Annotated in this window: 55 protein-coding genes, 2 pseudogenes and 1 riboswitch (1 of these 58 only partly in view); of the genes and pseudogenes, 34 read left to right on the top strand and 23 right to left on the bottom strand. The window is 32.8% G+C overall.

Going from position 1 to position 57,671, the window contains the following annotated elements; genetic code table 11:
- Positions 1–17: 17 nt before the first annotated feature.
- Positions 18–722 (bottom strand): queuosine precursor transporter, encoded by a 705-nt coding sequence (locus HMPREF2864_RS02100; protein ID WP_070544859.1) that lies wholly within the window; start codon positions 720–722, stop codon positions 18–20.
- 236 nt (positions 723–958) lie between these two features.
- On the opposite strand from HMPREF2864_RS02100, the gene HMPREF2864_RS11830 reads away from it, so the two are divergent.
- From HMPREF2864_RS11830 to brnQ, 24 genes and pseudogenes are all read left to right on the top strand, one after another.
- The gene (locus HMPREF2864_RS11830; protein WP_002459168.1) at positions 959–1,153 is read left to right on the top strand and encodes a zinc-finger domain-containing protein; all 195 of its coding nucleotides are present in this window, start codon (positions 959–961) and stop codon (positions 1,151–1,153) included.
- A 10-nt stretch (positions 1,154–1,163) separates the two neighbouring features.
- On the top strand, positions 1,164–1,418 hold the full coding sequence (locus HMPREF2864_RS02095) for a NifU N-terminal domain-containing protein (RefSeq protein WP_002459167.1): 255 nt from the start codon (positions 1,164–1,166) through the stop codon (positions 1,416–1,418).
- A gap of 232 nt (positions 1,419–1,650) precedes the next feature.
- Entirely contained in the window at positions 1,651–2,088 is a 438-nt protein-coding gene (gene brxA / locus HMPREF2864_RS02090) for a bacilliredoxin BrxA (protein ID WP_002459166.1), read from the top strand.
- Between the two features lie 193 nt (positions 2,089–2,281).
- Positions 2,282–3,238: a thymidylate synthase gene (locus tag HMPREF2864_RS02085; protein ID WP_002459165.1), complete on the top strand. Its 957-nt coding sequence runs from the start codon at positions 2,282–2,284 to the stop codon at positions 3,236–3,238.
- A 40-nt stretch (positions 3,239–3,278) separates the two neighbouring features.
- Positions 3,279–3,764: a dihydrofolate reductase gene (locus HMPREF2864_RS02080; RefSeq protein WP_002459164.1), complete on the top strand. Its 486-nt coding sequence runs from the start codon at positions 3,279–3,281 to the stop codon at positions 3,762–3,764.
- 485 nt (positions 3,765–4,249) lie between these two features.
- The gene (locus tag HMPREF2864_RS02075; protein WP_002459163.1) at positions 4,250–5,089 is read left to right on the top strand and encodes a DegV family protein; all 840 of its coding nucleotides are present in this window, start codon (positions 4,250–4,252) and stop codon (positions 5,087–5,089) included.
- A 94-nt stretch (positions 5,090–5,183) separates the two neighbouring features.
- Positions 5,184–5,711 (top strand): peptide-methionine (S)-S-oxide reductase MsrA, encoded by a 528-nt coding sequence (gene msrA / locus HMPREF2864_RS02070; protein WP_002459162.1) that lies wholly within the window; start codon positions 5,184–5,186, stop codon positions 5,709–5,711.
- Entirely contained in the window at positions 5,704–6,132 is a 429-nt protein-coding gene (gene msrB, locus HMPREF2864_RS02065) for a peptide-methionine (R)-S-oxide reductase MsrB (protein ID WP_002459161.1), read from the top strand. Before msrA ends, msrB begins: the two co-directional genes overlap by 8 nt.
- Positions 6,133–6,144: 12 nt before the next feature.
- On the top strand, positions 6,145–6,645 hold the full coding sequence (locus HMPREF2864_RS02060; RefSeq protein WP_070544858.1) for a PTS sugar transporter subunit IIA: 501 nt from the start codon (positions 6,145–6,147) through the stop codon (positions 6,643–6,645).
- Positions 6,645–6,866, top strand: a complete 222-nt coding sequence (locus HMPREF2864_RS02055; protein WP_002492786.1) for a YozE family protein — start codon at positions 6,645–6,647, stop codon at positions 6,864–6,866. Before HMPREF2864_RS02060 ends, HMPREF2864_RS02055 begins: the two co-directional genes overlap by 1 nt.
- A 204-nt stretch (positions 6,867–7,070) precedes the next feature.
- Positions 7,071–8,486, top strand: a complete 1,416-nt coding sequence (locus HMPREF2864_RS02050) for a S41 family peptidase (protein ID WP_237449027.1) — start codon at positions 7,071–7,073, stop codon at positions 8,484–8,486.
- A 15-nt stretch (positions 8,487–8,501) separates the two neighbouring features.
- The gene (locus tag HMPREF2864_RS02045) at positions 8,502–9,005 is read left to right on the top strand and encodes a GNAT family N-acetyltransferase (protein WP_002459157.1); all 504 of its coding nucleotides are present in this window, start codon (positions 8,502–8,504) and stop codon (positions 9,003–9,005) included.
- Between the two features lie 17 nt (positions 9,006–9,022).
- Positions 9,023–10,096 (top strand): undecaprenyldiphospho-muramoylpentapeptide beta-N-acetylglucosaminyltransferase, encoded by a 1,074-nt coding sequence (locus HMPREF2864_RS02040; RefSeq protein WP_002459156.1) that lies wholly within the window; start codon positions 9,023–9,025, stop codon positions 10,094–10,096.
- A gap of 14 nt (positions 10,097–10,110) precedes the next feature.
- A complete protein-coding gene (locus tag HMPREF2864_RS02035) occupies positions 10,111–10,734 on the top strand; it encodes a phosphatase PAP2 family protein (RefSeq protein ID WP_002459155.1) in 624 nt (207 codons plus the stop codon).
- 521 nt (positions 10,735–11,255) lie between these two features.
- A pseudogene (locus HMPREF2864_RS12270) lies at positions 11,256–11,354 on the top strand (hypothetical protein); the annotation flags it as partial.
- 135 nt (positions 11,355–11,489) lie between these two features.
- Positions 11,490–12,149: a response regulator transcription factor gene (locus HMPREF2864_RS02025; protein WP_002459153.1), complete on the top strand. Its 660-nt coding sequence runs from the start codon at positions 11,490–11,492 to the stop codon at positions 12,147–12,149.
- A complete protein-coding gene (locus tag HMPREF2864_RS02020) occupies positions 12,146–13,525 on the top strand; it encodes a HAMP domain-containing sensor histidine kinase (protein ID WP_002459152.1) in 1,380 nt (459 codons plus the stop codon). Before HMPREF2864_RS02025 ends, HMPREF2864_RS02020 begins: the two co-directional genes overlap by 4 nt.
- Before the next feature lie 194 nt (positions 13,526–13,719).
- A complete protein-coding gene (locus HMPREF2864_RS02015; RefSeq protein ID WP_070544855.1) occupies positions 13,720–16,527 on the top strand; it encodes a 2-oxoglutarate dehydrogenase E1 component in 2,808 nt (935 codons plus the stop codon).
- A 13-nt stretch (positions 16,528–16,540) separates the two neighbouring features.
- Positions 16,541–17,851: a 2-oxoglutarate dehydrogenase complex dihydrolipoyllysine-residue succinyltransferase gene (gene odhB, locus HMPREF2864_RS02010; RefSeq protein ID WP_002459150.1), complete on the top strand. Its 1,311-nt coding sequence runs from the start codon at positions 16,541–16,543 to the stop codon at positions 17,849–17,851.
- A gap of 288 nt (positions 17,852–18,139) precedes the next feature.
- Positions 18,140–18,946, top strand: a complete 807-nt coding sequence (locus HMPREF2864_RS02005; protein ID WP_037542940.1) for a VOC family protein — start codon at positions 18,140–18,142, stop codon at positions 18,944–18,946.
- Between the two features lie 36 nt (positions 18,947–18,982).
- Positions 18,983–19,186, top strand: a complete 204-nt coding sequence (locus HMPREF2864_RS02000) for a DUF6501 family protein (RefSeq protein WP_070544853.1) — start codon at positions 18,983–18,985, stop codon at positions 19,184–19,186.
- A gap of 126 nt (positions 19,187–19,312) precedes the next feature.
- Positions 19,313–20,104, top strand: a complete 792-nt coding sequence (locus tag HMPREF2864_RS01995) for an ATP-binding protein (RefSeq protein ID WP_002459147.1) — start codon at positions 19,313–19,315, stop codon at positions 20,102–20,104.
- A 16-nt stretch (positions 20,105–20,120) separates the two neighbouring features.
- Entirely contained in the window at positions 20,121–22,010 is a 1,890-nt protein-coding gene (locus HMPREF2864_RS01990) for a vWA domain-containing protein (RefSeq protein WP_070544852.1), read from the top strand.
- Positions 22,011–22,136: 126 nt separating this feature from the next.
- A complete protein-coding gene (gene brnQ, locus HMPREF2864_RS01985; RefSeq protein WP_070544851.1) occupies positions 22,137–23,480 on the top strand; it encodes a branched-chain amino acid-like transporter carrier protein BrnQ3 in 1,344 nt (447 codons plus the stop codon).
- Between the two features lie 55 nt (positions 23,481–23,535).
- Here the strand turns inward: brnQ and HMPREF2864_RS01980 are convergent, their stop codons facing one another.
- Genes HMPREF2864_RS01980 through HMPREF2864_RS01970 form a run of 3 tightly spaced genes read right to left on the bottom strand, consistent with a single transcriptional unit; the run spans position 23,536 to position 25,608 of the window.
- On the bottom strand, positions 23,536–24,675 hold the full coding sequence (locus HMPREF2864_RS01980) for a toxic anion resistance protein (protein WP_070544850.1): 1,140 nt from the start codon (positions 24,673–24,675) through the stop codon (positions 23,536–23,538).
- Positions 24,676–24,699: 24 nt separating this feature from the next.
- Complete coding sequence (locus tag HMPREF2864_RS01975) at positions 24,700–25,323, bottom strand: 5-bromo-4-chloroindolyl phosphate hydrolysis family protein (RefSeq protein ID WP_002478214.1); 624 nt, start codon at positions 25,321–25,323, stop codon at positions 24,700–24,702.
- 15 nt (positions 25,324–25,338) lie between these two features.
- Positions 25,339–25,608 (bottom strand): acylphosphatase, encoded by a 270-nt coding sequence (locus HMPREF2864_RS01970; RefSeq protein WP_002459142.1) that lies wholly within the window; start codon positions 25,606–25,608, stop codon positions 25,339–25,341.
- Positions 25,609–25,775: 167 nt separating this feature from the next.
- Between HMPREF2864_RS01970 and msaA the strand changes: the two genes are divergently transcribed.
- From msaA to HMPREF2864_RS12265, 3 genes are all read left to right on the top strand, one after another.
- Positions 25,776–26,084: a regulatory protein MsaA gene (gene msaA / locus HMPREF2864_RS01965; RefSeq protein ID WP_002459141.1), complete on the top strand. Its 309-nt coding sequence runs from the start codon at positions 25,776–25,778 to the stop codon at positions 26,082–26,084.
- Positions 26,085–26,288: 204 nt separating this feature from the next.
- Entirely contained in the window at positions 26,289–26,489 is a 201-nt protein-coding gene (gene cspA / locus HMPREF2864_RS01960; protein ID WP_002433901.1) for a cold shock protein CspA, read from the top strand.
- 416 nt (positions 26,490–26,905) lie between these two features.
- Complete coding sequence (locus tag HMPREF2864_RS12265; protein ID WP_256277699.1) at positions 26,906–27,325, top strand: hypothetical protein; 420 nt, start codon at positions 26,906–26,908, stop codon at positions 27,323–27,325.
- A 1,062-nt stretch (positions 27,326–28,387) separates the two neighbouring features.
- Here HMPREF2864_RS12265 and lysA read toward each other — a convergent pair.
- From lysA to HMPREF2864_RS01910, 9 genes are all read right to left on the bottom strand, one after another.
- Positions 28,388–29,653, bottom strand: a complete 1,266-nt coding sequence (lysA, locus tag HMPREF2864_RS01950; protein WP_002478212.1) for a diaminopimelate decarboxylase — start codon at positions 29,651–29,653, stop codon at positions 28,388–28,390.
- On the bottom strand, positions 29,654–30,730 hold the full coding sequence (locus HMPREF2864_RS01945) for an alanine racemase (RefSeq protein ID WP_070544848.1): 1,077 nt from the start codon (positions 30,728–30,730) through the stop codon (positions 29,654–29,656).
- A 4-nt stretch (positions 30,731–30,734) separates the two neighbouring features.
- A complete protein-coding gene (locus tag HMPREF2864_RS01940; RefSeq protein ID WP_002459134.1) occupies positions 30,735–31,886 on the bottom strand; it encodes an amidohydrolase in 1,152 nt (383 codons plus the stop codon).
- Between the two features lie 155 nt (positions 31,887–32,041).
- Positions 32,042–32,761, bottom strand: a complete 720-nt coding sequence (gene dapD / locus HMPREF2864_RS01935; protein ID WP_070544847.1) for a 2,3,4,5-tetrahydropyridine-2,6-dicarboxylate N-acetyltransferase — start codon at positions 32,759–32,761, stop codon at positions 32,042–32,044.
- Positions 32,762–32,781: 20 nt separating this feature from the next.
- Positions 32,782–33,507 carry a 4-hydroxy-tetrahydrodipicolinate reductase gene (gene dapB, locus HMPREF2864_RS01930; RefSeq protein WP_002478208.1) on the bottom strand — a complete coding sequence of 242 codons (726 nt, stop codon included), beginning with the start codon at positions 33,505–33,507 and terminating at the stop codon, positions 32,782–32,784.
- Positions 33,507–34,391 carry a 4-hydroxy-tetrahydrodipicolinate synthase gene (gene dapA / locus HMPREF2864_RS01925; protein WP_002459131.1) on the bottom strand — a complete coding sequence of 295 codons (885 nt, stop codon included), beginning with the start codon at positions 34,389–34,391 and terminating at the stop codon, positions 33,507–33,509. Before dapA ends, dapB begins: the two co-directional genes overlap by 1 nt.
- A gap of 2 nt (positions 34,392–34,393) precedes the next feature.
- Positions 34,394–35,383, bottom strand: a complete 990-nt coding sequence (locus HMPREF2864_RS01920) for an aspartate-semialdehyde dehydrogenase (protein ID WP_070544846.1) — start codon at positions 35,381–35,383, stop codon at positions 34,394–34,396.
- 216 nt (positions 35,384–35,599) lie between these two features.
- Positions 35,600–36,802 (bottom strand): aspartate kinase, encoded by a 1,203-nt coding sequence (locus HMPREF2864_RS01915; protein ID WP_002459129.1) that lies wholly within the window; start codon positions 36,800–36,802, stop codon positions 35,600–35,602.
- 85 nt (positions 36,803–36,887) lie between these two features.
- Positions 36,888–37,063, bottom strand: a riboswitch (Lysine riboswitch).
- 513 nt (positions 37,064–37,576) lie between these two features.
- On the bottom strand, positions 37,577–39,178 hold the full coding sequence (locus tag HMPREF2864_RS01910) for an ABC-F family ATP-binding cassette domain-containing protein (RefSeq protein ID WP_002459128.1): 1,602 nt from the start codon (positions 39,176–39,178) through the stop codon (positions 37,577–37,579).
- Between the two features lie 142 nt (positions 39,179–39,320).
- Here HMPREF2864_RS01910 and cvfB point away from each other — a divergent pair, with 142 nt between their 5' ends.
- The 6 genes from cvfB to phoU all read left to right on the top strand — a co-directional run bounded on the left by cvfB (position 39,321) and on the right by phoU (position 45,122).
- Positions 39,321–40,217, top strand: a complete 897-nt coding sequence (gene cvfB / locus HMPREF2864_RS01905; protein WP_070544845.1) for an RNA-binding virulence regulatory protein CvfB — start codon at positions 39,321–39,323, stop codon at positions 40,215–40,217.
- Positions 40,218–40,480: 263 nt separating this feature from the next.
- On the top strand, positions 40,481–41,461 hold the full coding sequence (locus tag HMPREF2864_RS01900) for a PstS family phosphate ABC transporter substrate-binding protein (protein ID WP_002459126.1): 981 nt from the start codon (positions 40,481–40,483) through the stop codon (positions 41,459–41,461).
- 187 nt (positions 41,462–41,648) lie between these two features.
- Complete coding sequence (gene pstC / locus HMPREF2864_RS01895) at positions 41,649–42,575, top strand: phosphate ABC transporter permease subunit PstC (protein ID WP_002478202.1); 927 nt, start codon at positions 41,649–41,651, stop codon at positions 42,573–42,575.
- Position 42,576: 1 nt separating this feature from the next.
- Positions 42,577–43,497: a phosphate ABC transporter permease PstA gene (gene pstA, locus HMPREF2864_RS01890; RefSeq protein ID WP_002459124.1), complete on the top strand. Its 921-nt coding sequence runs from the start codon at positions 42,577–42,579 to the stop codon at positions 43,495–43,497.
- Between the two features lie 69 nt (positions 43,498–43,566).
- Positions 43,567–44,466, top strand: coding sequence for a phosphate ABC transporter ATP-binding protein PstB (gene pstB / locus HMPREF2864_RS01885; RefSeq protein WP_002459123.1), 900 nt, complete (start codon positions 43,567–43,569; stop codon positions 44,464–44,466).
- A 5-nt stretch (positions 44,467–44,471) separates the two neighbouring features.
- Complete coding sequence (gene phoU, locus HMPREF2864_RS01880; RefSeq protein WP_002459122.1) at positions 44,472–45,122, top strand: phosphate signaling complex protein PhoU; 651 nt, start codon at positions 44,472–44,474, stop codon at positions 45,120–45,122.
- Between the two features lie 78 nt (positions 45,123–45,200).
- Here the strand turns inward: phoU and pepF are convergent, their stop codons facing one another.
- Entirely contained in the window at positions 45,201–47,009 is a 1,809-nt protein-coding gene (pepF, locus tag HMPREF2864_RS01875; RefSeq protein WP_070544844.1) for an oligoendopeptidase F, read from the bottom strand.
- Positions 47,010–47,237: 228 nt separating this feature from the next.
- Between pepF and HMPREF2864_RS01870 the strand changes: the two genes are divergently transcribed.
- A complete protein-coding gene (locus HMPREF2864_RS01870; RefSeq protein WP_002459120.1) occupies positions 47,238–47,612 on the top strand; it encodes a hypothetical protein in 375 nt (124 codons plus the stop codon).
- Positions 47,613–47,875: 263 nt separating this feature from the next.
- On the opposite strand, the gene HMPREF2864_RS01865 is transcribed toward HMPREF2864_RS01870, so the two are convergent.
- From HMPREF2864_RS01865 to trpD, 9 genes and pseudogenes are all read right to left on the bottom strand, one after another.
- Positions 47,876–48,880, bottom strand: coding sequence for a siderophore ABC transporter substrate-binding protein (locus tag HMPREF2864_RS01865; protein WP_070544843.1), 1,005 nt, complete (start codon positions 48,878–48,880; stop codon positions 47,876–47,878).
- A gap of 59 nt (positions 48,881–48,939) precedes the next feature.
- Positions 48,940–49,713 (bottom strand): HAD-IIB family hydrolase, encoded by a 774-nt coding sequence (locus HMPREF2864_RS01860; RefSeq protein ID WP_002459118.1) that lies wholly within the window; start codon positions 49,711–49,713, stop codon positions 48,940–48,942.
- Positions 49,714–50,302: 589 nt separating this feature from the next.
- Positions 50,303–51,562, bottom strand: a complete 1,260-nt coding sequence (locus tag HMPREF2864_RS01855; protein WP_002459117.1) for an aminoacyltransferase — start codon at positions 51,560–51,562, stop codon at positions 50,303–50,305.
- A gap of 17 nt (positions 51,563–51,579) precedes the next feature.
- Positions 51,580–52,839: an aminoacyltransferase gene (locus HMPREF2864_RS01850; RefSeq protein ID WP_002478197.1), complete on the bottom strand. Its 1,260-nt coding sequence runs from the start codon at positions 52,837–52,839 to the stop codon at positions 51,580–51,582.
- A 648-nt stretch (positions 52,840–53,487) separates the two neighbouring features.
- Complete coding sequence (gene trpA / locus HMPREF2864_RS01845) at positions 53,488–54,228, bottom strand: tryptophan synthase subunit alpha (RefSeq protein WP_070544842.1); 741 nt, start codon at positions 54,226–54,228, stop codon at positions 53,488–53,490.
- A pseudogene (gene trpB, locus HMPREF2864_RS01840) lies at positions 54,218–55,434 on the bottom strand (tryptophan synthase subunit beta). Before trpB ends, trpA begins: the two are co-directional and overlap by 11 nt.
- Complete coding sequence (locus HMPREF2864_RS01835) at positions 55,427–56,062, bottom strand: phosphoribosylanthranilate isomerase (protein ID WP_070544840.1); 636 nt, start codon at positions 56,060–56,062, stop codon at positions 55,427–55,429. Before HMPREF2864_RS01835 ends, trpB begins: the two are co-directional and overlap by 8 nt.
- The gene (trpC, locus tag HMPREF2864_RS01830; RefSeq protein ID WP_237449026.1) at positions 56,059–56,841 is read right to left on the bottom strand and encodes an indole-3-glycerol phosphate synthase TrpC; all 783 of its coding nucleotides are present in this window, start codon (positions 56,839–56,841) and stop codon (positions 56,059–56,061) included. The genes HMPREF2864_RS01835 and trpC overlap by 4 nt, the downstream gene beginning before the upstream one ends.
- A 2-nt stretch (positions 56,842–56,843) precedes the next feature.
- Positions 56,844–57,671, bottom strand: partial view of an anthranilate phosphoribosyltransferase gene (trpD, locus tag HMPREF2864_RS01825; protein ID WP_002459110.1) — the 3' portion only. The gene runs 174 nt beyond the window's last position; 828 of the gene's 1,002 nt are visible here — the last part of the coding sequence; its start codon lies beyond the right edge, outside the window; the stop codon is at positions 56,844–56,846.

Genomic DNA, 57,671 nt, shown 5'->3' with positions numbered 1-57,671 from the left:
ATAATATTAAATGTATATTAGTAATCTTTATCTAAGTTAGCTATTTTACCTTTACGATACATGGATTTAGCAATGTAACCAAAAGGTACGTTTAATATTGTAGATAAAAGTTTTAATAGGTACGTAGTAATAAAAATTTCAAACACGGCCATACCAGGTAATGTGCCAATAAATGCGATAGCCACGAATAGTGCTGTATCTATAATTGAGCTTAAAGCTGTACTACCATAGGCACGAATAATAAATGTTTTATCCGAACTGAATATCTTTTTAATCATACTAAAAATAAACACATCAACATGTTGACCAATAATATAAGCTATGATAGAACCTAGTGCGATTCTTGGTATAAGATTGAAAATCGTTTCCATGCCACTTTGCGCAATGTCTTCAGGTGCTGGAATGAAATGCAATGACATTTGCATAACAATAATCATAATTAAAGTTGAAGAAAACCCGAGCCAAACTGCTCTTTTAGCTATCTTTCGACCATAAATATCATTTAGTATGTCAGTTGCTAGATAAATCGAAGCAAACATGACATTACCAAGAGTTGCTGAGATGCCAAAAATATGAATTGTTTTTATGACCTGGATATTGGCAACGATTGTACCTATAGCAATCCAAACAATAAGGCCTTGTTTGCCAAAAGCTCGAAACATAAGTACCATTAAAATAAAAGTAACTAAAAAACTTACTGCCCCAAATATCTCATTAAACATAGAAATCCTCCTAAATTTTGATAATGCGGGTGTTTAGAAACCGCTAAAAACAACTTATACATTTTACTTCAAAAAATTCGAATACGCAATTTAAATATAACCACATTTATAACGAATAATAAGTAAAAGCTCGTGGTAATGAGAAATAGAATAATTCAAAATTATAATAAATTAAGCTATAATGTTAACATGTATTTAAAATTAGGTGATATTAAGCCTAAAATGACTTAAAAGGAGTGTCTGATATACTTACACATTCCGAGCAGAATGCAATTCATAAGATAGATGATTTAATGAACACGTATTGTGAACAATGTTTGTTGAAATCACATATAAGAAAGACAGAAGGTAAGACCCAAGCGCATCATTTTTGCATTAATGAATGTTCAGTGGGTAAGCAAATTAAACAAATTGGAAATGAACTGCAATAGGAGGTAAATTATGCAAATTGAAGCAATTAGCGAAACACCGAATCAAAATACAATAAAAATTACGTTGTCAGAAAAAAGAAGTGATAATAAATCAGATACTTACACGCATGCTGCAGATGGACAACCTGAATTTATTAATCGCTTATTTGATATAGAAGGTGTAACCTCTATCTTTTATGTGATGGATTTTATTTCAGTCGATAAGGAAAATGATAAAGATTGGGATGAATTAATTCCTAAAATCCAAGAAAAGTTTAATGCATAAAAGTACCGGTTAAAAATTGATTTATAATATGTCTGACGACGTACTGTTATATCTAATTAAGTTGCTGTTTAATAAATTAGAAGTATTAAAGTCATAGGCTGATCGTTAGTATATGAAGTTAAATTATAAATTAAGATGACAATTTTATATATTCAAAACGGAGCTGAAGGGTTACCTTTGTTTTGAAATAATTTGTAATGTTGAAAGAAGAAAACTATGAGGAGGAAATATCATGAATCCATATGAACAATATATGCGGGAGCTTGCACAACAAATGAAAGCTGAACTTACAGAAAATGGATTTGAAAGTTTAGAAACAAGTGATGCAGTTTCACAATATATGAATCAAGTTGGGGAAGACGATACTACTTTTGTAGTAATCAATTCTACATGTGGTTGTGCAGCTGGTTTAGCACGTCCAGCGGCGGTAGCAGTAGCAGATCAAAATGATAAAAAGCCAACACACAAGATAACTGTTTTTGCTGGTCAGGATAAAGAAGCTACACAAACTATGAGAGCGTATATTCAACAAGTGCCGTCAAGCCCATCTTACGCCTTGTTTAAAGGAACTGAATTAAAACATTTTATTCCTCGTGAACATATCGAAGGACGAGATATTCAAGATATTTGCATGGATATTAAAGATGCTTTTGATGAGTATTGCAACTAAAATCTACAGTCTAAGTTGAAGTGAAATGAACTTCAATTTAGACTTTTTTAAATAAATATAAAAATGTGCGTAATCATTCTAATATTGTATTATTTCTTACTTAGCACTGGAGATTTTCTTTTTAGTCTTTAAAGTTTTCTAGTATAATAAAACTAATATTTAACACATTTTATTTAAGAAAGGAGATTAAATAATGTTAAATCCATTTGATGCTGCATATCATGACTTGTGTGAAGATATATTAGCTATCGGTAAAAATAAAGATGATCGTACGCAAACAGGAACAGTTTCCAAGTTTGGACATCAGTTGCGTTTTGATTTAACCAAAGGATTCCCATTGCTAACGACTAAAAAAGTGTCTTTTAAATTGGTAGCTACAGAGTTACTGTGGTTTATTAAAGGTGATACGAATATTAGATATTTATTACAACACAATAATAATATCTGGAATGAATGGGCTTTTGAAAAATATATTAAATCCTCTGATTATCATGGGCCAGATATGACTAATTTTGGTCATCGCTCATTGGTTGATGATCATTTCAAAGCACAATATAAAGAAGAAATGGCACGATTTAAAGAAAATATTCTCATCGATGATGCATTTGCTAAAAAATATGGAGATTTAGGAAATGTATACGGAAAACAATGGCGCGATTGGGTGGACCAATACGGCAATCACTTTGATCAGTTAAAGACGGTCATTGAACAGATAAAAACCCATCCTAACTCTAGACGTCATATTATTTCAGCTTGGAATCCTGCAGAAGTTGATACAATGGCTTTACCACCATGTCATACTATGTTTCAATTTTATGTACAAAATGGCAAATTAAGTTGTCAATTATATCAGCGAAGTGCTGATATCTTTTTAGGTGTACCTTTTAACATAGCAAGTTATGCGTTATTGACCCATTTGGTGGCGAAAGAATGTGATTTAGAAGTTGGTGAATTTATCCATACATTTGGCGATGCACATATTTATTCTAATCATATAGATGCAGTTCATACACAACTGAGTCGCAGTAGTTTTGAACCACCAACCATTCGTATTAATACGGATAAATCTATTTTTGATATTAGTTATGAGGATATCGAATTGATAAATTATCAATCACATGCAGCGATTAAAGCGCCTATAGCTGTTTGATAAACAAGCATTTAACAACTGAAAGTAAAGGAGTGCAATTATGACATTATCAATATTAGTAGCACATGATCAACAACGCGTGATTGGCTATAATAACGATTTACCATGGCATTTACCTAATGATTTAAAGCATGTGAAAAAATTGTCAACAGGTAATACGTTAGTCATGGGTAGAGGAACTTTTGAATCCATTGGTAAACCTCTACCTAATCGACGTAATGTTGTATTAACACATAATCAAAATTTTCAACATGATGGTGTTGATGTTATCCATTCTATTGATGAAATATATAATTTGCCAGGTCATGTATTTATTTTTGGTGGGCAAAGTCTTTTCGACAAAATGATTGATAAAGTAGATGATATGTATATTACTGTGTTAGAAGGGAAATTTAAAGGTGATACGTTCTTTCCGCCATATACTTTTGAAGAGTGGGAAGTTGCATCTTCAGAAGAAGGTGTTTTGGATGAAAAGAATACAATTCCTCATACTTTTTTACATTTAGTTAGACGTAAGAAAAATTAGAGCTAATGGCGTGGAGCCCCAATTCACAGCTCGCAAAGCTTGATGAAATGCTTTTTAGTATTTTCTCTATGCTGAAGGCATAAAGTCGATCGCTCGCTAAATATAATTTTAGAATTCAGTTTGACTTAAGCTATAAACGTCATTAATGCGTATTTGTAATATAAATCAGTTGTACTTTATAAATAATGTTAGTATGATGCTAACTAAAGTAACAACGTGAGTGTTATGTTTAAATAATTAATCCTAAGTAATAAAGATGCAAATTTGGGTTAGATTTTGTGTCACAAACATGAATAATTAGTTAAATGTTTAAAATAAATAAAAAGTGCAATAGTGAAAAATGTACTTTTGTCAGCTTATAATAACTAACAAATAGACTTTAAAATACGTAACATGCTATTCTCCATTGAAGTTATTAATGACTGAAACGTAAAGTTATAGTCTAAAATTATACGAAATATATCATTTTTTGGGGGAAGGACTTTATGAAACAACAGGTTATTGTTACCGACTCAACTTCAGATTTAACACATCAATACTTAGCAGAGCATCAAATCCATGTTGTACCGCTCAATTTAACGATTGATGGTAAATCATACGTAGACCAGGTTGATATTTCGTCGGAAGAATATATAAACAGAATTGAAGATGAGGCTGATGTTAAAACGAGCCAACCTTCTATTGGAAAATTTATCAATAAATATGAAGAATTGGGTCAACAAGGTGTTCAAATTATTAGTATACACATGTCATCTGGATTAAGTGGTACGTATCAAACAGCAGTTCAGGCCAGCCATATGGTTGAGGCTGATGTTACAGTTATTGATTCAAAATCTATTTCATTTGGTTTAGGTTATCAAATAAAATATTTATCTGAAATTATTAATAAAGGTTATAGCACTGATGAAATTGTTCAAAAAGTGAAAGATATGCAACAAAATATTAAATTATTTGTTGTTATTGGGCAGTTGAATCAACTAATTAGAGGCGGTAGAATTAGTAAAACGAAGGGCTTAATTGGTAATATTATGAAAATTAAACCAGTTGGTACGTTAGTAGATGGCAGCCTTGAAATTGTGCATAATTCAAGAACGCAAAATGCGAGTATTAAATTTTTAAAAAAAGAAATCGCAGAATTTGTTGAAAATCACAAAATAAAGTCCATTGGTATTGCACATGCTAATGTTATTGAATTTGTTGATAAAGTAAAACATCAATTTACGGAGTCATTTGACTTTGAAAATTATGATGTTAATGTAACAACACCTGTAGTTTCAACACACACAGGCCAAGGTGCTATAGGCTTGGTTGTTTTGCGAGACTAAGTGGAATATTCTGAGTTAAAACATAAATCGTAAATGTAAAATATTAATAGCTAAAAATTAGCGTGAATTATGAGATAATTAAGGAGGCAATGATATGGCATATGCAACGTTGGCTGGTGGTTGTTTTTGGTGTATGGTAAAACCTTTCACCTCATATCCTGGTATTGAAGATGTTGTTTCTGGATACAGTGGAGGGCATATTGAAAACCCTACTTATGAACAAGTTTGTACTAATCAAACAGGCCATAGAGAAGCCGTACAAATCACGTATAATCCTGATATTACATCTTTTGAGAACATATTAGATGTCTATTTTAAAACCTTTGATCCTACTGATAATAAAGGCCAATTTTTTGATCGAGGCGAAAGCTATGAACCAGCAATTTTTTATCATGATATAGCACAGAAAAAAGCTGCTGAATTAAAAATTCAACAATTAAATGAACAAGGCATCTTTAAAAAACCAGTGATTACGCCAATTATTGAATACAAAAACTTTTATCCTGCCGAAACATATCACCAAGATTACTATAAAAAGAATCCACAGCATTACGAACGGTATCAACAAGGTTCGGGACGTAAAGGTTTTATAGAATCACATTGGGGAGGACAAAATGATTAAAAAGAGTAAAGATGACTTAAACGAAATGGAATATCTTGTTACACAAGAAAATGGAACAGAGCCTCCTTTTGAAAATGAATACTGGAATCATTTTGAAAAAGGGATTTATGTTGATAAAATTTCTGGGCAACCACTTTTTACATCAGAAGAAAAATTTGAATCGAGTTGTGGTTGGCCGAGCTTTTCAAAAGCTTTGAATGATGATGAAATTGTGGAATTAGTTGATAAAACATTTGGTATGGTGAGAACTGAAGTACGTTCAGAACAAGCTAATAGTCATTTAGGGCATGTTTTTAATGATGGTCCTAAAGATCAAGGTGGATTAAGATATTGTATCAATTCTGCAGCCATTCAATTTATTCCATATGACAAATTACAAGAGTTAGGCTATGGGGATTTAATCCCTCATTTTGAAAAATAGGAGTGACCTAAAATGTTTAAAAAGCTATTTGGTAAAGGCAAAGAAGTTAATAAAAATATTGAAATTTATGCACCATTAACTGGTGAATACGTAAAAATTGAGGATATTCCAGATCCTGTATTTGCACAAAAAATGATGGGTGAAGGCTTTGGTATTAATCCAACTGAAGGCGAAGTGGTTTCTCCAATCGAAGGGAAGGTTGATAACGTATTCCCAACAAAACACGCAATCGGATTAAAAGCGAATAATGGTTTAGAACTATTAGTCCACATTGGTTTAGATACAGTTCAGCTAGATGGAGAGGGCTTTGAAGTATTAGTAAATAGCGGTGACACTGTTCAAGTTGGAGATCCTTTAGTGAAATTTAACTTAGAGTATATTAGCAATAATGCTAAGTCTGTAATATCTCCAGTTATTATTACAAATACTGATCAAACAAGCGCTATCAATATCAATGATGTCAACGCTATTGTCAAAGGTGAAACAAAAGTAGTTGATGTGACAATGAAATAATGAAAGATTATTCATTCTATCATTTTGCCTTAACAGCACGTGGACGTAAAGGTGACAAAGGAAAATTAGCTGAACAAATTTTTAATGATTTATCATTTCCAAAGCATGAAAATGATTTTAATAAACTATCAGAATATATAGAAACGCAAAGTGAATTTACGATTCCAATGTATGTGTTTGACGATTTATATGAAGAATACTCTGAGTGGCTAAAATTTTAATCTAAATTTCTATAATATTTAATTATAGAGGTTGAGACGCATCGTATTTTTATGCTCCCAACCTCTACTTTTTTATTTGCGTTTATTGACGAGAAACGACATACTGATAATATCCAAAAAGCCTTAAGAAGGTCATGAGGGAATAGTTACATAGAGGGAAGTGTTAAAGTGAGTCAAGAAACTGAACATCAACAAATCGACGAAATGGATGAGCATAAAAGTGTGAAATTCAGATTTTGGAAATTTGTAGTACTACAACTCGTTATAATTTTAGCTACGATAGCAATTACAGTTTGCATTACTTTAGCTATCAGTCATAAAGTGAGTGGGCTCACAAAAGATGAGCGACAAGCGATGAATAAAATTCAATTTGTATATAAGACATTAAACAATGATTATTATAAAAAACAAAGTCCTAATAAATTAACTGAAGCTGCAATTGACGGTATGGTCAAAGAGTTGAAAGATCCATATTCTGAATATATGACTAAAGAAAAAACAGAGTCATTTAATGAGGGAGTTTCTGGTGATTTTGTTGGTATCGGTGCTGAAATGCAGCAAAAAAACAATCAGATTATGGTAACAAGTCCAATGAAATCATCTCCGGCTGAGAAAGCAGGTTTACGACCTAAAGATATAGTAACTAAAGTTAATGGTAAATCTGTTGAAAAGCAAAGATTAGATCAAGTAGTGAAAATGGTTAGAGGTAAAAGAGGCACAACTGTAACTTTAACGATCAAACGCGGTTCTGAAGAAAAAGACATAAAAATTAAACGAGATAAAATTCATGTTAAGAGTGTGGAATATAAGAAAAAAGGACAAATTGGAGTTATTACCATAAATCGCTTCCAAGAAAACACTTCTGGAGAATTAAAATCAGCAATTTTAGATGCACATAAACAAGGTGTACACAATGTCATATTGGATTTACGAAACAATCCAGGTGGCTTATTAGATGAAGCCGTGAAAATGGCGAATATTTTTATAGATAAAGGTAAACCCGTAGTTAAATTAGAAAAAGGAAATGACAAAGAAACAATCGATACTTCAAATGACTCATTAAAAGAAGCGAAAGATATGAAATTTTCGATTTTAGTGAATGAAGGTTCGGCAAGTGCATCTGAAGTATTTACTGGCGCATTAAAAGATTATGGTATAGCTAAGGTATATGGCTCAAAAACATTTGGTAAAGGGATTGTTCAAACAACAAAAGAATTTAAAGATGGTTCTTTACTAAAATATACACAAATGAAGTGGTTAACACCTAAGGACCATTATATTCATGGTAAAGGTATTCAACCAGATATCAAATTAGATACGCCTAAATACCAATCATTAAGTGTTATTCCGAATGATACAAGCTATCATAAAGGAGACAATAATAAACATGTGAAAGCTATGAAGATTGGTCTAACAGCATTAGGATATGAAGTAGATAATGAATCTAAAGACTTTGACGACAACTTAGAACAAGCAATTAAAGCATTTCAACAAGATAATAACTTAACTGTAAATGGACAATTTGATAAGGAAACAAATGATAAGTTCACAGTACAATTGGTTGAAAAAGCAAATAAAGAAGACAAAGTTCTAAATGAACTTTTAAAAAAATTAAAATAAAGAGGTGTTCTTAACATGATTAGATTAGCAATTAAGAATGATTTGCCATACATTGAAGCATTAGTAGAAACTGCCAAAGAAATAATGAAAGAATTTAATAATAATCAATGGGATGACAAATATCCTGCACGAGAACACTTTGAAGAAGATATTGCGAATCAAACATTATATGTTCTAGAGGACAATGATGAAATCCAAGGCTTTATTGTTGTCGACCAACAACAATCAGAATGGTATGATAAACTTGACTGGCCAGTTAAACGGGAAGGCGCATATGTTATTCATCGCTTAGCTGGAAATCCTGAATATAAAGGCGCTGCAACTGAATTATTTAAATTTGCTGTTAATTTAGCAACAGATCACGGTATACATGTTATTTTGACAGATACATTTGCATTGAATAAACCTGCACAAGGTTTATTTGAAAAATTTGGTTTTACAAAAGTTGGAGAAGCTGAAATCGACTATCATCCATTTGATAGAGGTGCGCCATTTTATGCCTATTATAAAAACATTTAAGAATAGAGGTTATAATTATGACTAAAATTGCATTTACAGGAGGCGGAACAGTGGGTCATGTATCAGTAAACTTAAGTTTGATACCCACTGCGTTAAATCATGGATATAGTGCATTTTATATTGGTTCAAAAGCAGGAATTGAGAAAGAAATGATAGAATCTCAATTACCTGATATTGAATACCATGCTATTTCAAGTGGTAAATTACGTCGCTATATTTCTGTTGAAAATGCTAAAGATATTTTTAAAGTGGTAAAGGGAATATGGGATGCTCGCCGCATACTTAAAAAAGAAAAACCTGATTTGTTGTTTTCTAAAGGCGGATTTGTCTCAGTTCCAGTGGTTATTGCTGCTCGTACCTTAAACATACCCACTATTATTCATGAGTCTGATTTAACACCAGGATTAGCGAATAAAATTAGTCTAAAATTTGCGAAAAAGATTTATACAACATTTGAAGATACACTGAACTACTTACCAAAATCAAAGGCTGATTTTATTGGTGCAACCATACGTGAAGATTTAAAGCATGGTCATGCTTCAAGAGGGTATGAATTAACTCAATTTGATAAAGATAAAAAAGTCTTATTAGTAATGGGAGGTAGTCTAGGAAGTAAAAAATTAAATAGTGTTATTCGTGAAAATTTAGAGGCACTGCTCGAAGATTACCAAATTATCCATCTAACAGGTAAAGGACTTATTGATGGCTCGATTCAAAAAGAAGGTTATATCCAATATGAATTTGTGAAAGAAGAATTGACGGATCTGTTAGCTATTACAGATACTGTAGTTAGTCGAGCTGGATCAAATGCAATATACGAATTTTTAACGCTGCGACTGCCAATGTTATTAATTCCTTTAGGTTTAGACCAATCACGTGGTGACCAGATTGATAATGCAAAATATTTCGAATCAAAAGGTTATGGGCGTGTCGTTTTAGAAGAAGAACTATCATCAACTAAGCTATTAGAGCAGCTAGGAGATATTGAAGCATCACGAGATAGCATAATGAATCATATGTCAGACTATCAAGAAAGTTATACCAAAGAAGATTTATTAAATAAAATCATCGATGATGCACTCAGTCATTAAGAGGGGGAAATTTTGTGAACCGCACGAAGCGCATTTCATTGCTCATTATTTTTACATTAGTGTTTGGAATAATAGCTTTCTTTCATGAGTCTCGTTTGGGAAAGTGGATTGATAATGAGGTTTACGAATTTATTTATGCTTCAGAAAGTTTTATCACGACATCTATATTATTAGGTGCAACCAAAATTGGTGAAGTGTGGGCCATGTTGTCACTTTCTCTAATGCTGATTGCCTATCTCATGCTTAAACGTTGTAAAATAGAAGCACTCTTTTTTGTACTAGTTATGGGACTATCAAGTATACTCAATCCGGTGTTAAAAAATATATTTGACCGTGAAAGACCAACTTTATTGCGATTAATTGATATCACTGGATTTAGTTTTCCAAGTGGACATGCTATGGGTTCGACCGCATTCTTTGGAAGCGTGATGTTTATTATTAACCGTAAAATGTCTGGCGCTGATAAAGGTATTATTATTGGCTTATGTGCATTAATGATTTTGATGGTATCCATCTCTAGAGTTTATTTAGGAGTTCATTATCCTACAGATATTGTTGCCGGTATCATTGGTGGGGTATTTTGTATTGTTTTATCAACGCTAATTTTAAGAAAAAAACTCTATAACATTACAAATTAAAAAATCAATGCAAGTTAAATCATTAACTATCATTTTAAATAGCCATAACTAATCAGCTAGGACAAAAATATCTTTGACTGGGGCCCTAACAGAGAGAAATGCGAAGCGCATTTCACCAAACAAAGCAAGTTGGGGTGAGGGCCCCAACAGAGAGAATTTCGAGAAGAAATTCAACAAGCAAAGCAAGTTGGGGTGCGGGGCCCCAACAAAAAGGCTTTCAAAAAGAAAGGCTACAAGCAAAGCAGGTTGGGGTACCTAAAGCTATCCCCTTATCAAGTGAGCCAACAATATAAAGAAGCACAAAGATGATTTGTTTCACATCATCTTTGTGCTATTTTTTGGAATTTATATTCCAATTTTTTTCTTAACATTCCGAGTTATACGATTAGGAATGTCAGTGTCAAAATATAGATTAAAAGCAGCTACCATTAGGGAGCTGCTTTTATGTACACGTTTAGCGTTATTGTAAGCTTTACGTTAGTCTTTTAAGGGCATATAAAAGGGGAATTCGAAAATGATCAATCCATAAGAACGAATATGTGGGGGGAGTTCTATTTGGTATTGATAATCATTTTCAATTATTATTATACATCATTGATAATGATTGTCAATTAGAAAACTGAAATTTTTATGATAAATTTTTGAAAGTTAATCATAAATCTTAGACTATGGTTGGTGGTTAAATATTTTGTATTATAATAAAATAGAAAAGTCAGGTAGTGAAATAAACAGTGTAATGCAAAAGAGGTGGAGAAATGGCAAATATTTTAATTGTCGAAGATGAACAAAATTTAGCTCGTTTTCTAGAGCTGGAATTAACGCATGAAAATTATAAAGTGGACATAGAGAATGATGGGCAAAGTGGTTTAGATAAAGCGTTAACCAAAACATATGACTTGATTATATTAGATATAATGTTGCCTCATATTAATGGTTTAGAAATCTGTAGAAGAATTCGTCAGCAATACACGACACCCATAATTATTATTACAGCAAAGAGTGAAACGATGGATAAAGTAACTGGCTTGGATTATGGGGCAGATGATTATATTGTAAAACCATTTGAAATTGAAGAATTATTTGCTCGAATACGAGCGATTTTACGCAGACAACCCCAGAAAGATGTTATCGATATTAATGGTATTATTATTGATAAAAATGCTTTTGAAGTAACCGTGGACGGGACACAACTAGATTTAACTAAAACAGAATATGATCTTTTGTATGTTCTTGCAGAAAATAGGAATCATGTCTTGCAACGCGAACAAATACTTGATCATGTATGGGGATATGATAGTGAAGTTGAAACGAATGTTGTAGATGTTTACATCAGATATTTAAGAAATAAGTTAAAGCCTTTTAATAAAGAAAGAACGATTGAAACAGTCCGAGGCGTAGGATATGTGATACGATGATAAAACAACGTAAACTAAAATATAAATGGATGATTATTACAACTTTGATTATGTTCTTAACAATCTTGTTATTCTGTCTAGTGATTATCTTTTTCTTGAAAGATACCTTAAAAGATGGTGAATTAGATGAAGCTGAAAGAAGCTCAAAAGATATAGCTAATTTATTGGAGTCTAAACCTATTGATACAATTTCTCCATTAGACATTAGTGCATCGCTGGAGAATTTTCAAGAAGTATTAATCTATGATCATAATGGAAAAAAACTATTTCAAACTGCGAACAATAATGCTACACACTTTTATCCTGCTTTCGATAAGGATAATCATGACCGCATAAAAATTATGAGCAGAAATGGTGAAGACTATATTGTGTTGACTGAAACAGTTGATACGCCAAGCTTTCATGGTTATACAGTATTAGTGCATTCCCTACAAAAATTTAATAATACTGTAGGTTCAATATATGTTGTTGCTTTAGTATTTTGTATTATTGCAACTATCATTACAGCAGGCATTAGTTACATATTTTCATCACAAATCACAAAACCAATTGTGACTATGTCAAACAAAATGATTCAAATCCGTCGTGATGGTTTTCAGAAAAAATTAGAATTAACAACTAATTATGAAGAAACAGATAACCTTATTGATACATTTAATGATATGATGCTACAAATCGAAGAGTCATTTAATCAACAGCGGCAATTTGTAGAAGATGCTTCGCATGAATTGCGTACACCACTACAAATTATTCAAGGCCATCTTAATTTAATTCAGCGCTGGGGTAAAAAAGATCCAGCAGTGTTAGAAGAATCACTCAACATTTCCATTGAGGAAATGAATCGAATTACAAAGTTAGTTGAAGAGTTGTTGTTATTGTCAAAAGATAATGTTACACATTCAGCCAATGAACATGAACCAGTTGATATAAACATAGAAATAAGAACGCGTATTAAATCTTTAGAGCAATTGCATCCTGATTACAACTTTGAACTTAATTTATCACCCAAACAATTACTTCTATATATGAACCGTCATCAATTTGAACAATTATTGCTTATTTTTTTAGATAACGCTATGAAGTATGATACAAAGCGTAAGAAAATTAAAGTTGAAACACAATTACGCAATAAATTAATTACCATTAAAATCACGGATCATGGTCAAGGTATACCAAAAGCAGATCAAGAATTCATATTTGACCGTTTTTACCGTGTTGATAAATCTCGTGCCCGTAGTCAAGGTGGAAATGGGTTGGGGTTGTCTATTGCTGAAAAATTAGCGACTGCAAATGGTGGATATATCACTGTTGATAGTGAAGTTAACCAATATACTACATTTACTATTCAATTTGAAAAAGACGCCAACCTTGCATAATCGTATAAGAAATGGTGAATTATGCATTTTCTTTATTTATAAACAACAAAATTAAATGCCTGAAAAGGTTAGCAGAATCACATTTTGAATGGGTTCTGCTTTTTATTTTTTAATCCATATATGTACTTTATCAATGCATAAATTAATGCTATTATTAACGTGTAAGCGTTTAACTATTATGTGGAGGGTATCATATGACAAAGGATAAGACAGATGTTACAGAAGCACCTGTAAACTTTGGCGCAAATCTTGGTTTAATGCTTGATTTGTATGATGATTATTTGCAAGATCCATCATCTGTGCCTGATGATTTACAAGTGTTATTCGGAACAATAAAAAATGGTGAAGCTCATACTATAGCTCAGCCAGCCACAGATGGGAGTGGTGACTTAACGGATGATAGCACAATTAAGCGAGTAATGCGCTTGATTGATAATATTAGGCAGTATGGCCATTTATTAGCAGATATATATCCGATAAATCCTCCTAAAAGAACACATTTACCTAAATTAACAATCGAGGATTTTAATTTAGATAAACAAACTCTAGAAGGTATAACAGCAGGCATTGTTTCAGATCATTTTAAAGATATATATGATAATGCCTATGAAGCAATTAAACGTATGGAACAACGTTATAAGGGGCCAATTGCTTTTGAATACAATCATATAAATAATAATAAAGAACGTACGTGGCTAAAACGACGAATTGAAACGCCGTATAAAGCTACATTAAATCATGATCAAAAAAGGTATTTATTTAATACCCTCGCACACGTTGAAGGTTTTGAAAAATATTTGCATAAAAACTTTGTTGGTGCAAAACGATTTTCTATTGAAGGCGTGGATACATTAGTGCCCATGTTGCAGCATACATTGAGACGAGCGGCTGAAGAAGAAATTCAGAATATTCAAATTGGCATGGCACATCGAGGTAGATTAAATGTTTTAACACATGTGCTGGAAAAGCCATATGAAATGATGATATCGGAGTTTATGCATACTGATCCAATGAAGTTCTTACCTGAAGATGGTAGCTTAGAATTAACTGCTGGATGGACAAGTGATGTGAAATATCATTTAGGCGGAGTCAAAACAACGGATACGTATGGTATTCAGCAACGTATTTCATTAGCGAATAATCCAAGTCATTTAGAAATTGTAGCACCGGTAGTTATTGGAAAAACGAGAGCAGCACAAGATAACACACATGGCGTAGGAAAACCTACGACAGACTATCATCAATCTATGCCTATTATTATTCATGGTGATGCTGCTTACCCAGGTCAAGGTATTAACTTTGAAACAATGAACTTAAGCAATCTTCACGGTTATTCCACTGGTGGCACATTGCACATTATTACAAATAATAGAATTGGCTTTACAACAGAACCGATTGATGGACGATCTACAACATATTCAAGTGACGTAGCAAAAGGTTATGACGTTCCTATTTTACATGTTAATGCGGACGATGTGGAAGCAACTATTGAAGCTATTGATATTGCGCTTGAATTTAGAAAGGAATTTCATAAAGACATTGTTATTGATTTAGTCGGTTATCGCCGCTACGGACATAATGAAATGGACGAACCATCAATTACGAATCCAGTACCTTATCATAATATTCGTCAGCATGACTCAGTGGAATTATTATATGGCAAACAATTAATTGATGAAGGTGTTATCTCTGAAGATTATATGAATGAAACAATTGAACGTGTGCATAAAGAGATGCGTGCAGCACAAGATAAGATCGATAAAACAGATAAAATGGATGACCCTGAAATGGCTAGACCAAGTGCACTACAAGCGCCATTAGAAAGTAAAACAGCATCATTTTCAGTTGAAAAGTTAAAAGAAATCAACGATGCGATGTTATCTTATCCAGAGGGATTTCATATATTAAAAAAATTGAATAAAGTATTAGAAAAGCGTCGAGAACCATTTGAGAAAGAGGAAGGATTAGTTGATTGGGCTCAAGCAGAGCAACTTGCATTTGCGACAATACTGCAAGATGGGACTTCAATACGTTTAACTGGACAAGATAGTGAGCGTGGTACGTTCAGTCATCGCCATGCTGTATTACATGATGAAGAAACTGGAGACACATACACGCCATTACATCATGTGCCACATCAAAAGGCGACGTTTGAAGTCCATAATTCGCCACTTTCTGAAGCAGCAGTAGTTGGATTTGAATATGGCTATAATGTTGAAAATAAAGAAAGTTTTAATATTTGGGAAGCACAATATGGAGACTTTTCAAACATGGCACAAATGATGTTTGATAATTTTATGTCAAGCGCACGAGCAAAGTGGGGAGAACGAAGTGGCCTAACATTATTTTTACCACATGCTTTTGAAGGACAAGGACCAGAACATTCATCAGCACGGCTAGAACGTTTTTTACAATTAGCTGCAGAAAATAATAGCACTGTCGTTAACCTATCAAGCGCAAGTAATTATTTCCATTTATTACGTGCTCAAGCAGCAAGCTTAGGAACACAAGCCATGAGACCATTGGTTGTAATGTTACCAAAAAGTTTATTGCGCAATAAAACAGTAGCACAACCTATTGATAAATTTACTGAAGGGCAGTTCCAACCAATTCTTACCGAGACTTATAATCCTAAAAAAGTGAAAAAAGTTGTACTGGCTTCTGGAAAAATGTTTGTCGATTTGAAAGAATATTTGGTTAAGAATCCAGATGAACAAATATTATTAATTGCTGTTGAACGTTTATATCCATTCCCAGAAGATGAGATAAAGGCAATATTTGATACATTACCGCATATCGAAAGTGTATGTTGGGTACAAGAAGAACCTCAAAATCAAGGTGCATGGTTATATGCATATCCACATCTTAAATCTATCACACCAGAACAAATTAATTTAAACTATCATGGAAGAATTAAACGCGCAGCTCCGGCTGAAGGCGATGGCGAAATTCATAAACTTGTGCAAAGTAACATTATTAAAAGCGTCTTAAAACGAAACTAGGGGGAAATTATTTATGCCAGAGGTTAAAGTTCCGGAATTAGCAGAATCAATTACAGAGGGGACCATTGCAGAATGGCTTAAAAATGTTGGCGATTCTGTTGAAAAAGGAGAAGCAATTTTAGAATTAGAAACAGATAAAGTTAATGTGGAAGTTGTATCAGAAGATGCAGGTGTGATTCAAGAACAACTTGCTAATGAAGGTGATACTGTTGAAGTAGGACAAGCCATTGCCATTGTTGGAGAAGGTAGTGCTGAAGCGAAATCAGCAGAAGCTTCAAAATCTGACGCTAAGGCTGAATCTAAAGGTGAGTCGGAGTCAGAAACAACTACAGATACAGCTAACAAAGACACAACTCGTAATCATGAACAGCGACAAGATGAAGCTGAAAAAGCAGATCGTTCTGGCGAAGTAAAAAAACATACTCAACGTGTAAATGCCACACCTTCAGCACGTCGTCATGCTTTAAAACAAGGTGTAGACCTTGCTGAAGTAGCAGGTAAATCTAATGATGTCGTAAGAAAAGAAGATATTGATCAACGTCAACAACAGTCATCAAATAAAAAAGCAGAAACGGCACAAAGAAAAGCGCCAGAAACATCATCATCTTCGACACCAAACAAACCAGTTATTCGTGAAAAAATGTCTCGTCGTAAGAAAACAGCAGCTAATAAATTGCTTGAAGTATCAAATAATACAGCAATGTTAACGACATTTAATGAAGTTGATATGACGAATGTGATGGAATTACGTAAACGTAAAAAAGAAAAATTTATGCAAGATCATGATGGTACAAAATTAGGATTTATGTCATTCTTCACAAAAGCAGCAGTAGCCGCGTTGAAAAAATATCCAGAAGTCAATGCTGAAATTGATGGAGATGACATGATCAAGAAACAATATTATGATATTGGTATAGCTGTATCAACAGATGATGGTTTATTAGTTCCATTTGTAAGGGACTGTGATAAGAAGAATTTTGCAGAAATCGAACAAGAAATTGCTAATTTAGCAGTTAAAGCGCGTGATAAAAAATTAGGCTTAGACGACATGGTAAATGGATCATTTACAATTACTAACGGTGGTATCTTCGGTTCAATGATGAGTACGCCAATCATTAATGGTAGTCAAGCAGCAATATTAGGTATGCATTCAATTATGACACGTCCAATTGCAATTGATAAAGATACAATTGAAAATCGACCAATGATGTATATTGCTTTAAGCTATGATCACAGAATTATTGATGGTAAAGAAGCAGTAGGTTTCTTGAAAACAATTAAAGATCTCATTGAAAATCCAGAAGATTTACTATTAGAATCATAATTACGCGTTAACTAATATGATATATCTTTATAAGAGCAGGTTTGTCATTTGATGGCCTGCTCTATTTATTTTTAGTACTAATTTAAAATATAAAGATTAGTTATAAATGTAATTGAATCGTTATCTTGCATGAATAGTGTTAGTTCTTTTAAAATGAAACAGCTCAAAATAATTTGCTGGTTGGGGAGAAGCGAAAAAATGAATGGCGTACTTCAGAACCTCATCATATAAATCATTTAAGAAATAAGTTATAATGACAATGAAATGAATAAAATAGGGGTGTCTTTTATGAGCGGACTGAGAAGTGTCACGATTGGGACATGTGATATGATGAGTACAAAGGCTTTATTTAAAGATATAGTTGGTATGAATATTGTTGATAAAAACAACGCATTGCGCTTTGGCGATGCAAATTTAAGTCCAGGTACACGATTACATTTTGTTGAAGTACCGCATAGTGATTATCGTAATCAACATATTGCTAGTGTTGGATTTCGTACACCTACTGATGAAGGTTTGATAGAATATCAGGAAATATTTAAGAGCCATAATATTACTTTTGGTGATATGTCTGAATTAAATGGACATAAACATTTTAATTTTATGGATAAAAACCAACAAATTTTTGATATTTATTCAAATGAACATAATGTTGGTATTCAATTAGGTATGCCTGATTTTGATAGCTCAGTTAATCCTTTGCATCAGGTTCAAGGGCTAGGACCGGTAATCCTTCAAGTGAATGAGTTATCTGTGACGGCATCATTGCTTACACATGTCTTTGGATTGCATCATTTTGCAGAATATGAATCCTCAGAATTCGAAAATAAAAAAATCCAAGTATTTAAAATTGGAGATGGTGGTTTAGGTGGGGAAATACATTTATATCAAGCAGAACCACAAATCGAAATGACTGAAGAGGGTGTTGTAGAACAAGTAGAATTTGCTACTCAAGATGTACAACAATTTAATCAAGCTTTGTCTGATCTTAAAGAAATAGGGGTACCTTATCAAACACTAAATCAAGGTGATGTTAAATCGATACGCATCACTGAAAATAGTGGTATTTCATTTATTTATACATTAGAAAATTAAAATTTATATAAATTGTACAAAGGAAGGTCATGTAATATGCTACACGAAACATGGAAAACAAAAACACCAATTAAACAAGTTGAAGTGGTTAATACAGATGCTAAAAAATTTACAGTATCCGATATGTTAACTATAGGGCAACGATATGATGTTATTAATGAAACAGAAGAATATTATCAAATTATTGATAATTTTGGATTAGTTGGTGGTTATTATAAAACGTACTTTAAAGAAGTATAGAAAATAAGTTTAATGTAATTGTACAATAACTTAATAATAAATATAGGATCTAGGCTGAGTACAGTGATGATTGTTCCTTTCCTAGGTCTTATTTTCATTTAATTAACTAAAGGAGTTCATAAATTAATGGTACAAAATCAATATAAAAATTCAGATGAATCGGTTTTTAATGATGCGAAGGCGCTATTTGAATTGAATAAAAATATTTTATTAAAAGGCCCTACAGGATCTGGTAAAACAAAATTAGCAGAAACTTTAAGTGAAGTCGTTCATATTCCAATGCACCAAGTAAACTGTTCTGTTGATTTAGATGCAGAGAGCTTATTGGGGTTCAAAACGATTAAAACAAATGACCAAGGTAATCAGGAAATTGTTTTCATTGACGGACCAGTCATTCGTGCTATGAAAGAAGGTCATATTTTATATATTGATGAAATCAATATGGCCAAACCCGAAACATTGCCAATATTAAATGGTGTACTTGATTACCGACGCAAATTAACAAATCCCTTTACTGGTGAAGTAATTGAAGCAGCTCCTGGATTTAATGTTATTGCAGCGATAAATGAAGGATATGTAGGGACATTACCAATGAATGAAGCGCTTAAAAATCGTTTTGTTGTTATTCAAGTAGACTATATTGATGGGGACATATTAAGTAATGTGATTAAAGAGCAAAGTCGTTTGCAAGACGATAAAATTATTGCGCAAATCATCAAATTTAATGAAGACTTAAGAACCATGTCAAAACAAGGCCAAATTTCTGAAGAAGCAGCTAGTATACGTGCTTTAATAGATTTAAGTGATTTAATTACAGTTATGCCTATTGAACGTGCCATACAGCGAACAATTATCGATAAACTAGAAGATGAACGTGAACAACAGGCAATTAAAAATGCAATCGAATTAAACTTTTAGAAAGGGATAGTTGATTATGAGCGATCGTTTTATAAAATTTAATGATGAGCAACTAGATGCTAAACAAGTGATGATGTTGCAAGATTTAGCACGCTTGCTCTTAAAAAACGAACAGACAACCGTTAAAATTCAAAAATTCCCTTATTATGATCCAATGAATAATACATTGATTACAAGCTGGTTTTGGTCTCATCGACCTAAACAAATTGAACGTGCAGGTTTAAAAACAGACGTCATGCTCGCAGCTTACGGTTACAAATTGATGGACGAAAAAATAGTTAATGAGGTTATTCACGACAAAGCATTTAAACATCCTAAATTTTATCAGCAAATTTTTCGATTATTAGAAGATTCACGAGTATTTAATCATATACGTAATGATCGACCTAGTACTGCTAAGATTATAGATTTACGTCTGCAAACGCGTTTGTCTTATACTGAATCACAAATTAAATTTTATAAGACTAAAACCGTGTATACAGATTTGCTATTTTTATATTTAGAACGCGCATTTTTAACTCAAAATTTCTTTGAGATTCCAACAATTCATGCACAAATAGATGATATATTAAATCATATGTTCCAATATTTGCCTAACTTCTTCCAAAATAGATCTTCTGAAGATAATATGTACCTCGCACAACGTATTATGTTTCAAGTGGATGATATATTAAAGGAAGATATGCTGAATGAATATTATCATTTACCTAAAAAGGTATATGAAGCAATACAAGAAATGACATTTGAAGAGTTAAAACGTACTGATGCAGCTAATGTAGATGGACATGATAATACAAATGAAGAAACCGATTCTGAGTCTGCTGAAGCCGATACAAATGCGGAAGATAGTAAGTCAGAAGGTGGCGCTTATCTAGAAATGGAACTTCACGAAGGCGAAAACAGTGATGTCATGAGTGACAATGATACAGCACGTGAAGGAGATTCATCTGACGATATGACAGATATGATGACTAAAAAAGGACGTGGCTCTGAAAGTACGCTGGATAACCAAGAAGGTGGTGCCATTGGTCAAAATGCTTCGTTTGCACTAAAAGGTATCAATGAAAATGTTGAAATTAAATGGCAAATTCCTGATATCTTACCAGAATATTTGATGCAGTATCAAACCGTTAAATCAGATGTCCAATTTGAAACAAAAGATTTAATACAAATTATAAAAAAAACAATTGAGCGTGAGCATCAAGATGAGCGCCACAATTTAACTAAGGGACGTTTGCAGCGAAATTTAACCAATTGGTTCATAGATGATCAATATAAATTATTCTACAAGAAGCAGGACTTGAGTAAGTCATTTGATGCAACTTTTACACTACTTGTAGATGCTTCGGCAAGCATGTTTGACAAGATGGAAGAAACAATAAAAGGTGTCGTCTTGTTCCATGAAACATTAAAATCGTTGAATGTAAAACATGAGATATTAGCATTTAACGAAGATGCTTTTGATTCGGATGAAGCACGTCAACCTAATATTATAGATGAAATTATCAACTATGATTATTCTACATTAGAACGTAGTGCACCTCGCATTATGTCACTCCATCCACAAGATGATAATAGGGATGGCGTAGCTATTAGAATTGGTAGTGAACGATTATTGAGACGTAGTCATAACCAACGATTTTTAATTGTCTTTTCAGATGGTGAACCATCTGCATATAATTATAGTCAAGATGGTATCTTAGATACTTATGAAGCTGTTGAGATGTCAAGAAAATACGGTATTGAAGTATTTAATGTCTTTTTAAGTCAAGATCCAATTACTGAAGAGATAGAACAAACAATTCATAATATTTATGGTCAATATGCCATCTTTGTTGAAGGTGTAGAAAATTTACCGAGTCACTTGTCACCACTATTAAAAAAACTACTGTTAAAATCCCTATAAATTAATGTTATTCAATAAGTAATATTAATTTGATTTTTAAATTTTCTGAAATTAACTAGACTTTTAAATCCTTTTTATGCTAGAATTTAAATTATTGCAATTTTACAGATAAAAAGGAGCAGTAGCATGAATAAGAATACTTGGATAATCGGTTTCACTTTATTTGCTATGTTTTTTGGAGCAGGAAATCTGATATTTCCACCTAATCTTGGACAAGATAGTGGCCGCTTTTTTTGGCCAGCAATCATCGCTTTTTCATTAACAGGAATCGGTTTACCTTTATTAGGTGTCATGGTAGGTGCTCTTGATAAAAATGGATACATTGGCTCATTTAATAAAATTTCACCTAAATTTTCAGTAGTATTTCTTGTTATCATTTATTTAACTATTGGACCGTTATTTGCAATTCCTAGAACTGCATCGACAGCATTTGAGATGACAATTACACCAATTGCACATACGAATGGCAACGTAGCATTATTAATTTTCACATTAATCTATTTTCTAATAGTTTTATATCTGTGTATCAATCCGAATAAAATGGTTGAACGTATAGGCTCATTGTTAACACCATTGTTATTAATTACAATTTTAGCAATGATAGTTAAAGGATTTATAGACTTTGGAAGCAATCCGCCGTCACATGGTAATTTAGATTTATATCAATCTCATTTTGGTGCTTTTACAAAAGGCTTTACGGAAGGTTATTTGACGATGGATGCGATAGCAGCAATTGCATTTTCAATGATTGTTGTCAATGCTGTTAAACTAACAGGGGTAAACCATGCTGATCAAATTTTTAAGCAAACTGCATTAGCTGGTCTAATTGCGGCAAGTGCTTTAGTATTTATCTATATTTCTTTAGGATTTTTAGGTAATCGTATGGCTATCTCGCAGGGCAAGTTAGATTTATTAGTTTCTCATAATCAAAATGTAGGAACATATCTGCTTACATTGATTGCTTCAACAGGTTTTGGATTATTGGGGAAATATTTATTGGGAATAATTGTGGCTTTGGCATGTTTAACGACAGCTTGTGGTTTGATAGTGGCTGTAAGTCAGTATTTTAATAGTATTTTGCCAAAAATTCCATATAAAATGTATGTTGTTTTCTTTACGTTTGTGAGTTTTCTATTGGCAAATTTGGGATTAAACAACGTTATAGCAATGTCAGTACCTGTACTAAGTATCATTTATCCAGTTGCTATTACAGTAGTGCTACTTATATTATTAGCACGTTTTATACCAACAAAACGAATTACCCAACAAATACCTATTGTTGTAGTTAGTATTGTATCAGTGCTAAGTGTGATGAGTACGAGTGGTTGGATAAAAATGCCATTCATTGCGCATTTACCTTTAAAACAATATTCATTAGAATGGCTACCTATCGCAGTGATAGCTACTGTAATAGGTTATATCGTGTCAATATTTATTAAGCAAGAACACATTATATATCAGAAAGAATAAATAAATGCGCTAGGGTTATCTGCTCCTAGCGCATTTATTTAATATTCGGTTGAATTTATTTATTGTGTCGCATATTGTTTAAATGTGTCTTTAGTTCAGTTTCAAGTTGATTAAGTTCTTTTTCGGCTTGCTGACGTTTTTGTCGGCCTTGTTGTTGAATTTCAAGTGTTTGTTCTATCGTTTGAATAATATCACTTTGAGTTGCTTTAAGTGTGTCTAAGTCTACAATACCACGTTCATTTTCGGTTGCTGTTTCAAGCGCATTTTGTTTTAACATTGATGCATTTTGTGTAAGTAGATCATTTGTAGTATCGGTAACGGCACGTTGTGATCTAACAGCGTGTCTTTGTCTTAATAGTGTCAGTGCAATAGCCATTTGGTTTTTCCAAAGGGGGATACTAGTTAAAATAGAACTTTGAATTTTCTCAGCTAAAGCTTGGTTAACATTTTGAATCATTCGAATTTGAGTTGCAGTTTGTAGTGCAATTTGACGTGAGAGTTGTAAATCATAAATTCTTTTGTCTAATCGGTCAACGAATTGTTCCATATCGGCGATATCTTGAATAGCCATTTGATTGTTATTTTGTTGTGTATGTTCGCGCATACGAGGCAATGTCTCTGTTTGTATTGTTTCTTTCTTTTGTTGAGCTGCTAAAATATATAATGAAATGTCATCAAAGTAATTTTTATTTAATTCATAAAGTTCGTCTAATAACGCAATATCACGTGATAAATGATCTTTGTGTTGATTCAATTGGATAGTAATACGGTCAATTTGTGAACTGACAGATTGCATTCTAGAAAACATTTCATTTATAGAAGCTTTTGTGCGTCTAAATAATCGTTTCAATTTAGATTGCTTCTCAGGACTCAAATCATCCGGGTTAACTGCTTTTAATTTCGACATTAATTGATTTAGAGTATCGCCTACAGGGCCAACATCTTTACTTTTTACTTCATCTAACATATGATGAGAAAATTGAGACATCTTTTGTTGTAAATTTGCACCAAAAGCTAGTAGACTTTCATTGTCTAATGGTTTAATCGTTTCACATATTTCTTCAATTCTACGAGTTTCTTCAGGTGTTAGCTTTTGGATTTGTGAGTTATTCTCTTTATTTGGAGAATGAGAAGTTTGACCATTGATATATTGGTCTAGAGGATGTGATTTAAAAGATTGTTTCTCATTGCTCATTTCGTTATTCACTCCAGTGCTAATTTATAATCGCTTTCGTTGCTGTTCGATTTTATTTAGTTCTATCTCAGTATCTAGTCGTTCATAGTCTTCTTCATTTAGTCGCTTCAAATCGGCAATAAGTGTGCGTTTAATTTCATCCAATGTAATACGCGTTTGCTGTAGTTTTTGTTTTTCTGCTTTCGATTTTTTAGGCATTCGTGCTAAGTGAGTATAAGATTCCACAAGATTTAAAGCGTTGTCTATGTGTGAATAAAAAAAGCTTTCCACCTTAAAAAACATACGTGGTCGTTGTTTTACGCTAAAATGTATGGACTTTGCAATACGATAAATATCATTTATTTGTCTAAAATCTTGTATAGATCTAATATTGATAAAGGATTTTATAATACTTCGGATTTTTTTGTGAGAAATACTTAATTGCTGTCTGACAAAACGATAGTCTCTTCTTGATAAGCCAATATCAATTAAATATTTGCGAGAGGTAAGACGCTGTGTCGGTAGGTAGGAAACAAAAAACATCGATAACCCAATTAAAGCATCTAACAGAAAAGAAATATCTAATACGAAAATACTCACAATACATGATATTATCGCGATTGGCGTGCCCACTAGAACACCGAAAATTCGAGAAATAGTGTACCTCACGGTCATCTTCCTTTGTTAAATAGTTTTAAATTCTTTAAGTTGGTTATCAATTTCAAGTGTTTCGATTTCATAGTCATCAACATGTGATGCAGGTGATGCACCTGTTGTTACACTTGCAATAAACTGATTTAATTGTTCTTCATTCCCTTGAGCATATATATCTACATAATCTTCAATATTTTGTACTGTCCCAGTTATTTTGAATTTATGTGCAATTCTTTGCGTATAAAATCTAAAGCCCACGCCTTGTACGATACCATAGATCTTAATATGTTTGCGTTGCATAACATCACCCCTTGTTTATATTATACGAACTTTTAAACTAAAAACCTAATAATTGCTACAGCTATCGCAAAGGGCATCCGTCAAAAGTATGAGTCGGAATGCTTGAATTTATAAACTAAAAAGCTAAAATATTGATTATAGGTATAGCATTCAGGGGGGAAACTTAAATGTGGACAGTGGCAAAAATAAGGGCTGATTATGAGGGCTGGTGGCTATTTAGTGACTGGACTGATAAAATTGTGAAACAAAGTTCATTTTCGACATACACTGAAATGCTTGATGCTTATAAAGCACTTATTAAACAAAGTAAAAAAGACTATGATAACTATGTTGTAGGTAAGTTTAATATACATGCTTTTTATAACAATTGTGATATGAATTATTGTGAAGATTGTGAAGAGGACTTACAAATATTTTATAGCTTTATTGTATTAAATAATAATGAGGTTTATTTAAATATGCCAAAATTTGAATAAACAATAGTTTTCTACATTTATATTGCATTTTGGCGTAATCTAACATATAATAACAACTAAGCAGTAGTTTTATTCCATATTGCAAAGAATATCTGAAGTTTTATACATAATTATTAATTAGTTATACATAATACATACATGTATTTTTTGTAATATGCGAATAACGCATATTGTATGAATTTTAGTCTTGGAGGTTTCACAGTTATGAAACAAGGTACAGTAAAATGGTTTAATGCTGAAAAAGGTTTTGGTTTTATCGAAGTTGAAGGAGAAAACGACGTATTCGTACACTTCTCAGCTATTAACCAAGATGGTTACAAATCATTAGAAGAAGGTCAATCAGTAGAATTTGAAGTAGTTGAAGGCGACCGCGGACCTCAAGCTGCAAACGTTGTTAAACTATAATAAATATATTGTAGATAATTGACTTCACCACACCTTACCAAGATGTAAGGTGTTTTTTTATTAGATTATGAAAATTATGTGTTATAGATGCATGATAAAGACGCTTAAACTCATCAATATAAACAAATAGTTTCAAAATATGATAAGATTGAATTGCTTGCAAAAATGTATTATTCTTTTTCAAAAAGTATACAAATTTAATTGTTTTATAGAATTAGATTAAAACAAATTACATTGAATATACGTATTAAGAATAAAATAAATCACTATCACAAAATATGAGTGGCATTAAGAAAGAAATATTAACAAGAGTATGAAAGTCAAAGTATAGAATAAATAGGTAATATTTTGCTTGTAAATCTATTAGAATATAACGATTGTTATGTGAAAATTCAATAGTGAGGATGAGTGGAATAATGAGTATAGCTTGCGTTTTCATAATATGGCTATTTTTAACAATATTTTTAATTTTAGTAACAGGAAATGTTGTTATAAAAGGTGAAACATTTCCTTTAGAAAATTTATGGATTTTCATTGTACTTTGGATCATTTTGTTTTTTGTAATTATAGCTTTTTTACTATATAGAAGATATACACAAAAACAGTTTGCTAAAATTATAAAAGATGCAAAGAATAACGAATTTAAAATTTTTGATAATGGAGAATATTTTTATCAAGCACCATTAATAACGATTGATAAACAATATATTCCAATATACGGCAATAAAAATATATACTACACAACGGATTTTAATAATGTAATTCAAAAGTGGATGAGTATAATTGGTTTTTTTCCTCTTTTTGGAATATTTTTAAAATCAGATAATCATATTTAAAAAATAAAACGAATAAAACTTTTGTCTTTACGTCCTCATTATAAAGTGTATCTGGATAAAACTAATATAGGGATTTTACAAAGACAAAAATTGATTACAGAAAAAGGAATGAAACAACAACTACCTTATACGTTTTATTCTAATAAGAACACAATGTATAAATTTATTAATCCTTATTTAAGTATGAACACTAAAATTGTAAAGGATGACAAAGTGATATTTGATGCTCACAGAAGTTTCTTCGATTTAAATAAGATTCAATATACAAAAAGTAGGGGTGAAAGACATACAATTCAAATAGATAACACTTCTGAATTAGATTATCCTGATGAAGTTTTTCTAGGGTTATATATACAAATTTTGATAAATAAAAGAACTAATGATTAAATTTTATTTAAGTGATAATATAAATTTTCTAATCTAAATATAACAAACAAAGTCAGAAGAGAAGTTGGTTTTGTCTTAATAACACTTAATATAAGAAAAATGATGAAAAAGGGACAGTATGAGACATAAATATCTCGGATTAAAGTTCTAGCGAAATAAGATAGAAATTACTATTTTCTTCGTTATTTTAGGGTGATATGATGTAGCACCACGATGATATTTGAATTCCTCGAATTTATTATCTGAGATTGTTTCGATAATGTTATTAACATATCGTGACATGTCATGTGTGTGGATAAGAACTGAAGTTTCCATTGGTAGTGTAAGTTAAGTCATGTTATATTCTTTATACATAAGGCACTTCGTTAATTTAGTTTAGTTGTGTTTATTAAATTATACTAAAGTGCCATATTTTGGCGAGACTCTTGAGAGAACAGGACAAACGGGACCTCAACAAAGAGAAATGCGAAAAGCATTTCGTCTGGCAAAGCAAGTTGGGGTGGCTAAAGCTGTCCCCTAAGAAAGCGAGCCAACAATGCGAAGTATTGAATAAAATTAGGCACTCATATGAATTGAATTCAATTCATATGAGTGCTATTTTCTAAGATTTATGTCCTAGGCTCACTATTTTCTAAGATTTTCCTAGTATATTAAGCCGCTAGTGGGGTACTTTAATTATTTTGTATCATTAATAATAAGTTGTCGTAGTGATTGTCGTTTAATTACTTCTCTCGCCTTACCATCTTTTAAAAAGAAGACTGACGGTTTTTGCATTTGATTGTAATTCGATGACATTGAATAGTGATAAGCTCCAGTTGAGAGGATAGCCAAAATATCTCCGCGATGAACTGATGATGGTAATTTGGCATTTCTAATGATTATATCTCCGGATTCACATAGTTTTCCAGAGATTGTAACTGTTTCATCTGCGGATTCATGACGATTAACAAGTAATGCTTCATATTGTGCATCATAAAGTGCTGTTCGTATATGGTCACTCATACCACCATCAATTGATACATACTTGTTAACTCCAGGTATGTCTTTAATTGTACCTACTTCATAAAGTGTTATACCTGCTTCTCCAACAATTGAACGTCCTGGTTCAATACCAATCTCAGGAACTGAGTAGTTTAATTCTTTTGTTATATCTTTGATAGCAGTTGTGATTTCTGCAATGCCTTCTTCAATTGGAAAGCTTGTGTCACCTTCGACATATTTAATGCCAAACCCACCGCCTAAATTTAGCAACTCGACTTGAATTTGTTGTTCAGATAACCAATTTAAGACAATTTTTGCTGTTTCAATCATGGCTTCTGTACCTTCAATTTGTGAGCCAACATGGAAATGAATACCTTTTAAATACAAATGCTTGGAAGCTTTAATTTTATTAATTGCTTCCAGTGCTAGACCATATTTAATTGATAATCCAAATTTACTATCTTCTTGACCTGTTTGAATAAACTCATGAGTATGTGCTTCAACACCAGGATTAACTCGTAATACAACATTTACCGTATCACTCGCATATTTATCAATTAATTCTATTTCTTCTAAAGCATCTACAACAAAATAGCCAATCCCATTTTCTAATCCATATTGAATCTCACGTTTTGTTTTATTATTACCGTGGAAGTGAATTTGTTTTGGATCAAAACCTGCTGATAGGGCGGTATATAACTCTCCTTCAGATACAACGTCTAATTGTAAACCTTCTTCTTGAACAAGTTTGACCATTTGCAAACACGTAAAGGCTTTTGAAGCATATGAAATATTATATGTTAAACCACTTTGTTTAAAAGCGGAATGATAACGTCTCATTTGATGACGAATTTGATCTTCATCATATACGATGGTGGGGGTACCAAAGCTTAAAGCTAATGTTTTAAGACTAGTACCTCCCATAGTTAGTTCACCATAATCATTATATTTAACAGTCATTTATTTGTACTCCTTTATTAAAGAATCATGGTTCATTGCACTGAGCTGTTCTGAATTTGCTCCTACGCCTTTAAATGTAAATTCATCTATGCGTATATCATTATTATATAATACAACTTCGTCTCTTGCATGAACAAGCTCATCCACTTCAACAAACATATGACTCATCATTAGTGCACGAATCGGATAACGTTTTCCGTTGATGATTACATCATGTTGTGCTCTGGATTTTAAAATTCCATCACCATAGCCTATATCTACGACCGCAAGGCGGGTATGATGATTCTTACATTCATATGCAAAGCTGTACCCACAATAATCCCCTTTATTTACTTCTCTTACTTGAATCACATTTGCTTTAACGGTTAAAGCCTGTTTAATTTCAGAAGGTTTTAACGAACTATATGGGCGTGAACCATACAATGCAATACCAACTCGAGCATGTGTGTGATTGGAAAGTACTTGATGTTGCTCACGATAAAAGCTTGCACTATTTTGAGCATGAATCATGTCAAAAGTATAACCTTCTGCTAATAGTGTATTTAAAACCTTTAACCAAGCACGTTTTTCAGTATCGTATTCTGGCACATCAAACTCATCAGCATAACCAAAATGAGTCCATAAACCTGTGATATGCATTTTATGAGGTTGATTATTTTGCGCATGGTCTTTTAATACTTCGCGTAGTTCGCTAAGATTTTTAAACCCTGAACGATGTAATAAGTTTTCATATTCTAAATGCACATTGATATCATACAAATTGGATTTATTAGCATAATAATATTGCAGTGATGGCAACGTCATGTGAATACGGTTATGACGCACAATATCAAAGTCATAAACAGCATTCATTAAAAAGATAGTAGCTTTAGGCGCAAGTTTTCTAATACGAACGGCTTCTTTAAGAGAAGTCGTGCTAAAAGTATTTATACCTGCCTTTAAAAATATATTTACAGCATACTCTAATCCATAGTGATAGGCATTGTTTTTTACTACAGCCATAATAGGTTGGTTATTTTTAACAGTTACGACATTGTTGAAAAATATGTCTGAATTTACGGACCATGTTGCAGTCACTATGTTATGCCTCCCCATATTGTTTTAATAAATTTTCATAGTAATCAGCTACATAAATTAATACACGCTCATCGAAATTTAAATGGGATGTGTGTAATCCAGTAATATAATTTTTGGCTTCGTTACGCGTTCCAACAAATGCAAAATAAGCTGGGGCAAGTTGTTGACCATAGAAACTAAAATCTTCTCCAAATAAAAAAGGTAAAGGTTTCTCAACAACTTCTAAGCCAGCATTGACAATGGCCTGTTCAACTGTGTTACGTAATTGTGGGCTATTCATCGTTGCAGGATAGCCTTCTTCAAATTTAACTTGACAATCAACGTTGAAAAGTAAGCTCACACTTTTAGCAATTTTTTGCATCTGTGTTTTAACGCTATTTAAATCATTTGCATCATAAGTACGAATTGTACCTTCTAAATAACCGTGGCTTGGCACTGTGTTAATAGCTTCTCCAGCTTCAAAGTGGCCCATATGGACAATATTTCGCTTCAAGCCATTAAGATGAAACTGTTGGATCATTCCCACTTGAGCAAGCACGTGTTGCAATGCTTCTCCACAAGAATGACCTTGCTCTTTATCGGCAACATGGCTAGATAATCCTTGCAGATAAAAACGGTATTCAGTTGCACTAGCAGTAATCTCATTATCACGAATAACGATTTGTCCTTCTTCTGCAAAAGGATTTACATGAACTCCAAAAATGGCTTCAATAGGGTAGTTATTAAATGCACCTGCTTTGATTAAACGATTGGCGCCGCCACCAGTTTCTTCAGCTGGTTGGAAAATAAATACGACATTATGTGGCAATAGTCCTTTATCCGCTTGGTCTTTACAACGTTTTACGAATAACATCAATGCAGTTGTGTGTCCATCATGACCACAGGCATGCATAACATTATCAACTTGACTACGATAATCGATATCATTTTCCTCAAAAATAGGCAAAGCATCAATATCTGCTCTAAAAGCTATAGTATGATCACTGTTGCCTTCTAAATAAGCGATTGCGCCTGTTTCAAGGGGTCTTTCATAAGATACACCGATATCATCTAAAAACGCAGTAATATATTTGGTTGTTTCGAATTCATGTAAGCTAAGTTCTGGATGCTGATGTAAGTGACGTCTATGTGTTGTTACAAATTCTAATTCATTCATGCTATCATCCTCTTTTATCAATATAATACATACATCTATTGTAACTTAAATATTTGTAGTATACCGCTTGTAAAAAGTATAACTAAGGAGGTGAAATGATAAGCAATTGCAACATCTCAACCTCCGAAGTACTTTAATTTAATTGAACAAAGTGATTAATCATTTAGTTTTCTTAAAGCAGAGACAATTTCATGTTTTGAGTCTTCTACTTCAGATGTTTGTTTTATAACCTTTGCAGGTGTACCTGCAACGACTGCACCTGCTGGTACATCTTGAGTGACAATGGCACCTGCAGCTACAATGGCACCTTTACCAACGTGAACGCCTTCAAGAATAACAGCATTCGCACCGATTAAGACATTATCTTCAATTACCACTGGTTGCGCACTTGGTGGTTCAATAACGCCTGCTAATACTGAACCAGCACCCACATGCACATTTTTTCCAGTTGTTGCACGTCCGCCTAAAGTTGCATTCATATCAATCATTGTACCTTCACCAACGACTGCACCAATATTAATTGTGGCGCCCATCATAACGACAGCTCCATCTTCTATTGTGGCACCTTCACGAATAAAAGCACCAGGCTCAATACGCGCATTAGTATTTGTTAAATCTTTGAGCGGGATAGCTGAATTTCTTCGATCCATTTCAATTTCTAAATCAGTTAAACTAGATTGATATTGCTCATAGAAAGGCTTCCAATCATCTGCTTCACAGAAAATAATTTTAGAGTTATTTGATCCAAAGACTTTGAATGAATCAGAAAATGATATATTACTAAAATCCCCGTTGATATATATTTTTAGTGGTGTAGATTTTTTTGCATCACTAATGAATTGAATTATTTCTTGCGCTGATAAATGTTGAACCATAATTGATGTCTCTCCTTAAATTATAAATTGTCAAAAGTATAAAAACCATTTTTCTTATGAACGAGTTTCGTTGCAGCTCCTATGGCACCATTTGCAAAAATATCTTTTGATTGTGCTTTATGTGAAATTGTTATTGTTTCATCAGTACCGGCAAACAGGATATCATGTTCTCCAACAATCGTTCCGCCACGTACTGCGTGGATACCAATTTCATCTTTAGTGCGTTTTTCATTACGTTCATGTCTATCGTAAACGGGTGTCACATTCTCACGTAATTCTTTAATTACGTCATAAAGTTTGACAAGTGTTCCACTCGGTGCATCGACTTTTTTGTTATGATGTGCTTCTGTTAATTCGATGTCAAAATCTTGTAATAGGGGAACAGCTACTTCTAAAATTTTAGTTAATGCATGAACACCATAACTCATATTTGCACTGAAGAAAACTGGCATGCGTTTACTAAGTTGTTTAAGTTTAGCTGTAAGTTGCTCTTTTTCACCAGTTGTAGCAATGACTAATGGCAATTCAAAGTCTTCATCGAGCAATGGTAATAATAATTTGGGATTTGAAAAATCAATGGCTACATCTGCCTCATTTTGTGCATCCTTGATATGGTCATAACGTGGGTAAGGTGTGCTCGGGCTATTTTCGCGATCAATGACACCAACGATTTGATGACCTTTTTCTTCAGCTAGTCGTGCAACACGTTGATTCATTGCGCCATAACCAATTAATAATATCTTCATTAAAGTTCACCTGCTTTAAATTGCTCGTAAGCGTTAATTAATACTTTAGTTTCTGCAGCTTCTAAAGGTAGAAGTGGTAAACGTAGTTCATAATTACCAAAACCTAAATGACTTGTTAAAGCTTTAATCGGAATTGGATTTACATCACATGATAAAGTTGATAATAGTTTACTTATTGGTTCGAAACTTTTTGTAATATTTTCTCCTCTTTGTTTAGCATCATATAAAGCTTGAAATTCTTGAGGTATCACATTTGCAATGACTGAAATGACCCCATTGCCGCCTCGATTATAAAATTCAACGACGTTGTCATCATTACCACTATATAATGCAAACTCCGCTTGGTTAATACGTTTTTTTACTTCTTCATAATATGCAAAGTCATTAGTGGCATCTTTGATAGCTATAATATAATCATTATGACTTAGCGTTTCGACTGTTTCTGGATTAATCGTCATATTAGTACGAGAAGGTACATTATAAAGTACTACAGGCAATTTAACCTCGTTTGCAATCGTTTCAAAATGCTTAATTAAGCCGCGTTGGTTTGTTTTATTATAATAAGGTGTGATTAACATGATTGCATCAGCGCCTAGTTCTTTTGCACGCAATGATGCCTGTATAGATTTTGCAGTATTATTTGTGCCAGTTCCAGCAATGATCGTTACACGATGATTGACTTGTTTAATAACGGCTTCGAGTACCTGTGTTTTTTCGTTGTCAGTTAGCGTAGGGCTTTCTGCAGTAGTACCGTTGACAATAATTGCTTTAACATTATTTTTAAGTAAAAAATCAACATGTCTTTCAAGTGCTTGATAGTCAACTTCATTATTAGTAAATGGGGTAGCTAGAGCTACACCAACACCTTCGAATAAATGTGCCATAATTATCTAGCTCCTTTTAATTTAATGACTTGCTCTAATACTTGAACGGCATTTAATGCGGCGCCTTTTAGTAAGTTATCAGAAGTACACCAAACATGGAATGTATTGTCTAGTGAGTCATCACGTCTAATACGTCCAACAAATACCTCATCTTTGCCCGTAGAATTAATGGCTAATGGATATTCATTATTGGCTGGATTATCTACGAGAACAACACGAGGATCTTTGTCAAATAAAGCTTTGATTTCTTCAGTTGTTGCTTCTTCAATGAGCGTAACATCGATTTCAACGCTATGACTATCTTGTACTGGTACGCGTGCACATGTTGCCGTTACACGTAAGTCTGGTTCGTTTAATATTTTACGTGTTTCATCAATCATTTTTTGTTCTTCTTTAGTATAGCCATCTTCTAAAAAGATATCGATGTGAGGTAGAACATTATTATAAATAGGGTGAGGATATGCTTCTGGTGCTTTACCATTTGCACCTTCAGCTAAATCTCTTTTTCCTTTAATACCAGAACCTGAAACGGCTTGATATGTTGTATATGCAACACGTTTTAAACCAAATTTTTCTTGCAAAACTCTTAGTGGAACTACTGATTGAATAGTTGAGCAGTTTGGATTGGCAATAATGCCGCGTTTAAAATGGGGTTCATTTACTTCTGGAACGACTAAGTCTATTTCTTTATTCATACGCCATTGGCTTGAGTTATCAATTACAATTGCACCTGCTTGTTCGAAAATAGGAGCAAATTGTTTACTTGTACCACCACCAGCACTCATTAAGACATAGTCAAAATGTTCACTTGCTGCTGCTTCTGTTAATTCTTGTACTATATATATTTGATCTTGGAAATCAATTTTCTTGCCAGCTGAGCGCGCTGAAGAAAAAAGCACTAATTCATCAAAAGGAATGCCTTTTCTATCTAAAGTTTCTAACATTTTTGTTCCAACTAATCCTGTTGCTCCAACTACTGCTAATCTTGTCATAAGTCTGTCACTCCATTATTCATTCTATTTGAAATTTTGAAAATCTTTAAAATGTATCTATGGGATTGGGACAGAATTCAATATGAATTTGTAGTCCCGCCCCGGAAAGATTGACTAAGATTGAAAAAAGCTTTGTATCAGCGTATTTTCAATCCAGTCAATACTACCAATATAGGGTTCAGAGCCTAAAATATAGCTATGTCCCAGAAACATATTCTATATTTCAAATGCATCATACAATGTTTGTACGGCTCGGTCACCATTCTGTGCATCAATGACATAAGAAATGCTAATTTCAGAAGTGGTTGTCTGGTAAAAAGGGATTTTGGCATTTATCAATGTGATAAATGCTTTAGAAGCTACGCCTGACATATCGCGCATGCCTGAACCAATTAGTGAAATTTTGACATATGTTTCATTAATCTTATAATCTAATGCACTAAAAGATACGGATAGATTTTCTAATATATCTGAGATTTGATGAATATCACTATCTTTGATAGAAAATGATAATTGTAATCCTTCAACATTGACAATTTGAGATATCATATCTACATTAATTGCGCCTTTATCTAAAGCGGTAAATAGTTGTGTAAGCAAACGGTCATCAGATAAAGGATAGCTAATTGTGATATGCATCATGTGTTTATCTAAAGCTACACCAGTGACAGCTTTTTTCTCTAATATTTCACTATTGGGCATAATCCATGTTCCTTTCACATTTGATAAAGTACGTCCTAAATAGATAGGAATATCATAATTTTTGGCTAACTCAACACTTCGAGTCTCTAATACGCCTGCGCCTAATGCACTCATTTCCATCATCTCTTCATAAGAGACGACATCTAATCTCTTAGCTCGACTCAAAATACGAGGGTCTGTTGCATAAACACCATCGACATCTGTGTAGATTTCACATGGGGTTGCATTACTAGCGGCAAGTGCAACGGCTGTAGTATCTGAACCCCCACGACCAAGCGTGGTTAATTCATAGTTATCATTTATACCTTGGAAACCTGCCACAACAATAACATCATACGTCTCAAATGCATGATCAAATACTGCAGGATTGATTTCAGCAATTTTGCTTTTCAAATGATGACCTATTGTTTTAATGCCAGCTTGATAACCTGTCATTGAACGGGAAGCAACACCTATATCATTGAGAACCATTGATAAATAAGAAACAGTTTGTTGTTCTCCGGTAGTTAACAGTAGGGCAAGTTCTTGATCTCTAGGTGTTGTTGTTAATGATTGTACGTTTTCCATTAACAGGTCCGTTGTTTTACCCATAGCACTTACTACTACAATTAATTGTTCACCTTCATCGACACGACGCTTAAGCATCGCTGCGATATTTTTTATTTTTGTAAAATCAGCGACTGATGAACCGCCAAATTTTAAAACGCGTCGTTTCAAATTGTTAAACCTCCAATATTAAAGGAGACACATGCTACTAAAAAAGAGCAAGTTCGGAATGCGCGAACTTGCTCGGGATTTTTATAACAAGTGATGCACTCCATTATTAAAAAATAATGACAAACTTTTGGCTTTTAACCATAAAGTCCAATAAAGCGAACCTGCTAGTTGCATTATTTCGGCATCGCACCCTTTCAGAAATAGCTGTTAGCAGACAGTACTCTATTTCTTACTAATGATTGATGCGCCTCATCAAAATCTTATTCAATTGATATGTTTTTCATTATACATGGTGGGTTAGCATCTGTAAACTGAGAATTTAGATTTTTACAAATTTACTGACAATTAAAGGTTTCATAATGCTGTAATTGACTAATTAATCATAGTTAATGTAAAAAGTAATATCGCTGCTATGCATTTTTAAAAATAATAAACAGGTTTATTTAAATATAAGTTTAGACATCACGCTCTCTGACAAGTGGAAGGAAGCGCGACAGTATTCATTTTGAATTTGTATTTCTTACCGGCATGTATGACTAAAATCGAAAAAAGCTTGATATAAGCATATTTTCAATTCAGTCGACTACTGCCAATGCCAATATATACTTTAGAGCCTAAAACATAATTACGTCTTAGGCTCTGAATGATTTTTATAATAAGTGACATTAAGATTAACTCCAGTTCTTTTAAGTGCGAAGCATGATGAAGACATACTTGAGAGAACAGGGCAAACTATATTTAATGTACCAGTTTGTTTAGAAATCGATGGGGAGATTATGAGAGAACGCCAGTTTCTTTTAGATATTCTTCATATGGTAATTCTTTTGATAATCCACCAGCTTGATTTAAATCAATGACACGGTTGGCAATGGTATTGATGAATTCAAAATCATATGACGTAAAGATAATTGAACCTTTAAATGACTTCAAACCATCGTTTACAGCAGTGATACTTTCTAAGTCAAGATGATTTGTAGGTTCATCGAGTAGCAGAACATTGGCACTTGAAAGCATCATTTTACTTAACATACAACGGACTTTTTCTCCACCTGAAAGAACGCTGGCTTTTTTCTTAACTTCTTCACCACTGAATAGCATGCGGCCTAAGAAACCACGTAAAAATGTTTCTGTTTGCTCATCTTCAGGTGCATATTGACGCAACCAATCAACTAAATTCATATTCACACCCTCAAAGAACTCTGAGTTATCTTTAGGGAAATAACTTAATGATGTCGTAACTCCCCACTTAACAGTACCTTCATCTGGTTCCATTTCTCCTGCAAGGATTTTTAATAATGTTGTTTTGGCAATTTCACTGTCACCAATTAGAATTGCTTTATCATTAGGATTCATAGTAAAAGAAATGTTATCTAAGACTTTTTCACCATCGATTGTTTTAGAGATATTTTCAACTGCTAACAAATCGTTACCAATTTCACGCTCTGGTGTAAATTTAACAAAAGGATAACGTCTTGAAGATGGTTGAATATCATCTAATTCAATTTTTTCCAACTGTTTCTTTCGACTTGTAGCTTGTTTAGATTTAGAAGCATTAGCAGAGAATCGTGCGATGAAATCTTGTAACTCTTTCATTTTCTCTTCTTTTTTTTTATTTTGTTCCTGAGCCATCTTTTGTGCTAATTGACTTGATTGATACCAGAAATCATAGTTCCCAACATATAATTTAATTTTTCCAAAATCTAAATCAGCAATATGGGTACATACGTTATTTAAAAAGTGGCGATCATGAGACACAACAATAACAGTATTATCAAAGTTAATTAAAAAGTCTTCCAACCAGCTAATTGCTGGAATATCTAGACCATTGGTAGGTTCGTCAAGTAGTAATACATCAGGGTCGCCAAATAAACTTTGTGCTAATAAGACTTTTACTTTTTGATTATTTTCCAATTCAGCCATTTTTTTGTCGTGTAAATCAGTAGAAATACCTAATCCTGATAGTAAAGAAGCAGCATCTGCTTCAGCATTCCAACCATTCATCTCAGCAAATTCACCTTCAAGTTCGGCAGCGCGAATACCGTCTTCATCGCTAAAATCTGGTTTCATATATATGGCATCTTTTTCTTTCATTACTTCGAATAAACGTTCATGTCCTTTAATAACAACATCAAGTACACGTTCATCTTCATAGGCAAAGTGATCTTGTTTTAATACGGCGAGACGTTCGTTTTTGCCTAAGACAACGTGACCAGTTTGTGAGTCTAATTCACCTGATAAAATTTTCAAAAACGTTGACTTACCAGCGCCATTAGCACCAATAAGACCATAACAATTACCTTCAGTGAATTTAATATTAACATCTTCAAATAGTTTACGATCACCAAAACGTAAACTAACATCAGTAACTTGTAACATTCATTTGCTCCTTTTTTACGTTTTTCTAACGGATGAATTATATCATATAATATCTTGACTTTCGACTGAATAATTGTTGTTATGGTAGAAAACATTAGACATGTTATAATAAATAGGAATACATTACTCGAAGGAGAACAATATGGCATTAGATAAAGATATAGTAGGTTCAATTGAATTTCTAAAAGTCGAAGGCAAACAAGGTTCTACTTATTTGTTAAAAGGCCCGAATGGTGAACAAGTTAAATTGAATCAATCTGAAATAAGTGATGATGATGAGTTAGAAATAGGAGAGGAATATAGTTTCTTTATATATCCCAATAGATCTGGGGATTTATTTGCAACGCAAAACATGCCTGATATAACAAAAGATAAATATGATTTTGCTAAAGTATTAAAAACGGACCGTGATGGTGCGCATGTAGACATCGGTTTACCTAGAGAAGTGCTAGTGCCTTGGGAAGATTTACCAAAAGTTAAAGATATATGGCCCGTAGCAGGGGATTATTTACTCCTTACTTTGCGTATCGATCGTGACAATCACATGTTTGCTCGTCTCGCTAGTGAAACAATTGTCGAAAAAATGTACACGCCAGTGCAAGATGATGATATGTTAAATGAAATTATAGAAGCAAGACCATATCGTTTATTAAGAGTAGGTAGTTTCTTACTATCTAAAGAGGGATACAAAATATTTGTACATGAGTCTGAACGCAAGTCAGAGCCGCGTCTAGGAGAAAAAGTTAATGTACGCGTCATTGGTCATAACGACAAAGGAGAGCTTAATGCGTCATTCTTACCACTTGCACATGAACGCTTAGATGATGATGGACAAATCATTTTTGATTTATTAGTTGAATATAATGGTGAGCTTCCTTTTTGGGATAAATCAAGTCCAGAAGCCATTAAAGAAGTTTTTAATATGAGTAAAGGTTCTTTTAAACGAGCTATTGGTCATTTATACAAACAAAAAATCATTAATATTGAAACGGGAAAAATTTCTTTGACGAAAAAAGGCTGGAGCCGTGTTGAGGATTAAATTTAGCCACATAGATTATAACTAAATACAGTATTTAAAAATGGTAGTAGGCAATAAGTTGAACTTATATTTGTCTAGCTACCATTTTTCTTTTTAAATACAAGCTTCATTAAAACAGATTATATAAGCTTAATTTATCAGCGGTTTTAAACTTAACAAAACATTTACATTCACTCTATTTTAATTTAACAAAGGGTCTGTAGTATTAGAAGTGTAAGAAATACATATAACATTTGGGTTATTTATATTAGGAGGATATATTAATGAAAAAGTGGCAATTAGTTGGTACTACTGTATTGGGCGCTTCGGTTTTATTAGGAGCTTGTGGCGGAAATGGCTCAGGTAATGGTAAAGATGTTAGCGGAGAAGTTAAAGGTGACGGATCATCCACAGTAGGTCCTATCGTTGAAAAACTAAACGAAAAATTTGCTAAAGATTATCCTGATGTAACAGTATCATCTGGTACTTCTGGTACTGGCGGTGGCTTCGAAAAATTCATCGCTGGAGAAACAGATTTCTCAAATGCTTCAAGACCGATTAAAGATGAAGAAAAGAAAAAATTAGAAGACAAAAATATCAAATATAAAGAATACAAAATTGCTCAAGATGGCGTAACAGTAACGGTAAACAAAGATAACGATTTTGTTGATTCTTTATCAAAAGACCAATTGAAAAAAATCTACTCTGGAGAAGCTAAAACTTGGAAAGATGTAAATTCAAGTTGGCCAAATAAAAAAATCAAAGCATTTTCACCAGACCAATCACATGGTACTTATGATTTCTTCAGTGAAGAAGTAATGGATAAAGGTGATATTAAAGCTGAGAAAAATGCAGATACGAATGTTATCGTTCAATCTGTAGAGAAAAATAAAGAAGGTATTGGTTACTTTGGCTATAACTTCTATCAACAAAATAAAGATAAATTGAAAGAAGTAAAAATTAAAGACGATAAAGGCAAAGATACAAAACCAACTAAAAAAACAATACAAGATAATTCATACGCTTTAAGTAGACCATTATTCATCTATGCAAAAGAAAAATCATTAGAAGAAAATAAAGGCTTCCAAGAATTTATGAAATTCGTTCTTAAAGATGAAGGTAAATCTGCAGAAGATGCAGGTTATGTAGCATTGCCAAAAGATGATTACAAAAAAGAACAAAAGCAATTAGATAAATTCATCGACAAAAATGGCAAAAAAGATGATAAAAAAGATAAAGATAAAAAAGACAAGAAAGATAAATAATAAATAAATCAATAGAACTGGGTTGGGAATAAAATAAGTGATAGAAACGTAATGAAATACGTATACTCACTTATGTAGGTTGAACATGAGTTAATTGACGCGTGCATCACTGATTAACTCAGAGTTAAACCGAATCTATTCCCAATCCACTTTTTTAATAATTGGGAGAAAACGGAGTGTGTATGGTATGGCTTCAAATACAAATGTTAGGGAATTGATTGCCAAGAATAACGCAAAAAAGGGCGGTAAAAGCGATAAAATCGTACCTATGATTCTAGCTGTTATTTCATTTATATCTATATTAGTTACGATTGGCATATTAGTTACATTATTAACAGAAACAATTACATTTTTCACTAGGGTATCCATTACTGAATTTCTTTTCACTACAGAATGGGCACCATTTTCATCTAGTCCTAAATATGGCATTTGGGCTTTAGTTATAGGGACGTTAAAAATTACGCTTATCGCAGCAATATTTGCAGTACCTATTGGATTGGGTGCAGCCATTTATTTAAGTGAATACGCAAGTGATAGAACGCGACGTATTATTAAGCCAATATTAGAAATTTTAGCTGGGATTCCGACAATCGTTTTTGGTTTCTTCGCATTAACATTCATTACACCAATTTTAAGATCTATTTTTCCAGAATTAGGAAGCTTTAATTCAATTAGTCCAGGATTGGTTGTTGGTGTGATGATTATACCGTTAATTACGAGTATGAGTGAAGATGCAATGTCTTCTGTTCCGAATAAAATTCGAGAAGGTGCACTGGGGCTTGGAGCTACTAAGTTTGAAGTAGCGACGAAAGTAGTGTTACCAGCAGCTATTTCAGGTGTATTGGCTTCAATCGTTTTGGCGATTTCAAGAGCTATTGGTGAAACAATGATTGTCTCACTAGCGGCGGGTAGTACACCAACTGCTTCCTTAGATTTAACAGGTTCCATTCAAACAATGACAGGTTATATAGTTCAAGTTGCGACTGGGGATGCAACATATGGCTCAGATGTTTATTACAGTATTTATGCTGTTGGATTTACATTATTTATATTTACGTTACTAATGAACCTGCTTTCTCAATGGATTTCTAAGCGCTTTAGAGAGGAGTATTAATATGTCATCATCAACAAATATACACAAAAAAGCTTTAGTAGATCAGTCTAAAGTTGAAAAAAATATTAGTACACGCATGACTAAAAATAAAATCAATAAATTTTTATTTTTAGCATGTACGTTGATTGGGTTGCTTTTTTTAGCAGCATTACTTATTGATACCTTAATTAAAGGTGTGGGTCATCTAACGCCTTCATTCTTTACTAATTTTTCATCATCAACACCCTCTCAAGCGGGTATAAAAGGGGCTCTGGTTGGTACATTATGGCTCATGTTAACCATCATACCATTTTCAATTATTTTGGGAGTAGGAACAGCAATTTATCTAGAGGAGTATGCTAAGAAAAATCCATTTACAGATTTTATTAAAGTTTGTATTTCTAATTTAGCTGGTGTACCTTCTGTAGTTTTCGGATTACTTGGATTGACAATCTTTGTTAGAGGTATGAATATTCAAGCCTTATCATTAGGTAATTCAATTTTAGCTGGTGCATTAACCATGACGTTATTAATTTTACCTGTCATTATTGTTGCAGCTCAAGAGGCAATAAGAGCAGTGCCGTCATCAGTTAGAGAAGCATCTTATGGTTTAGGTGCAAACAAGTGGCAAACAATCCGAAAAGTTGTGTTGCCAGCAGCACTACCAGGAATTTTAACCGGCTTTATTCTAGCATTATCTCGTGCTTTAGGTGAAACTGCGCCATTAATTTTAATAGGTATTCCTACAATACTATTGCGTTTACCTAATTCTGTCATGGATCAATTCCAGGCGTTACCAATGGCGATATATAACTGGGCTAAATTACCGCAAGCAGAATTTCAAAATGTTGCTTCAGCAGGAATTATAGTACTTTTAGTTATCTTATTATTAATGAACGGTTTAGCTATTTATTTCCGTAATAAATTTAGTAAAAAGTTCTAATCATGTTGGGTGTTCACGTGAACTAGGGATTTGTTTTTATAGTAATTAGAGAGTGAAGGAGTTTTCAAAATGACAAACAATTTAACTAAAGATAAAGAAAACATAGAACAAGCAGTAGAAAAAAATAATCAACAAACAACCAAAGCACAAAATGATTCAACAATAATAACAACAGAGCATTCAAAAAAAGAAGACCATCTTTCAGATAGTGATAGAAAAGTAGTCTATTCAACACAAAATTTAGATTTGTGGTATGGAGATAATCATGCGTTACAAAATATTAACTTAGACATTTTAGAAAACAACGTTACAGCAATTATTGGACCATCTGGTTGTGGAAAATCGACTTACATTAAAGCGCTCAATCGCATGGTAGAATTAGTACCTTCCGTTAAGACAGCAGGAAAAATATTATATCGTGATAAAAATATTTTTGATGAGAAGTATTCAAAAGAGAAACTACGTACAAATGTTGGTATGGTCTTCCAGCAACCTAATCCATTCCCTAAATCAATTTATGATAATATTACTTATGGCCCGAAAACGCATGGTATTAAAGATAAAAAAATATTAGACGAAATTGTTGAAAAATCGTTACGTGGAGCAGCAATTTGGGATGAATTGAAAGATCGTTTACACATGAACGCATATGGTTTATCTGGCGGTCAACAACAACGTGTTTGTATAGCGAGATGTTTGGCAATTGAACCAGATGTTATTTTAATGGACGAGCCAACTTCAGCCTTAGATCCGATTTCAACGTTAAAAGTCGAGGAACTTGTACAAGAGCTTAAAAAAGATTATTCAATCATTATGGTGACACATAATATGCAACAAGCCGCACGTGTTTCGGATAAAACGGCCTTTTTCTTAAATGGCTATGTTAATGAATATGATGATACGGACAAAATATTCTCTAATCCTTCTGATAAGCAGACGGAAGATTATATTTCTGGACGTTTTGGTTAAAAAATATGACAATTATTCGTCAAAATTATCAAGAACAACTCGATGAATTATTAAAAGATATTCGTCGCATGGGCTTGTATACGTACTTCAATATAAATAATGCAATTGTGTCATTAAGTGAAAAAGACAAAAATTTTGCGCGTCAAGTCATTAATAAAGATAAAGATATTAATAAATTAGATTGTGAAATAAATGAAAAAGTTATTTTACTTATTATGAAACAACAGCCTATTGCTAGCGACTTAAGAATGATGATGGCAGCTTTAAAAATTGCTACTGATTTTGAAAGAATGGGTGATAATGTTGCAAGTATCGCTAATATTCGTTTAAGAGTTAAAATAACGGATGATTACGTGCTTACACGCCTTAAAACAATGGGGAAACTTGCGATGCTTATGCTGCAAGATTTAAATACGGCCGCAAAACATGAAGATATTACATTAATTCGTGAAATTATTGATCGTGATCAAGATATAGATGATTTATATGCTAATATCGTCAATACAACATATTTAATAGATAATGATCCATTTGTGGCTGGGCAAGCACATTTAGCAGCACGTAACTTAGAACGTGTGGGGGACCATGTAACTAATATTGCTGAAAGTGTATATTATTATTTGACGGGAGAACATTTTGATAGCTTTAAACGTTAATATAACAATCAAATGAATGATCACAATAAAAAATAACCACGATGCCTTATTTAAGTTAGGCTTCGTGGTTATTAGTTTTTACTGCTGCTCAATGATATTAGTTAAAGCTTCGACTTCATTCACCAGTTTTGAAATATAGGCTATTGTAGATTTTAATGCAGCTTCTGTTGTAATATCAACGCCAGCCATTTTAGCTAGTACAACTGGGGATTTACTGCCACCAGCGCGCAAAGTATTCAACCAAGCATTAACTGCAGGTTGCCCTTCGTTTTTAATTTTTTGAGCTACCACAGTACCAATAGTTAATCCTGCTGAATAAGTATAGGAGTATAGACCCATATAGTAGTGTGGCTGTCTCATCCAAGTTAATTCTGCACCATTGGTTAACTCGACAGCATCACCAAAGAATTGTTCGTAGACATTACGAGTAATATGATTTAATAATGGTGCAGTCAAGGATTCACCTTGATCAACAAGTTTATACACTTCACGTTGATAAGCCGCTTCAAGTAGATGTGTAACCATATTATGATAATATGTGCGTGATAAAATTGAGCCAATCACCCAGCGTTTAAATTTAGGATCATCACTATGTTCAAATAAATAGTTAGACATGAGCATTTCATTCATAGTTGAAGGTGCTTCGACAAAATACATTGAGGCCTCTGAATCTAAGAAGTGTTGGTTTTGTTGAGCAAGGTTGAAATGACCTGCATGTCCAAGTTCATGAGCTAGGACAAATGTTTCAGTCATTTTTCCAGTCCAAGATATAAAAACATATGAATGTGATAAATAAGGACTTGCACAATAAGCACCTGTTTCTTTACCTTTATTTTGGGCAAAATCAATCCATCGTCTTGCATAGGCTTGTTCAACCATGTCCATATATTCTTCACCTAGGACGCTTAAGGCACCTCTAATATATGTTTTAGATTCTTCTATTGATATTTCAGGTTCATAGCTTGGATCAACAGAAATTTTCAAATCTTCAAAACGCATTTTTTCTAAGCCATGAATACGTTTTAATAGACGCGCATATTTTTGCATCACGGGTGCTAAATCACTCATGATAACGTCAATTTGGCGATGATACATATCTCTGCTGACTTCCTGATCATGTAATAAAAAATCAATAACAGAGTCATAACCTCTTAAAGTAGCTTCGATTTTTTCTTGTTGTACTTGCATGTTATATGTTGCTGCTGTTGTATGTTGATATTGACGTAAAGCATCACTAAAGTGTTTAAAACTTTGCTGTCTAAAGTTAGGATCAGGGTGGTCTTCATATTCATTTTCAAAAGTAGCATAATCTAGAGGGTAGGTTATACCATCATGTTCAAATGGATGAAAGTGAACATCTAACATTTTTGTAGTGCCGTATAGATCATATGCACTTGAAAACAAAGGCGAAAGTGTCGCAAGTGTCTCTTCAACAGCAGGGGATAATTGATAAGATTTTCTTTGAATCAATTTCTCTATATAGTGTGGGTAAGGAACATTGGCTTGAATTGTTCGTATTTGATTATCTGACAAAGCAAGGAGTTCTGATTCAACGAAAGAAAGCTGACTCGCTATCAAACCCATTGATGTTGAAAATTTCGCGTTTACCTTTTGACCTTCTTCATCTGTAGTATCAACGCTAAGTCTTAGTTCAACATAGTTTGCTAATCGATCTATCGTAATTAAAATATTTTCATATTCATCTAATGCTTTAAGTGTAAGTTGTGTATTTGTAAGTTGAGATTTAAAAGATTGCTGGAAATGTTTTGCACGTTTAGTTGTTTCAGCTAAAGTGTTATAAAAATCATCATCACTTTTAAATAAATCTTGCAAATCCCATGTTTCATTAGTAGGGACATCTTTTCTTAATGGTAATCCTATAGGCATTAATATCACTCCTATGTATTTGTATGTATCATTTATTATACATGAATTTATCAATTTCTTCAGAACCGTTAATAAATAAAAAAGTACATGAAAAGATAGGGGAGTGTACACTTAATTGTAATCGTAAGGCTAAAATTGTGTGATTTCAGTGATAAAGCGATGGTATAATGAATAAAATTTATGATATAGTTATACATAATGTAGATTAAAAGATTAAGGAGTATAATAATGAGTATCTTTGATATGCCTAATTATTTGTGGATAACTATTATAGCGATGGTTATTCTAACAGTTATTTGTACTTTAATACTGCATAAATGGTTTTTTGCTTCAATTGTAACGTTTGTTGTACTTGCAATTCTGGCATTTTTTATACCTAATTTTTATTCTATTTCATACCAACCATTGCTAGGTTATGCTGCATTCTTAGCGATTATGAGTTTAATCTTGAGTTTCTTATTATGGTATAGCACAAGAAATTGGAGACGTGAACGCAAGAAAAAACAATTAGAAAAAGAAATACGTCAAGAATATGCAAATAAACATGAGCAACAACCATTCGATAACAATAATGAAGAAATATTACGTCGAAAAAAGCGTTAACATAAAAAACACATATAGCACAAAGGTGATTTGACTGACATAAATCATCTTTGTGCTTCTTTTTTATTCAATACTATATTTATTAGTTCAATAGATTAGAGGACAGCTTCAGCCGGTAGTCTTCAACCATAAGAGAAGGTAGGTTTGTCAATAACACTTAATGTAACAATAATGAAGCAGGCCATTTCTATGAATTTTCAATAGAAATGGCCTGCTTCAACTTGTCAGAGGCATTTACGTCTCAGTCGGTTTTTGTTGTAGGCTTATTTAAATGCTTGTTTAATTTTAGCTAATTGATCTATCGTTAGTTTGTTTCCGCCTTCACCAAAATACCAAGCGTTAGATTCAAACAGATAAACTTGACCATTTTTAATGGCTTTGACATTTTTCACAACATCATTTTTTAACTCATCTGGCAATTGTTTGTCATTACCTTTTTTAGTACGATTAATAACAAAAATTTTGTCAGGGTTAATTTTTGTTAAGTATTCATTGCTAATAAGATTACCAGCAGAATTAACTTTCATTTGTTTATCAGCATGTTTGATGCCAAGATCATGATTAAGGAAGCCCCCATAACGACCACTTGAAGCAAATGCTTTCATTCCTTTATCATCAACAGCTAAGAATAGCACACGTTCATCTTTAACTGCTTTTTTTGTTTCAGCAACTTGAGTCGAAAGTTTATTGTTTAACTTTTCTGCAGCTTTTTTCTTATCGAAAATTTTTCCCATTAATGTTGTATGTGCTTTAATAGATTTAATATAATCGTCATTATCTGGACTGACAAATAAAATTTTAGCATTTGGGGCAGCTTTTTTCATTTCATCTAATGTTTTGGTATGTGCTTGTCTAAAGGAAGCAAATATAATATCGGGTTTCGCTTTGGCTAACTGATCGAAATTCGGACGTCCAGGATTTCCTAAATTCATGTATTTGTCATTTTTAAATTCAGAGAGGGAAGAAGGGAGGAAAGCGTCACCTTGACCTTTAGCAATAGCTACAATACGATTTTGAACGTTAAGCTGTTGCATGATATCTAAAGCACCGTAATCTAATACGGCAACACGTTTAGGATTAACTGGGACCTCAACTTTTTCTGTTTTCATTTCTCCTTTATCATGAGTATTGTTTTTATCTTTAAATTCATATGTATTCTTGACGGTAATCGTTTTACCATCGTGGTTACTTGAATTATCATCATTCTGACACGCTGCTAATAATAGCAATATTATAAATATCGTACATACTTGTATAATTTTTTTCATAAATAAAACCTCCCAGTTGTCATTATAAATGATATTGATAATCATTTTCAATTAAATTTTTAATTTGTTGCAATATATTTGTCGATTTGATTGCAAATTGCATTAATATCAGCATTTATAACTGAAATATGAGGTTGATTATTTAAATCATCTATATAAAATGTATTATTAGATACAAGTACACCATTAGTAGCATGTTGCAATAGTCCAATATCATTGTGATCATTACCAAATGCAATATAGGGTGCATCATTTTTTAATATTGATTGTAATGTTTTGTATTTATTGATGCCATGCGCTGTAATATCAATATTAGATTCATTTGAATGGTTGATGAGTTCTAAAGTAGTTTGATGTTGCATTAAGTGCTGAGCAATTTCTGAAAAATGATGTGATTTAATATTAAGAAAGATTACCTTTATAGGATGTGTTATTTCATCAAGTTGACGTAACTCAGCCAATTTGTGAGGATCTAAACGAGTATAAATCGTATTATTGGCGTTTACATTTGCTGCATAATCCCAGGCATCATCGACAATATAACTCAAGTTATAATTTACTATTAATTCCTTTATGAGTTCAAAATCATCTTGATTAATATAATCTATGACTTTAATTTTATTATCAGTTGAAATAATAGAACCATTGCCGCCAATCAACGTATTATTTTGAAAATCAGGTATCACTGGCAATAAGTCACGTATAGGTCGTGCTGATGCAAAAATCACTTGGTGGCCGTAAGATTGCAATTGCTTTAGACGACTAATGATTCTATTGTCAATATGTTGACCGTCGAAGCAAAGCGTGCCATCTATGTCGAAAACAAAATTCATACTAGAAACTCCTTAGTTAAGATATAAAATAAAGTATAGCATACTTGAAAAAGGTTAGAAGATAGTAAAATATATAACTTCCTATAATATATATTATGTAAACTAAAATAAAAAACGAAATAAGGGTGAGCATTTATAAATAGTGAGCAGTTAGTTATAGTTTATTAAGTTTTATCTGCTATATGTATGTGTTCAAGTCATACGAATTGTTTGCTGTGGTGAATGAATGATTATCACAGACAAGTTGAATTTATTGATGTACTTTATAACTAATATTAACTTTACTTGCAAATAAACAGGTTTATTCTAAGCTTTTAACACTATTTTAGCGCATTTAATATGAATCTGTACGTATTTCATTTATATGTATAATAATAAAATGTATAGTATTAGTAAAAATGCAATTAAAAATTATTGTAGAGTATAGTTGTAATAGTGAAAATATATGCTAATATTAAATTGTAGGACGCAACACGAAACTACATCTCAGATTACTCTGCCTACATCTTGTATCAAGTCTCTATCACTTGATACAAAAAAGAAAAGCATTGTGGTTGTTTACCTTAATGCTTTTCTTCTTAATATCTAGTTACTTTTTGATTTTCTTACGTATACGATCTAATGTTGTGAATAGCCAATATTTAATTTTATTAATTGGTTTATAAAAATCCCCTATTAATTCCTCAATATGAACATTGAAGCCTCGTTTAAAGCGATAAACACCGTAATCTTCACTATCTTTAGTAAAATCACCGGATACTCCATAGAAGTTATACCGATCATAGCCATGTTCAAAGCAATAGTTCATCATATACCAATGCATCATATATGGACCCATAAAATGATTGTATTTTGCTGAAGAACCTCCAGAAAAATAATTTAACTCATAAGCATTAGCAAAGTATACGCCAGCAGCTAAATTTAGTACGGCACCATCAGTTTGACGTAGTTCGCTAGAATTTAAAAGTTCTTTTTTATCGTGATCTATTTGTTTGTCTAATTCTGCAATCTTATTTAGTTGCTTATCACTTTTATTTTCTTTAGTCATCATTTGGTCACGTCGAGCTTCTTTATCATTAATAGCATCTTGTAATGATGAAATATATTCGTCTAAATCTATATATGCTAATGGTACTAAAGCTTTATCACCATATGTATCGATGAAATTGTAGAAATAATCATCTGTTTTAGAAACAAAACCAGTGCGTTCTTCAGTTTCACGATAGAGGTCAAGGAACTGATCAAAGTCGTCTCTACCAAGGAATTTTACCTTAACTCCAAAGTTTATCGCTTTATTTATATTGCGTTTACGTTGACTATCGAATTGTTTTTTTAGTGATTGAGGTGTTTCGTTTTTTAAATATAAAACCCCCATCCACCGCACTTGACTAAAGGAATCATATTTTGTAGTGAATCCATGATGTTCATAGCCGTGAGACTTTAATAAATTAATCATTGCATCGTTTTTGTCATGATTTTCAAGCGGGTTAACATCTTTATCATAGATTTGATAAATCCAATACGGATCTAATTTGACATATAGACATTGATGATGATGTAGGTATTTGTCTAGTTCTTTTAGATAGAAATCAACTAATCCAAGATCGGTATAATCCATGACAGGACCACGATTAGAATAATAGACATAGCTACCCATTGTTGGTATTTTTGAGAAAAGACTAGCAGCAAGAACTTTATTATTTTCATCTTTTATTCCTAATAATACCACTTGAAAACCATCATTTTCCCTTGTTACGATATTTTCCTTTACTTGGAAGTAATGACTTTCTAATGATGGATTTTGTACAAAGTTTTCATATTCTTTAATTGTTAACTCTGTAAATTTCATAATTAATCCATTCTCCTCTATAGCTTATTTTGAATTCGTTTTAACACTGAATAAAGTTTATACATAGGTTTATTTATAGGTTTTACAAAATCACCAACGTATTCAATCACTTCTGCACCATAACCTTTTTTAAAGCGAATGACACCTGCGTCTTCAGCATCATCTGAGAAGTTTCCACTAATGCCGTAGAAATTATATCTGTCTATGCCGTGTTCAATAGCATAGTTAATCATAGTCCACTGAACCGCGTAACTACCTGCAAAATGACGATATTTATTAGCGGTACCTCCAGCGTAGTATACAACTTCAAACGGATTAATAATAAAGAAACCGGCAGAGATAGGTAACTCATTACCGTGTTCCGCTTGTAACTGATTAGCCTCATTTAACTTTTGTTGATTGGCATCGAGTTGTTGTTGTAGGTTGTCTCGTTTATTATAAGCTTTTTTGTTATCTGGTCGTTTCTCAATGTCTTTAAGTGCTTTGCCTAAATCTTTTTCTAAAGTTTGTCGTTCATTCGTTAGTTCTTCTATATATTCATCAAATTTTAAATATGCTAGAGGCACAAGCACCCTATCTTTATAGTACTTAAACCGATTGTAATAAAACTGGTCGTCTCTATCAGAGAATTCTTTAGATTCTGACGTCTGCTCCATAAATGAACGAAAGATAGGTAGTTCTTCTTCAGTAAGGAACTTTACTTTGACTCCATTTTTTTGAACTTTTTTTGTATTTCTTTTACGTAAACTATCCATATTATTTAAAACATCTTTAGCTGTCTTATCCTTTAAATTAAGAATAGAATGGAATCTGATTTGTAATATTGGATCAAATCCTGTTGTAAAGCCATCATGATGGTATCCGAGTTGTTCCATTTTATTGAAAAACCAATCATTGCCAGCATTTGCCGTTATATTACCATCATGGTCTCTATATTGATAAGGTAAGTATGGATCTATGCGGACATAGAGACAGTTATACTTTTTTAAATATTTAGTTAGCTCATTAAAGAAAAAATGTACAAGTTCTTGGTTAGCATAATCTATAACTGGGCCTCTATTGCTGTAAAAGTATTTAAAAAACTTCATGACTGGTACAGCTGTCAATAAACATGCTGCAATTACTTCGTTATTATTATTTTTAACACCAACTAAATGTGTTTCTGTTTTTTCGGCAACTTTTAAATTATAGTTACCTGTCATTTGAGTAAAATGACTATATGGCATTTGATCTGTGAAATCACCGAATTCATTTGCTGTTAAATTTGTAAACTTCATTCATATAACTCCTAATTATTATTTGATTAATTTCTAGTATTTAAATGTAGTCAATGAACATCAAAATCTCTAAAATTACTGATATATTCAATTGTAACACCATATGCTAATTGAATTAAGTATACAATAGATACTGGTAAAACTAAAATATTAACAATGATATTGAGTATATCTATTTTAGTTATATTATGATTATAATGAATGCTCAATAATTCGTATTTGATTGAATAAGATGAAATATTTTAAAACAGATGCTTTAAGATCAATTTTGGATATTAATGTAACGTATATATAAAGAAAATCTTTTATTAAAATTTGAACGTCAAAATCTTTTCTTCTGGTTTGGTTCCTTAAGAGGTACTATTTGAATGTATTAAAACGTCAATTTCTATTGTTAGCATATATTTTTATACACTCGGTACCTCCTTCATTTAGTTTAGTGAAGTCTATTAAATAAGATGAAATAATGTCAATAAATTAGCCAGTAAATGAATTAACAAAAAACTCATTTACTGGCTAATTTTTCTGGCCCCAATTCGTCCGCTTCGAGTGGTATTGACTTTGAATTTTGTAAGCTTTGCATTTATTTATGCATGCTAATGATTGAGTATAATTATCTCAGTAAGGTAATATAAAACGGATTTAGGGTTAATCAAATTGACTGCTTAATCTTTGGCGAATTGAGTTGATGTAAGTGATAATGTCCTCTTGAGACTGAGATTTTAAGCGTTTTACAATTTCACTTCCAATGACAACACCGTCTGCATATTGAATGATTTCGCTAACTTGTTCAGGTGTACGTATACCAAATCCACAGACAACAGAAATTTGCGTAATAGACTTTAATAGCGCTAATTTTTGCTTTAATTCAGGATGAAATGATTCATTTTGACCTGTTACAGCGTTCATAGTTACTGTATAAATAAAACCTTCTGCATGTGTGGCAATTTCTCTTATACGTTCTTCAGGGGCTGTCATAGCTACTAATGAAATTATTTTAACTGAATAGTTAGTCACTTGTTCTTTTAATTTCTCAGTGAGTTCAAATGGTAAATCTGGAATAATTAAACCATATACCCCTGCTTCTTCGCATGATTTAAAGAATGCTTCTATACCGTAAGTCATGACAATATTATAATAAGTCATAAGGATATAGTTTGCTTTAATTTGATGTTGGTTCTGTTTAAGTTGTTCAAATATAGTATCAATAGTTACATTATCTTTAATAGCTTGGTTGGCTGCCTTCATAATGATTGGTCCATCGGCAACAGAATCTGAAAATGGTACACCAATCTCAATGTAATCAGCGCCATGTTCACTTAATAATTTGACATGTTGAATGAAATCTTTATCTCCCATTACATATGGAATAAATAATTTATTGTGCATGGCTATCACCTCTTTGTTGAATGTATTGTCTTATAGTTTCCATGTCTTTATCACCACGACCAGAAATCGTCACCACAAGCAACTGATCCTTATCCATTTGTGGCGCTAATTTTTCAACATAACTTAAAGCATGCGCGCTTTCTATGGCAGGGATAATGCCTTCATCTTTAGTAAAACGTATGAGTGCTTCCATTGCTTCTGTGTCAGTTGCATTCGTATAATGGACTCTACCAATATCGTTATAGTATGAATGTTCTGGACCAATGCCGGGATAATCTAAGCCAGCTGAAATAGAATGTGCAAGTTCTATTTGACCGTGTCTATCTTGAATAAGATACATTTTTGCGCCATGTAGTACACCTGGTTTACCTTTGCCTATAGCAAGTGCATGTTTGTTTGTATTTGCACCTTCCCCAGCAGCTTCAACACCATATAATTGGACTTCATCTTTTATAAAAGGATAAAATGTTCCTATCGCGTTAGAGCCACCTCCAACACAAGCAACAACGGCATTAGGCAAGCGGCCTTCTTTTTCTAATATTTGTGTTTTAATTTCATTTCCGATAACACTTTGAAAATCTCTTACTATCGTAGGAAATGGATCAGGTCCTAGTGCTGAACCGAGTAAATAATGTGTATCATCAACATGACTAACCCAGTATTGTAATGCTTTATTAACGGCGTCTGATAATGTCCCTTGACCATCTTCAACTGAGACTACCTTTGCGCCTAAGAGTTCCATACGAAACACGTTTAGTTGTTGACGTTGGATATCTTCTTTCCCCATAAATACAATTAGTTCCATATCGAATAATGCTGCAACGGTTGCACTTGCTACACCATGTTGTCCTGCACCAGTTTCCGCTACCAATTTACGTTTGCCCATACGTTTTGCCAGTAAAGCTTGTCCAAGCGCATTATTTATTTTATGAGCACCAGTGTGATTTAAATCTTCACGTTTTAAATATATCTTTGCGCCGCCTAAACGTTGTGTGTAAGATTGTGCAAAGGTTAATGGTGTGGCTCGACCTACGTATTCAGTTAAATAATCATTTAGCTCTTGTTGAAATTGAGGATCTTTTTTTGCTTTATTATAAGCTTGTTTTAATTCTAATACTGCTGGCATTAATGTTTCTGGTACAAATTGTCCACCGTATTCGCCAAAAAACCTAATTGATCTGCTTCTGTTTGAATATTGTTATACATGATAAATCGCTCCTTTAACATGTTGAATGATTGCTTTCATTTTATTTAAATCTTTATGATTGTCTGTTTCTATACCGCTAGAAATATCGTATCCAGCATGGCTCAAATTTAAGGTTTCAATATATTTTATTTTGTTCAACGTAAGCCCACCTGCTATTAAATAATTTATATTTGTAGGTAAAGACTTTAAAATCTGCCAATCATATGACTGTCCTGTGCCACCATATGAAGCAGATGGAGTATCAATAATAAAACTATCTGCAACTTCTCGATAATATTTAATTTGCTTAAGTAGTTGTGAGTTAGCAGGTAAAGCTTTAATTATTTTAATATTCTTGAAATTTTGTTTAGTTTTAGAGATAAGTCTAATATTTTCAGTTCCATGAAACTGTACACAATTAATCTGCGCATATTGAAGTATATATTGCAAATTGTCCCATGATGGATTAACGACGACTAATACACATTCAATTGCTTTGGGAATTAGCTGTGATAAATAAGCGATTGTATCAGCTTGAATATGACGCTTACTTTTATCATAATAAACCATTCCTAGTGCATCGATGTTAAGTTGTTGTGCATTTAAAATATCTTGTTTTGTTTGAAAACCGCAAAATTTTAATTTCATAAATTTACCTTTTCTAACATAAGACTTGGCAAGAATTCAGAGATATTTGTGCAATTCATTAAAGCACCGCCAATGAGTATACCAGATATTCCTGTCTGTACTATTGATAGCACGTCTTCTCTCGAATGGATACCACTTTCAGAAATGTAGAATCTGCCAGAATGTTTTTGACGTAATATTTCATTGGTATGTTCTACATGAGTGTTAAAAGTTGTTAAATCCCTATTATTAATTCCGATTAATGATGCATTAAGTTGATGCGCACGTTGTAATTCTTTAATGCTGTGGACCTCAACCAGTACTTCCAAACCTAGTTTATGTGCATATTTGTAAAGTTGTTTTAGTTTACTATCTGTTAAACAATGAACGATTAGTAATATCATTGAGGCCCCAGCTTTCTTTGCAACATCGATTTGTATCGTATCAATAATAAAATCTTTACAAAGTATAGGAAGTGTTGTATGGCTGTATAAGTTTTGTAGACGTTCAAAGCTTCCATCGAAATAATGTTCATCCGTTAATATAGAAATTGCAGCTGCGCCATTAGCCTCATATTCTCGAACTTGTTTAACTAAATCTTTTACATTGAATTTTGGAACTGAAGGACTTTTCGTTTTAATTTCAGCAATGATAGATAAATGTTTACTTTTGCTAAGTGTAGATTTAAATGTAGGCTTATTTATTGGCGTTAAATCTTTTAATGATTTTAGTTTGTTGTCATAGTAACCATTAGCTAATAGTCTTTTTTTATAATCGACAATTTCAGTTAAAATAGTCATCATTACGCATTCCCTTCTACAATTAAGCATTGTTTCATAGCAAGTCCATTGTCTATTAAATACTCAGCTATTGATATTCCAGCTTGAATGCTATGTACTTTTTCAGCGACATAAAGTGCAATTGCTGCATTAAGGACGACAACATCTCTTTTTGATGATCTGTCTTTTCCGTTTAAAATATCTAAGGTAATACGTCTATTTTCTTCTGGGCTACCTCCTTTAAGTTCGCTATCAGGTGCATACGAAAATCCTAAGTCTTGTGCATTTAATGTGTAGTGGTTTACGTTACCATTTTCATCTAGTTCATAAATTAAATTATTACCTGATAATGTGGCTTCATCCATGCCGTGCGCACCATGTAAGACAATTGCTCTACGTCGTCCTAAATCTTTTAAAGTATGGATGATTGAGTCCAATTGGTTTGGATCAAAGACCCCCATAACTTGATAAGTCAGTGCAAAAGGATTAATAATAGGACCTATTAAATTAAAAAATGTCGGTTTACCAATCATTTTTCTTACTGGTTGAATATATTTCATTACAGGATATGCTTCAGGTGCACTTACAAAGGCTAAACCTTTATTATCTAAGCGTTGACTTACGTCTTCAACTTTGGTTGTTTGAATATTAAGTTGTTGTAGTAAATCAGTGCTGCCAGAATGTGATGTTATACTTTTGTTTCCATGTTTAATAATTGGCACGCCTGCTGCTGCAACAATAAATGCAACGGTTGTAGAAATATTAAAACTATTTGATTTATCTCCGCCAGTGCCACAGACACACATTGCACCTGGGTAGGATGGTTGGACAGGGTACATCGTTTGAATTAA

Source organism: Staphylococcus sp. HMSC059F04 (genome assembly GCF_001812565.1).
Classification (GTDB): Bacteria; Bacillota; Bacilli; order Staphylococcales; family Staphylococcaceae; genus Staphylococcus; species Staphylococcus lugdunensis.
This window is presented reverse-complemented; position numbering and strand designations above follow the sequence as displayed.

What these genes read in the sequence shown, in the direction of transcription:
- pstC (WP_002478202.1), top strand. Translation starts at nt 41,649, where the DNA reads ATGGCTTCAAATACAAATGTTAGGGAATTGATTGCCAAGAATAACGCA.
- HMPREF2864_RS01910 (WP_002459128.1), bottom strand. Translation starts at nt 39,178, where the DNA reads ATGTTACAAGTTACTGATGTTAGTTTACGTTTTGGTGATCGTAAACTA.
- brnQ (WP_070544851.1), top strand. Translation starts at nt 22,137, where the DNA reads ATGAATAAGAATACTTGGATAATCGGTTTCACTTTATTTGCTATGTTT.
- cvfB (WP_070544845.1), top strand. Translation starts at nt 39,321, where the DNA reads ATGGCATTAGATAAAGATATAGTAGGTTCAATTGAATTTCTAAAAGTC.
- HMPREF2864_RS12265 (WP_256277699.1), top strand. Translation starts at nt 26,906, where the DNA reads ATGAGTATAGCTTGCGTTTTCATAATATGGCTATTTTTAACAATATTT.
- HMPREF2864_RS02100 (WP_070544859.1), bottom strand. Translation starts at nt 722, where the DNA reads ATGTTTAATGAGATATTTGGGGCAGTAAGTTTTTTAGTTACTTTTATT.
- HMPREF2864_RS01860 (WP_002459118.1), bottom strand. Translation starts at nt 49,713, where the DNA reads ATGAATTTTGTTTTCGACATAGATGGCACGCTTTGCTTCGACGGTCAA.
- HMPREF2864_RS02095 (WP_002459167.1), top strand. Translation starts at nt 1,164, where the DNA reads ATGCAAATTGAAGCAATTAGCGAAACACCGAATCAAAATACAATAAAA.
- HMPREF2864_RS02005 (WP_037542940.1), top strand. Translation starts at nt 18,140, where the DNA reads ATGAGCGGACTGAGAAGTGTCACGATTGGGACATGTGATATGATGAGT.
- HMPREF2864_RS01865 (WP_070544843.1), bottom strand. Translation starts at nt 48,880, where the DNA reads ATGAAAAAAATTATACAAGTATGTACGATATTTATAATATTGCTATTA.
- HMPREF2864_RS01835 (WP_070544840.1), bottom strand. Translation starts at nt 56,062, where the DNA reads ATGAAATTAAAATTTTGCGGTTTTCAAACAAAACAAGATATTTTAAAT.
- HMPREF2864_RS01850 (WP_002478197.1), bottom strand. Translation starts at nt 52,839, where the DNA reads ATGAAGTTTACAAATTTAACAGCAAATGAATTCGGTGATTTCACAGAT.
- HMPREF2864_RS02015 (WP_070544855.1), top strand. Translation starts at nt 13,720, where the DNA reads ATGACAAAGGATAAGACAGATGTTACAGAAGCACCTGTAAACTTTGGC.
- dapD (WP_070544847.1), bottom strand. Translation starts at nt 32,761, where the DNA reads ATGGTTCAACATTTATCAGCGCAAGAAATAATTCAATTCATTAGTGAT.
- pepF (WP_070544844.1), bottom strand. Translation starts at nt 47,009, where the DNA reads ATGCCTATAGGATTACCATTAAGAAAAGATGTCCCTACTAATGAAACA.
- brxA (WP_002459166.1), top strand. Translation starts at nt 1,651, where the DNA reads ATGAATCCATATGAACAATATATGCGGGAGCTTGCACAACAAATGAAA.
- HMPREF2864_RS01995 (WP_002459147.1), top strand. Translation starts at nt 19,313, where the DNA reads ATGGTACAAAATCAATATAAAAATTCAGATGAATCGGTTTTTAATGAT.
- dapA (WP_002459131.1), bottom strand. Translation starts at nt 34,391, where the DNA reads ATGGCACATTTATTCGAAGGTGTTGGTGTAGCTCTAGCTACCCCATTT.
- HMPREF2864_RS02025 (WP_002459153.1), top strand. Translation starts at nt 11,490, where the DNA reads ATGGCAAATATTTTAATTGTCGAAGATGAACAAAATTTAGCTCGTTTT.
- HMPREF2864_RS01855 (WP_002459117.1), bottom strand. Translation starts at nt 51,562, where the DNA reads ATGAAATTTACAGAGTTAACAATTAAAGAATATGAAAACTTTGTACAA.
- msrA (WP_002459162.1), top strand. Translation starts at nt 5,184, where the DNA reads ATGGCATATGCAACGTTGGCTGGTGGTTGTTTTTGGTGTATGGTAAAA.
- HMPREF2864_RS02075 (WP_002459163.1), top strand. Translation starts at nt 4,250, where the DNA reads ATGAAACAACAGGTTATTGTTACCGACTCAACTTCAGATTTAACACAT.
- HMPREF2864_RS01900 (WP_002459126.1), top strand. Translation starts at nt 40,481, where the DNA reads ATGAAAAAGTGGCAATTAGTTGGTACTACTGTATTGGGCGCTTCGGTT.
- lysA (WP_002478212.1), bottom strand. Translation starts at nt 29,653, where the DNA reads ATGACTGTTAAATATAATGATTATGGTGAACTAACTATGGGAGGTACT.
- HMPREF2864_RS01970 (WP_002459142.1), bottom strand. Translation starts at nt 25,608, where the DNA reads ATGCAACGCAAACATATTAAGATCTATGGTATCGTACAAGGCGTGGGC.
- pstA (WP_002459124.1), top strand. Translation starts at nt 42,577, where the DNA reads ATGTCATCATCAACAAATATACACAAAAAAGCTTTAGTAGATCAGTCT.
- HMPREF2864_RS01980 (WP_070544850.1), bottom strand. Translation starts at nt 24,675, where the DNA reads ATGAGCAATGAGAAACAATCTTTTAAATCACATCCTCTAGACCAATAT.
- HMPREF2864_RS02000 (WP_070544853.1), top strand. Translation starts at nt 18,983, where the DNA reads ATGCTACACGAAACATGGAAAACAAAAACACCAATTAAACAAGTTGAA.
- odhB (WP_002459150.1), top strand. Translation starts at nt 16,541, where the DNA reads ATGCCAGAGGTTAAAGTTCCGGAATTAGCAGAATCAATTACAGAGGGG.
- trpC (WP_237449026.1), bottom strand. Translation starts at nt 56,841, where the DNA reads ATGACTATTTTAACTGAAATTGTCGATTATAAAAAAAGACTATTAGCT.
- HMPREF2864_RS02045 (WP_002459157.1), top strand. Translation starts at nt 8,502, where the DNA reads ATGATTAGATTAGCAATTAAGAATGATTTGCCATACATTGAAGCATTA.
- msrB (WP_002459161.1), top strand. Translation starts at nt 5,704, where the DNA reads ATGATTAAAAAGAGTAAAGATGACTTAAACGAAATGGAATATCTTGTT.
- msaA (WP_002459141.1), top strand. Translation starts at nt 25,776, where the DNA reads ATGTGGACAGTGGCAAAAATAAGGGCTGATTATGAGGGCTGGTGGCTA.
- HMPREF2864_RS02085 (WP_002459165.1), top strand. Translation starts at nt 2,282, where the DNA reads ATGTTAAATCCATTTGATGCTGCATATCATGACTTGTGTGAAGATATA.
- HMPREF2864_RS02080 (WP_002459164.1), top strand. Translation starts at nt 3,279, where the DNA reads ATGACATTATCAATATTAGTAGCACATGATCAACAACGCGTGATTGGC.
- HMPREF2864_RS01870 (WP_002459120.1), top strand. Translation starts at nt 47,238, where the DNA reads ATGAGTATCTTTGATATGCCTAATTATTTGTGGATAACTATTATAGCG.
- HMPREF2864_RS01990 (WP_070544852.1), top strand. Translation starts at nt 20,121, where the DNA reads ATGAGCGATCGTTTTATAAAATTTAATGATGAGCAACTAGATGCTAAA.
- HMPREF2864_RS02040 (WP_002459156.1), top strand. Translation starts at nt 9,023, where the DNA reads ATGACTAAAATTGCATTTACAGGAGGCGGAACAGTGGGTCATGTATCA.
- phoU (WP_002459122.1), top strand. Translation starts at nt 44,472, where the DNA reads ATGACAATTATTCGTCAAAATTATCAAGAACAACTCGATGAATTATTA.
- HMPREF2864_RS01940 (WP_002459134.1), bottom strand. Translation starts at nt 31,886, where the DNA reads ATGAATGAATTAGAATTTGTAACAACACATAGACGTCACTTACATCAG.
- HMPREF2864_RS02060 (WP_070544858.1), top strand. Translation starts at nt 6,145, where the DNA reads ATGTTTAAAAAGCTATTTGGTAAAGGCAAAGAAGTTAATAAAAATATT.
- trpA (WP_070544842.1), bottom strand. Translation starts at nt 54,228, where the DNA reads ATGCACAATAAATTATTTATTCCATATGTAATGGGAGATAAAGATTTC.
- HMPREF2864_RS02020 (WP_002459152.1), top strand. Translation starts at nt 12,146, where the DNA reads ATGATAAAACAACGTAAACTAAAATATAAATGGATGATTATTACAACT.
- HMPREF2864_RS02050 (WP_237449027.1), top strand. Translation starts at nt 7,071, where the DNA reads ATGGATGAGCATAAAAGTGTGAAATTCAGATTTTGGAAATTTGTAGTA.
- HMPREF2864_RS02055 (WP_002492786.1), top strand. Translation starts at nt 6,645, where the DNA reads ATGAAAGATTATTCATTCTATCATTTTGCCTTAACAGCACGTGGACGT.
- cspA (WP_002433901.1), top strand. Translation starts at nt 26,289, where the DNA reads ATGAAACAAGGTACAGTAAAATGGTTTAATGCTGAAAAAGGTTTTGGT.
- dapB (WP_002478208.1), bottom strand. Translation starts at nt 33,507, where the DNA reads ATGAAGATATTATTAATTGGTTATGGCGCAATGAATCAACGTGTTGCA.
- pstB (WP_002459123.1), top strand. Translation starts at nt 43,567, where the DNA reads ATGACAAACAATTTAACTAAAGATAAAGAAAACATAGAACAAGCAGTA.
- HMPREF2864_RS01920 (WP_070544846.1), bottom strand. Translation starts at nt 35,383, where the DNA reads ATGACAAGATTAGCAGTAGTTGGAGCAACAGGATTAGTTGGAACAAAA.